A 54815-nucleotide genomic window follows, 5' to 3' on the forward strand; every position below is an offset into this window, starting at 1 on the left:
GCTCGATACCGTGCAGTTGCAAAACCTTAACAAAGGCTTCCTCGGTGGTCATTCTCATGGCTGTTTCCTCGTCCTTCAGGCAGCTTTGTCGATACCGGCGCGGGGTCCCGGGCCGGCTTCGGCGCGACGGTCCTCAAGGACCATGCGCGCCAGCTTGGCGCCGATCATCATCGCGGGCGCATTGGTGTTGCCCGAGACGATCTCGGGCATGATCGAGCAATCGGCCACTCGCAGGCCGCGGATGCCGCGCACCCGCAGCCGCGGGTCCACCACGGCGCGCTCGTCCGCGCCCATGCGGCAGGTGCCGGTCGGGTGGTAGATCGTGGTCGAGTTCATCCGCGCCCAGGCCAGCACCTCGTCATGGCCCTGCACATCGGCGGTCGGGCGGAACTCCTCGGAGATGGCGGATTTTAGCGGTTCGGTGCGCGCCAGCCGGCGGGCGATCTCGACGCCGGCGACCAGCGTGTCGCGGTCGGTCTGGGTGGCAAGGTAGTTCGGCTCGATCAGCGGCGCGACCCGCGGATCGGCCGAGCGCAGCGTGATGGTGCCGCGGCTTTCCGGCCGCAACTGGCAGACCGATTGCGTGAAGGCCGAGAAGGGATGCACCCCCTCGCCGGGGCTGTCGGCGGACCAGGGCTGGATGTGGAACTGGATGTCGGGCGTCGCCAGCCCCGGCCGGCTGCGCAGGAAGCCGAAGACCAGGCTGGCCGCCATGGTCATCGGCCCGGTGCGGAACAGCGCGTATTCCAACCCGATCCGCGCCTTGTTCATCAGGCTGCGCACCTCGTCGTTCAGCGTCGCCTCGCGGCATTTGAACACCAGCCGGGCCTGCAGATGGTCTTGCAGGTTGCGGCCGACCTCGGGCGCGTCATGGGCGACCGCGATGCCGTGGCCACGCAGGTGCCCGGCGTCGCCCACGCCCGAAAGCATCAGGATCTGCGGCGAGCCGATGGCGCCGGCGCAAAGGATCACCTCGCGCGCGGCGCGGATCACCTGCCGGCTGCCGTCGGGGCGCCGGATCTCGACCCCGGTGGCGCGGCCGTCCTCGATCACCACGCGGTGCACCTGGGCGTTGGTGACCACCTGCAGGTTCTGCCGGTGGCGGATCGGCTTCAGGAAGGCCACCGCCGCGGAACAGCGCCGGCCCTTGTTCACCGTCAGCTGGAAATGGCCGACGCCGTCCTGCACCGGGCCGTTGTAATCGGGATTGTAGGGGATGCCGTTGGCCTTGGCGGCCTCGATCCACAATTCGCAGATCCGGCGGCGCAGGCGCGGGTCCGAGACCTGCAGGGGGCCATGCGTGCCGCGCCCCTCGCCCTCGCCGCGCTGGAAGGTCTCGAGTTCCTCGAAGATCGGCCCGACCTCGCGCCAGGACCAGCCCTCGTTGCCCATCTGTGTCCAGCGGTCGTAATCCTCGCGCTGGCCGCGCACGTAGAGCAGTCCGTTCAGCGACGAGGAACCGCCCAGCACCTTGCCGCGCGGCCAGTGCAGCGCGCGGCCGTTCAGGCCGGGATCAGGCTCGGTCTCGTAGCACCAGTCGAAGTCCGGATTGTGCATGGTGCGGAAATAACCGACCGGGATATGGATCCAGGGGCTCGAGTCGCGGTTGCCGGCTTCCAGCAGGGTGACGCGGATCGCGGGATCGGCGGAAAGCCGGTTCGCGACCACGCAGCCGGCCGATCCGGCGCCGACGATGACGTAATCCGCCAGGTCTGATGCTTGGCTCATGTTGGCATCCTTTGCGGGCTTGTGCCCATGGTTCGGAAAGGGTGGGCCGGGCGGGGCTGCCGCCCGGCAAGGCTCAGCGACGCTCGCGGCGGCCGATCAGCACGGCGCAGACGAACGAGATCAGCGCGGCGAAGACCACATAGGCGCAAAGCCAGAACGGGTCGTTGTCGTTCGCGGCCATCAGCGCCGTCGCGATCATCGGCGTGATCCCCGAGGCGAAGATGCCCGAGAACTGATAGACGAAGGACACGCCGGTATAGCGCACGCTGGGGTCGAAAAGGTCGGCGAACAGCGCCGCCTCGGGGCCGTAGCACATCGGGTAGACGATGCCGAAAGGCAGCGCGATGCCCAGGATCACCAGCAGCGGATCGCCGGTGGACATCAGCGCGAAGGCAGGGAACACGCTCAGCGCCAGCAGCAGCGAGCCGATGGCATAGGTGCGCGGCCGCCCCACCCGGTCCGACAGCCGGCCGAAGAACGGGATGCAGACCACCATGACGACGGCCGCGCCGCAGACCGTCCACAGCGCGAAGGTCCGCTCCAGCCCGACGTATTTCGTCAGGTAGAGGATCGAGAACACCGCGAAGACGTTGAAGAACACGCCGTCGATATAGCGCGCGCCCATGCCCAGCATGACATTGCCCGGATAGCGCTTGAGCATGTCGACGAAGGGCAGGCCCTGGTCGCGGGCCCGCGATTCCTCTTTGGCCTTCTTGAACTCCGGGCTTTCGCCGATGTTGCTGCGGATCCAGGTGCCCAGCACGACCAGGATGATCGAGGCGACGAAGGCCGCGCGCCAGCCCCAGGCCATGAACGCCTCGTCCGGCATCATGGTCAGCAGCGCCATTACGCCCGAGGCCATGAACAGCCCCAGCGACAGGCCGATCTGCGGGATCGAGGCGTAGAAGCCGCGCTTGTTCTCGGGCGCGAATTCATAGGCCATCAGCACGGCCCCGCCCCATTCGCCGCCGATGCCGATGCCCTGCGCCACCCGCAGCACCAAAAGCAGGATCGGCGCCAGGATGCCGATCTGGTCATAGGTCGGCAAAAGGCCGATCAGCACGGTTGCGCCGCCCATCAGCAGCAGGGTGATGACCAGCATGGTCTTGCGGCCGATGCGGTCGCCGAAATGGCCGAAGATCAGACCGCCGAGCGGCCGGGCGACGAAACCGACGGCGAAGGTCGCATAGGCGAGCAGCACCGAGATCGTCGGGTCGTCCGCCGGAAAATACAGCTTGTTGAAGACGATACCGGCGACGACGCCGTAAAGAAAGAAATCGTACCATTCGATGGTCGATCCCACGAGGCTTGCGAAGACGACCTTTTTGACATCGTGCTCCCGGTCGCCAAATGCGTTGGCGCCAGCGGTTATGACCGCCATGACATCCTCCCTGATGCTGCGACGTTGTTCGATTGTTCAGCTGTTCCCCGGCAAATCCTCCTTTTGCCGGCGAGCCGACGTTGCCTCAGGCGGCCGAGTCATGTCAAAGCATTTTTGGTAGTTGCACTCTCATTTTTATAAAAGCATGTTTTGCTCCTGGTGGTTGGAGCGGCACCGGCAACCATGTAGAGTTGGGCCGAGAAACGACGGAAACAGCCGATCATGACGAGTATTCAGGACAAGTCTTCCTTGCCGCCGAGCTTTCGGAATCTGCAGATTCTCGAGGTTCTTGCCAGCGAGGGCCGGCCCCTGACCGCGACCGAGATCAACGCCTCGCTGAACCTGCCGGTGCCGACCATCCACCGGCTGGTCGGCAATCTCGAGGCCGAGGGCTTCCTGACCCGCGACATCGACGGGCGCAGCTATCAGCCGGGACCGAAGCTGCGGCAGATGATGCAGGGCATCGTCCGTTTCTGGCACCAGAACCTGCCGCAGCGCGACGTGTTGATTCGGCTGAACCAGCACCTGGGCGAGACCTGCAACCTGTCGATCCCCGACGGCGATGCGATGCTCTACATCGACCGGGTCGAGACGCATTGGCCGCTGCGCATCCAGCTTCACGTCGGCTCGCGCGTGCCGCTGCACGCCACGGCGGCGGGCAAGCTGTGCCTGTCGCAGATCAACGACGGCAAGCTGGAACGCTATCTGAAACGCGCCGAGCTGCGGGCCTATACGGCGCAGACGCTCACCGATCCCGAACGGTTGCGCGAGGCGCTGCGCCAGATCCGCGAGCAGGGCTATTCCTCCGATTCCGAGGAATTCGTGCCCGGCATGATCGCCCTGGCCGTGCCGGTCCTGGATCGTTCGGGGCAACTGGTCGCCACGGTGTCCTTCCACGCCCCGGTGCAGCGGCTGACCCTGGCCGAGGGGTTGAAGCACCTGCCCGACCTGCGCGCGGCGGCCGAGGAGCTGACAGAGCTGATGTGACCCGGCCCCGCCTCTGGCGCGTCAGCGCCGGATCATTTCGGCGGCGATGCCGGTGCTGGTGCGCATGATCAGTTCCAGTTCGACGCGGCTGCGGATCATGAAATCGGCATCCGGCTGCCCGATCGCCGCAACGATGGCCTGCCCGGCCGAGATGCCGATCTGCCGGGCCGGGATCCGCACCGTGGTCAGCGCCGGCTCCATCTGCGCCGAGCCGGCGAAATCGCCGATGCCGATCACCGACAGGCTGGCGGGAATCGCGATCCCCAGCCGCGCCGCGGCATAGATCGCCCCCTGCGCGATCACGTCATTGGCGCAAAGCAGGGCGCTCGGCCGGTCCTCGCCGGCCAGCAGCTCCAGGCAGGCGGCCTTGGCCTGGGCGATGCTGTAGGGCACCTCGACCTGCCAGCGGTCCTGCAAGGCGATCCCGGCGGCGCGGAACACCGCCGTCGCCGCCGCCTTGCGGTCCCGCGCCCGGTCATTGTCGAAGGTGGCGGGAAAGACCATGCCGATGCGGCGATGCCCCAGGGCCACCAGATGCTCGGCTGCCAGCCGCCCCGCCTCGCGGTTGTCGACGCCGATGCAGGGCAGTGTCGAATCCGCCAGGTAGTTCCACAGCGCCAGCAGCGGCACGCGCTGTTCCGCGATCAGCCGGAAGGTGCCGGCGCTGTGGTCCAGCCCGACCACCGCCAGCGCATCGACGCGATGCTCCAAGAGCTTGCGGACCAGCCGGTATTCGCCGTCCAGGTCGTAGCCATGCGAGGCCAGCAGCAGGGTGAAGCCCTGCGCGCTGACCGTGTCGTTGAAGGCCTGCACCACCTCGGCGAAGATGGTGTTGGCGACGGTCGGCACTACCAGCCCGATGGTGGCGCTGCGCTTGCCGTGCATGGCCTGCGCGGCGCGGTTGCGGATATAGCCGGATTTCTCGACCGCCAGTTCGACCTTCTTGCGGGTCGCCGGATGCACCAGGTCGGGGTGATTCATCACCCGCGACACCGTGGCCGGTGAAACGCCTGCAAGCTTGGCAACGAAAACAATATCGGGCTTAATCATCGGACTTTCCAGATATAATCTGATCAATCATGAGAGTTCATGAAAACATTTGCAAGACTGTTTTCATCGCCTAAGGTCGAAGATCACGGCAAGAGGAGGCCGTGCCAGACCAACATTGCAGACATGGTGAGACCCGGCTTCCCGGGCCGCTGATCCATTCACCTTCCCGGCGGCAGCCTGCCGGGAACCGGAGCAAGTACAGGTATGAACATCTCGAATGACATTCTCTCGGTCGACGCGGCGATGGCGCGGGCGCGCGGCGCGCAGGCCGGATACGAGGCGGGGGGCAGCCAGCGCCGCTATGACCGCGCAGCCCTGGCCACCGGCTGGGCCATCATGCAGCCCGAGCGCAACCGGCAACTGGCCGAGCTGGCGGTCCGCAGCACCGGGCTTGGCAATGTCGCCGACAAGATCGTCAAGAACCACCGCAAGACCCTGGGCCTTTTGCGCGACATCCGCGGTGTGGCCACCCATGGCATCCTGTCCGACGACCCCGAGACCGGCATCACCGAGATCGCCCGGCCCATCGGCGTGATCGGCGCGGTGGTGCCCTCGACCAACCCGGCGGCGACGCCGGCGAACAACATCATCAACGCGCTGAAATGCGGCAATGCCATCCTGCTGTCGCCCTCGCCCAAGGGCGTGGCCTGTTGCGAGATGCTGCTGGGCTTCATCCACGCCGAATTCGACCGCATCGGCGAGGATCGCGACCTGGTGCAGATGCTGCCCGGTCAGGGCAGCAAGGCCAAGACCCAGCGCCTGTTGGAGACCGCCGACCTGGTGGTGGTGACCGGCAGCCAGGACAATGTGCGCCGCGCCTATGAAAGCGGCACCCCCGCCATCGGCGTCGGCGCCGGCAATGTCGCGGTGATCGTGGACGAGACCGCCGACCTGGCGGCGGCGGCCGGCAAGATCGCCGCCTCGAAGACCTTCGACAACGCCACCTCATGCTCGTCGGAAAACGCGCTGATCGTGGTCGATGCGGTCTACGACGCCTTCCTGGCCGCGCTGGCGGCCGAGGGCGGCGTGGTGCTGCCGCCGTCCGAGGCGCCGGGGATCGTCGCCCGGCTCTGGCAGGACGGGCACATGAACCGAGAGATCATCGCCCAGGATGCCGAGGTGATGATCGACAAGCTGGGGCTGGCCGACAAGGTGCCGCCCGGCACCCGGCTGATCGCGGTCGAGACCGAGGGCATCGGCCCCGACCATCCGCTGTCGGGCGAAAAGCTCAGCCGCATCGCCGCGCTCTACCGCGCCCGCGATTTCGGCCATGCGGCGGAACTGGCGCGGCGCATCCTGCTGCATCAGGGCGCGGGCCATTCGGTCGGGCTGCATTCGCGGGACGCGGATCGCCCGCTGACGCTGGGTCGCGCATTGCCGGTCTGCCGGGTCATCGTCAACCAGGCGCATTGCTTCGCCACCGGCGGCGCCTTCGACAACGGGCTGCCCTTCTCGCTGTCGATGGGCTGCGGCAGCTGGGGCGGCAATTCCATCGACGCCAACCTGAACTGGCGGCATTTCACGCAGCGCACCCGCGTCGTGCGCCCGATCCCGCCGCGCGAGCCGGCGCTGGACGCGGTCTTCGGCGACTACTGGCAGGAGGTCGGGCAATGAGGCTGGACCCGCACCACCCGCCGCAAGGCACCGTCCGCGACTGGCTCGACATCCGCGCCGCCGAGCGGGGCGACGCCACCAGCCACATCTTCCCCGCCGACGGCGGGCGGCTTACCTGGCGCGAGCTGCGCGACGAGGCCGCCCGCATCGCCGGGCACCTGGCCGGGCTGGGCCTGTCGCGCGGCGACAGCGTGGCGCTGATGATGCCCAACGGCCGCAATGCGGTGCTGGGCCTGTTCGGCACGCTTTACGGCGGCTTTCGCGCCACGATGATCAACCTGGTCGCCGGGGCCGAGGCCGTCGGCTATGCGCTGTCGCATTCCGGCGCCCGGGCGCTGCTGCTGGATCCCGGCCAGCGCGGTCTGCTCGACAGCGCGCTGGCCGCCCATCCCGCCGAACCCATGGTCATCGAAGCCGGGGACGGCTTTGGCTGGCCCGCCGGCTGCGAACCGGCGGTGCCGCATCCGCATGGCGCCGGGCACGACGCGCTGCTGATGTATACCTCGGGCACCACCGGCCGGCCCAAGGGCGTGCTGCACAGCCATGCCAGCCTGCTGGCCGGCGGCTGGACCACCGCGCTGGCGCATGAGCTCTGCCCCGAGGACCGGGCGATCTGCGTGCTGCCGATCTATCACATCAACGGGCTTTGCGTGACCATCCTGGCGCCGCTGCTGTCGGGCGGCTCGGTGGTGGTTTGCGAGCGCTTCTCGGCCAGCCAGTTCTGGAGCAGTTGCGAGCGGCACGGGGCAAGCTGGTTCTCGGTCGTGCCGACGATCATCTCGCATTTGCTGCATGGCGAGGGCGAGCCGTCGCCCGAGGCCCGGGCGCGGCTGCGCTTTGGCCGCTCGGCCTCGGCGGCGCTGGCGCCCGAGGTGCAGACGGGCTTCGAGCGCCGCTTCGGCATTCCCATCGTCGAGACCATGGGCCTGACCGAGACGGCGGCGCAGATCCTGTCGAACCCGCTGCCGCCGGGTCCGCGCAAGATCGGCTCGCCCGGCCGGGCGGTGGGCAACCAGGTGGCGATCCTGTCGCCCGAGCTGCGCCCGCTGCCGCCCGGAGCCGAGGGCGAGATCGCCGTGTACGGCGCCAATGTCATGCGCGGCTATCTGGGCGACCCGGCCGCGACTGCCGCGGCGCTGACCGCGGACGGCTGGCTGCGCACCGGCGACCTGGGCCGCATGGACGACGAGGGTTATGTCTTCGTCACCGGCCGCCTGAAGGAGCTGATCATCAAGGGCGGCGAGAACATCGCCCCGCGCGAGATCGACGAGGCGCTTTACACCCATCCCGACGTGATCGAGGCCGCGGCCTTCGCCCGCAAATGCGCCCGCTACGGCGAGCGGGTCGAGGCGGCCGTCACCCTGCGCCCCGGCTCGGCGCTGCAGCCGCCCGAGCTGATCTCGATCTGCGAGGAGCGGCTGGGGAAGTTCAAGTCGCCCGAAGTGATTCACCTGATGGCCGAGCTGCCCAAGGGCCCCTCGGGCAAGATCCAGCGCCTGAAGCTGGCGCAACTGACGCAATAGCGCCCAAGCGGCAGGAAGGAGGCCCCATTTCCCAAGAACCCGGCCCGGCGTCAAAAGCCCGAAGACCCGTCGGAGGAGGGCGGGGCTTCAACAGGGGACCGCGCCACGGGCCGCAAACGGACGTGCCAACACATCCAGCATAATCCAGGGAGGAGACATGCTAAGGCTTACCCGATTCAGGACGACGGACCGCGTTCTGTTCGTCATCTGCCTGATGTATCTGGTCACCTATATCGACCGGGTGAACATCAGCACCGCCGCCCCCGCCATGCAGGCCGAACTGGGCCTGACGAATTTCGAGCTGGGGCTGGCGTTTTCCGCTTTCGCCTATCCCTATGCGCTGTTCCAGATCCTCGGCGGCCGCCTGGGCGACCGGCTGGGGCCGCACAAGACGCTGATCATCTGCGGCACCGTCTGGTCGGCCGCGACGGTGATGATCGGCTTCGTCGAGGGCGCGGTCTCGCTCATCATCGCGCGCGTGCTTCTGGGCATGGGCGAGGGCTCGGCCTTTCCGACCGCCACCCGGGCGCTGTCGAACTGGATGCCGGCCGAGAAGCGCGGCTTCGCGCAGGGCATCACCCATGCCTTCGCCCGTTTCGGCAATGCGCTGACCCCGCCGCTGATCGCCTTCCTGGTCATCGCGCTGTCCTGGCGGCATGCCTTCATCATCGTCGGCGTGATCAGCTTCCTGTGGGTGGCGCTGTGGTGGTGGTATTTCCGCGACGATCCCCGCAATCATAAGGGCATCACCCCCGAGGAACTGGAGGCCCTGCCCGACCAGCGGATCGTGGGCGAGCGCAAGACCCTGCCCTGGGGCCGGCTTCTGCGGCGCATGCTGCCGGTGACGATCACCGATTTCTGCTATGGCTGGACGCTGTGGCTGTTCCTGAACTGGATCCCGTCCTATTTCCTGCACCAGCACGAGCTGGACCTGAAGAAATCCGCCATCTTCGCGGCCGGCGTCTTCCTGGCCGGGGTGGTGGGCGACCTGGCGGGCGGCTGGCTCAGCGACGGCATCCTGCGCCGCACCGGCAATGTGGCGCTGGCTCGGATCAGCGTCATCATCCTGGGCTTCCTGGGCGCCTTCGCCTGCATGCTGCCGGTGATGTTCTCGACCGACCTGGTGACGGTGGCGATCAGCCTCAGCGCGGCCTTCTTCTTTGCCGAGCTGATCGTGGCGCCGATCTGGGCCACGCCGATGGACATCGCGCCGCAATATTCCGGCACCGCCAGCGGCTTCATGAACTTCGGCTTCGGGCTGGCCGGGATGATCTCGCCCATCGTCTTCGGGCTGATCATCGACCTGACCGGGCGCTGGGATCTGCCCTTCGCGGCCTCGTTGGTCCTGCTGCTGGTGGGCGCGGCCTGCGCGCTGCTGATCCGCCCAGACCGCCCGTTCCGCGACGATCCCGCCGATGACGACGAGGATCTGGACTGCGACCCGCAATTGGCCGGAGCGGTGTCGAAATGACGACGGCGCCCGCCCATCCGGGCGGGCGCCTCCTCGCCTCGCCGCCTCGCCGCCTGCGCTCTGGAGCCCGCGCGCGGTTCGCGTATGCTGGCCGCCAAGAACGGGACGGTGCGATGCGGGGGCAGGACGAATGGAGAGAGCCATGGCGAGGCAGGGGCAGGGCACCCCCGGCGAGGTCTTCGCCGCCTTTCTGAAACTGGGCCTGACCTCGTTCGGCGGGCCCATCGCGCATCTGGGGTTCTTCCGCGACGAGCTGGTGATCCGGCGGAAATGGCTGTCCGATCCCGCCTATGCCGATCTGGTGGCGCTGTGCCAGTTCCTGCCCGGCCCGGCCTCCAGCCAGGCGGGCTTCGCGCTGGGGCTGATGCGGGCCGGCTGGCTTGGGGCGCTGGCCGCCTTTGCCGGCTTCACGCTGCCCTCTGCCCTGATCATGGTGGTTTTCGCCATGACCGCCGCCTCGCTCTCGGGTCCGGTGGCCGAGGGGGCGCTGCACGGGCTGAAGCTCGTCGCGGTCGCCATCGTGGCGCAGGCGGTCTGGGGCATGGCCCGGACGCTCTGCCCGGACCCGGCCCGGGCCGGTATCGCGGTAGGCGCCGTCGCTGTGCTGGCCTTTCTTCCCGGCAGTTTCGGCATGGTCGGCGCCATCGCGCTTGGCGCCCTGGCCGGGCTGGCGCTGCGCCGCGGCGCGGCGCCGCCGGCGGGCGGGCATGTGCCGATGCCGGTCGGCTATGGCGCGGCCGCGGCCGGGCTGGGCGCCTTCGCGGCGCTGCTGCTTCTGCTGCCGCTGGTCGCCGGCGCTTCCGGCATCTTGGCGGTGTTCGACGGCTTCTATCGCGCCGGGGCGCTGGTCTTCGGCGGCGGCCATGTCGTTCTGCCGCTGCTGCAGGCCGAGGTGGCCGCCGCCGGACGGGTTTCGGCGGATGCCTTTCTGGCCGGCTATGGCGCGGCGCAGGCGGTGCCGGGGCCGCTTTTCACCTTCGCCGCCTATCTGGGCGCGGTGCCCGAGACCGGTCCGAACGGCCTTGCCGGGGGCGCCATCGCCCTGGTCGCGGTGTTCCTGCCCGGTTTCCTGATCCTGATCGCGGTCCTGCCCTTCTGGGACCGCTTCCGGACGATGGCCGCGGTGCAATCGCTGATGCGCGGCGCCAATGCGGCGGTGGTCGGCATCCTGGGCGCCGCGCTCTATTCGCCGGTCTTCACCAGCGCGGTGGGCGACATGCGGGACTTCTGCCTGGCGCTGCTGTGTTTCGTGGCGCTGGTCGCATGGAAGGCGCCGCCCTGGCTGGCGGTGCTGCTGGCGGCGGCGGGCGGGATCGGGCTTGGCCTTGCCGGCTGAACCGGCGGCTGAACCGGCGGCGGAGCGGGGCGGCAGGCTGGGCCGCCCCTACCCCCACCACAGGAGATGGCGCACCATGTCCGACAACCGCAGAGAGAATCAACCCGTGCGATCCTGTTCGTCCGCCAGGTTGCGGGATTTCGCCGACCCGTCCAGAAAGTGCAGAAGAATCCAGCGCTTGGCCGTGGACAAGCCGCAACCGGCACCCGGATCAGGCGGTCTTTGATCAGGTCCGGGCGTCGCGTGCCTGGGCCCATTCCTCGTATAGGCTGCGGCCCGAGTCCGGCTTGACCGGCACATGGCTGATCGTCATCGACTGCTCGGCGAAGGGCCGGCGCAGATCGGCATAGATCTCGGCCGTGGACAGGGTGAAGGGGGCGCCATCCTCGTTGGAATAGGCATAGGCCACCGTCGCGACCCCGGCCAGCCGCATGGCCGCCAGGCACATCGGGCAGGGATGGCCGCTGGCATAGACCGCGCTGCCCTGCAGCGCCTCGGGCCCCGCGGCGCGGGCGGCGGCGCGCAGGGCCAGCAGCTCGGCATGGTCGGTCGCGTCATGGCTCAGATGCATCTCGTTCACGGCGGTGGCGATCACCGCGCCGCCGCTGACCACCACCGCGCCGAAAGGCCGGCCGCCTTCGGCGATATTGGCTTTTGCCAACGCGATCGCCTGGCGCAGGTAATGTGTTGCATCATGCATCGAAGTCTCCTTCTTCATCGGGCGCCGGCGGCGGTGAGGATGCGCTGGATGTCGCGATAGCCGGCCCGGCGCGCATGGTGAAGGGGCGTCACGCCCTCGCCATCGGCCAGATTGACATTCGCCCCGGCCCGGATCAGCAGTTCGACGATCTGCCGGTGCCGGAAACCACCGTCGCCCAGAATGATTGCCTCCAGAAGTGCCGTCCAGCCCAGGTCGTTGATGTGATCGACGGCGACGCCGGCCTCGATCAGCGTCCGCACCGACTCGACATGGCCGCGCTCCGCCGCCGGGATCAGGGCGGTGCCGCCGAAACGGTTGAGACTGCGCAGGTCGGCGCCATGCTGCAGCGTCAGCTTCAGGATCTCCAGATGCCCGCGCGCCCCGGCATAGAGATAGGGGCTGTCGGCGATCCGGTCCCGGGCATTCACGTCCGCGCCCGCCGCGATCAGCGCGCGGGCCGCATCGACGGCATTGGCATGGGTCGCAGAGAGCAGCGGCGTCGCGCCGCTGGCGTCGCGCGCCTCGATCGGCGCACCTGCCGCCAGCAGCCGGGCGATCCCGGCGGCATCGTTGCGGCCGGCCGCCCGGTGCAAGGCCGTCCCGCCCGTGACCTCGGCCTTCGCAGGCCGGGGCAGGTTCGTCAGCAGCAGCAGCGCGGCGGCGCCTGCCAGGATCGGACGTCGAGCGATGCGCACCTTTTCCATCATCCTTTCGAGATAAGGCCGCAAGGCAGCGTTTGAAAATCAAATATGCGCGGGCCGCCTTCCGCCGCGGTGGCGGCGCGGCGGACGGCCGCCGCGCTCAGGCGATGCGGTTGCCCTGCACCCAGACGCCGCGCACCGCGCTGGCATTGCCCAGCCGCGCCACCCGGATCACGTCGGCCCGGGCGCCGGGCCGCAGCGCGCCGCGGTCGGTCAGCCCCGGCGCCGTCGCCGGGGCCGAGGTGACGGGCGCCCCGGCGCGCGGCATGTCGTCCCACAGGTCGCCCAGCATCAGCGCCGCCGTCAGCAGCGACGAGGGCACGTAATCCGAGGACAGGATGTCCAGCAACCCGGCCTCGGCCAGGACATGCGCGGCGACATTGCCGGAATGCGAGCCGCCGCGGATCAGGTTCGGCGCGCCCATCATCACGGCAATGCCCTGGTCGCGGCAGGCCTGGGCGGCTTCGGAGGTGGTCGGGAACTCGGCCAGACGGGCACCGTGCCGGGCCGAGACCGCCACCTGCCCGGCGGTGGTATCGTCATGGCTGGCCAGCACTGCGCCATAGCGGCGCGCCTCGGCCACGGCGGTCGCCTCGTGCAGGGCGCCCAGCCGGTCGCGCAGCGCCTGCTGGCTTTCGACATGGGCGTCGAATTCCGCATCCGACAGGCCGCGCTTGCCCATCACGTAGTCGCGCAGCTTGCCGATGTCGCGGAACTGGCGCTGGCCCGGCGTGTGATCCATCAGGCTGACGATGCCGACGCGATCCTCGGGGCCGAATTTCGCCATCTCCTCGACCAGGGTTTCCGAGCAGATCTCGGCCCGCAGGTGCAGGAAATGGCTGATGCGCAGCGCGCCCTGCGCCCGCAACTGCAAGACCTCGGTCGCCAGCGCCCGGGCATATTCGCCATAGCCGACGTTCGGGCTGGTGAAGACCGAACCCACGCGCAGCGCGTCAAACACCGTGGTGATCCCGGTCGAGGCCAGTTCGGCATCATGGGCGACGATGGCGGCCTGATGCGGCCATTCGACCTTGGGGCGCGGCTGCAGGTGCCGCTCCAGATTGTCGGTATGCAGCTCGACCAGACCCGGCAGGACCAGATCGCCCCCGCAGTCGATGGCCCCGGCGGGAAGCGAGGCGTCCTCGGCGATCTCGGCGATGCGGCCGTCCGCCAGATGGATCCGGCCGCGGACGACCTGGTCGGGCAGGATCAGCGTGGCGTTGGCGAGTATGGTCTGGGTCATCGGTCGATCCTGTCTTTCTGTCCGGTCCGTGGGCGGGCTGATTGCCACCGGGCTGTCACAGGAGTGTGATAGTCCGGCTCTAAAGAGGCGCGATGTTGGATATGAAACGCTTCGCCGTCTATTACGCGCCGCCGCCCGGCGCATTCGCCGATCTTGCGGCCCGCTGGCTGGGCTGGGATGCCGTCAGCGGCCAGGCCTGCGCGCCGCCCGATCTGGACTTGCCCGTGGCCGAGATTACCGCGGAACCGCGCCGCTACGGCTTTCACGGCACCGTCAAGCCGCCCTTCCGGCTGGCGCCCGGCGCGACGCCCGGCGATCTGGACGCCGCGATGAAGGGGCTTGCCGGCCGGCTGGCGCCGGTCCTGCTGCCCGGCCTGCGGCTGGCGTCCCTGGACGGCTTCCTGGCGCTTGTGCCCGAGGGGGACACGACGCCCTTGCAGCGCCTGGCGGCGACGGTGGTGCGCAATCTGGACCCGCTGCGCGCGCCGCTGACCGAGGCCGAGATCGCCCGCCGCCGGCCCGAGCGGCTGACGCCGCCCCAGCGCGCATTGCTGGAGCGCTGGGGCTATCCCCATGTGATGGAGGAGTTCCGCTTTCACCTGACCCTGACCGACCGGCTGCCGGTCGGGATGGCTGGGCGGGCGCAGGCGGCGCTGGCGGCGCATTTCGCGCCGGTGCTGCCGCGCCCCTTCGTCATCGACGCGCTGTGCCTGTTCGGCGAGCCAAAGGATGGGGGGTTCCGGCTGCTGCATCGCTACGACCTTGCCGGCAGGGACGGGGCGGGCTGAAGCGCCGCCAGGAACCGCGCCAGTCCGATTTCGGCGCTGGCGTCGTTGATCACGGTTTGATGGGCGATGCCCTCGGGCAGGGCGAAACCGGCCCGGACAAGACGCCGCTCGCGGTCCGCGGCGTCCTCGCGGCCGCGCTCGGCCAGCCGGGCCGCCAGAACCGGTGCAGGGGCGGTGACCAGCAGAACGGTCAGGCCGGGCAGGCGCGCGGCGGCCTCGGCCAGGATGGCGCGGCTGGCATTGAACAGCACCGTGCCCGGCCCGGCGAGTTCGCCGGCCGGGATGCCGTAATCCAGCCCATGCGCGTGCCAGTGCAGGGCGAATTCGCCGGCAGCGTGGCGGCGGGCGAATTCGGCCGGGGTCACGCCGTCGAAATCCTCGCCGCCGGCATCGGCGGGGCGGGTGATGACCCGGCGGGCGGCGCGAATCCGGTCGGGCTGGGCGGCACAGGCCATCGCCATCAGCGTGTCCTTGCCGGCGCCCGAGGGGCCGACGACGGCGACCAGCCGGGTCATGCCGCGGCCCCGGGCGTGAAGCCGGTGACATCGACCAGCCGGTCGCAGACCCGGACCCGCGCCGCCTCGTCATGGAAGATGCCCAGGATGGCGGCGCCGCGGGCCTTGGCCTCCTCGATCAGCGACAGGACCACCTCGCGGTTGGCGGCATCCAGGCTGGCGGTGGGTTCGTCCAGCAGCAGCACCGGAAAGGGATGGGCAAAGCCGCGGGCGATGTTCACCCGCTGTTGTTCGCCGCCCGAGAAGGTGGTGGGCGACAGGCCCCACAGCCGTTCCGGGATGTTCAGCCGCGCCAGCAGCGCGGCGGCGCGGGTGCGGGCCTCGGCCTCGGGGGTGCCGAGCCGGCGCAGCGGTTCGGCCACGACCTCGATGGTGGGCACGCGGGGGACGACGCGCAGGAACTGGCTGACATAGCCCAGCCGGTCGCGGCGCAGGGCGATGATCTGGCGCGGTTGGGCCGTGACCACATCCAGCCCCGCCACCCGGATCGAGCCCGAGGCGGCCAGGTAATTGCCATGGATCATCCGCATCAGCGTGGATTTCCCGGCCCCCGACTGCCCGGTCAGCCCGACGCATTCGCCGGCCTCCACGGTCAGGTTCGCGCCTTCCATCACCCGCAGGACGGCGCCGGCCTGGTTGTGCAGGGTAAAGGTCTTGGACAGATTCTCGATGCGGATCATGGGATTACACCTGCAGGACAGAGGATACGAGAAGCTGGGTATAGGCGTGCTGCGGATCGTCCAGCACCTGGTCGGTCAGCCCGGTTTCCACGACGCGGCCCGATTTCATCACCATCAGCCGGTCGGCCAGCAGCCGCACCACCGCCAGGTCATGGGTGACGATCACCACCGACAGGCCAAGATCGCGCACCAGTCCGCGCAACAGGTCCAGCAGCCGCGCCTGCACGCTGACATCCAGCCCGCCGGTCGGCTCGTCCATGAAGACCAGCCGCGGGCCGGTGACCAGGTTGCGGGCGATCTGCAGCCGTTGCTGCATCCCGCCGGAAAAGGCCGAGGGCCGGTCGTCGATGCGTTCGGCGGCGATCTCGACCCGGCCCAGCCAGTCGGTCGCCGTGTCGCGGATGGCGCCGTAATGGCGCTGACCCACGGCCATCAGGCGTTCGCCGACATTGCCGCCGGCGCTGACGCCCATGCGCAGCCCGTCGCGCGGGTTCTGGTGGACATAGGCCCAGTCGCCGCGCAGCAGGCGGCGGCGCTCGGCCTCGGAAAAGCCCAGCACGTCGCGGCCTTCCCACAGGATCGCGCCCTCGTCGGGCCGCTGCATGCCCGCCAGGCAGGACAGCAGCGTCGATTTGCCCGAGCCGCTTTCGCCGACGATGCCCAGCACCTCGCCCGGCCACAGCTCGAATGCGACCTCGGCGCAGCCGATGCGCGGGCCGTAGCGTTTCGTCAGCCCCTGCACCGACAGAAGCGGCATGGTCAGGTTCGCGCCATCCATCACGCCACCTCCTGCGCGGACAGCCGACCACGATGGCCGTCCTCTTGCCGCGAATTGCAGAAATCCGTGTCCGAGCAGACGAACATCCGGCTGCCGCGGTCGTCGGTGATGACCTCGTCCAGATAGCTGCCGGAGGCCCCGCACAGGTCGCAGTCGTGATCGGCCTTGGAGGCCATGAAGGGATGATCCTCGAAATCCAGGCTGACCACCTGGCTATAGGGCGGTACGGCATAGATGCGGCTTTCGCGGCCGGCGCCGAACAACTGGATCGCCGGATTGTCCGCCAGCTTGGGATTGTCGAATTTCGGGATCGGCGAAGGGTCCATGACATAGCGCCCCTCGACCTTCACCGGATAGGCGTAGCTGGTGGCGATCTCGCCATGGCGGGCGATGTCTTCGTAAAGTTTGACGTGCATCAGCCCGTATTCCTCAAGCTCGTGCATCTTGCGGGTCTCGGTCTCGCGCGGCTCCAGGAAGCGCAGCGGTTCGGGGATCGGCACCTGGTAGACCAGGATCTGCGCCTCGGTCAGCGGCTGTTCGGGGATGCGGTGGCGGGTCTGGATCAGCGTGGCCTCGGCGGTGCGCTCGGTGACCTCGACCCCGGCGGTGCGCTGGAAGAAGCGGCGGATCGAGACGGCGTTGGTGGTGTCGTCGGCGCCCTGGTCGATGACCTTCAGCCGGTCCTCGGGCGTCAGGCAGGCCGCCGTCACCTGCACGCCGCCGGTGCCCCAGCCGTAAGGCATCGGCATCTCGCGGCTGGCGAAGGGCACCTGATAGCCGGGGATGGCCAGCGCCTTCAGCAGCGCGCGGCGGATCATGCGCTTGGTCTGTTCGTCCAGATAGGCGAAGTTGTAATCGCTCACAGCGGCCCCCTTTCGGTCAGGGCGGTTTCCGGGGCGCGCCGCCCGGTCGTGCGGCGGCGCGGCGCGTGACGGGTGCGAGGGGCGCTCATTCGGCGGCCTCGTGCAGGGCCGTGGCCTCGGCGCGCAGGCGGCGCACCAGTTCCAGCTCGGACTGGAAATCGACGTAATGCGGCAGCTTGATATGTTCCAGGAAGCCGGTCGCCTGCACGTTGTCGCAATGCGACAGCACGAATTCCTGGTCTTGCGCCGGGGCGCCGGTGAAATCCTCGCCCAGTTCCTGCCAGCGCAGGGCGCGGTCCACCAGGCTCATCGAGATGGCCTTGCGTTCCGACTGGCCCATGACCAGGCCATAGCCGCGGGTGAATTGCGGCGGCTCGGTCTTCGAGCCCTTGAACTGGTTCACCGTCTCGCATTCGGTCAGCTCGACCTCGCCGATCTCGACGGCGAAGCCCAGCTCGGGCAGCTCGACCTCGACCGCGACGCGGCCGATGCGCAGCTCGCCCACGAAGGCATGGGTGCGGCCATAGCCGCGCTGCGTGGAATAGGCCAGGGACAGCACGAAGCCCTCGTCCCCGCGGGTCAGCGCCTGCAGGCGCAGCGCCCGGTCGGCCGGCAGTTCCAGCGGCGTCCGGGTCAGGTCGGCGGGGGCGTCGTCGCCGGGCGGCTCGGCCTCGATCAGCCCGTCGCGGTCCAGAAGCCCGGTGACATGCGGCACCGGCTCGGCCGCCGCCGCGGCGGTCGGGGCGGGCGGCACCTCGCTCTCGGCCGTCAGGGCGAAATCCAGCAGCCGGTGGGTATAGTCGAAGGTCGGCCCCAGCACCTGCCCGCCGGGCAGATCCTTGAAGGTCGCCGAGACGCGGCGGTCCACCGCCATCGCCGCCGTGTCCACCGGCTGCGACGCGCCGAAGCGCGGCAGCGTCGTGCGATAGGCGCGGATCAGGAACACCGCCTCGATCAGGTCGCCGCGGGCCTGCTTGATCGCCAGCGCCGCCAGGTCGGGATCGTAGAGCGAGCCCTCGGCCATCACCCGGTTCACCGCCAGCGCCATCTGTTCGCGGATCTGGGCGACGGTCAGTTCGGGGATGGCGGGATCGCCGCGGCGCTCCTCGGCCAGCCAGGCGTGGGCGGCGTCGATGGCGCGTTCGCCACCCTTGACGGCGACATACATCAGCAATCCTCCACGATGGTGCTGCGGGGCAGGGCGGCCAGCCGGTCGCCGCAGGTCAGGATGGTGTCGAAGCCCAGCGGAAACAGCGCCCGGTTCGCCCGGAAGGCGGCGGTTTCCGGCAGCGACAGCCGGGCGGCGTCGCGGATGCCGGGGCCGGTCAGCCGCGCACCGTCGGCCTCCAGCCGCTCGACCTCGACGATCAGCGTGGCCGAGCGGTCGGGAAAGGCGGGCTCGCCGGTGCGGAAGCGCGTCACCGGCTGCAGATCGGGCCAGCGGCCAAGCGCGAAACCGGCATCCGCCGCGGCGGCCTGCGGCGCGCCGGTGTGAAAGGCGATCCAGCGCCGCAACGCGTCGTTGTCGAGGGCGCCGGCCAGGTGCAGGGGCGTCGTGGCATCGGTCAGCGTCAGCAGCACCGTGGCCGCTGCCGCCGACAGGCCGGGCGCGGCGGCGCCGGTCACGGCATGGATGCGTCCGGGGCGGGCCATCGCGTCCAGCACGGCGCGGAAGGCATGGGCGGCATCGCGGGCGGGATCGGCGAAGCCGCCGGCAAGCGGCGTGGTCAGCGGGGCGTTCATTGGTCCTCTCCGCGCAGCATGGTGAAGAATTCGACCCGGGTGGCCGCGGCCTTTTCGGCGCGGGTGCCGCGGCGGGCCTGCGCTTCGGCGCGCAGCGGGGCCATGACCTGAGCCTCGATCCGGGCGGCCTGCTCGCCCTGCATCAGCGCGTCCAGCACCGCGGCGCGACGGGCATGGTCGCGGTCGCGGCCCTGCACCCAGGCATGGCCCACCGCATCGCCCAGCCGGACCGAGCAGCGCGTCACCGTCATCTCGCCCAGGTTGAAGCGGTTGCCGGTGCCGCCGACCCGTCCCTCCAGCATGACGGCGCCGATCTCGGGCGCGCGCAGCAGCTCATGGGCCGGCAGGTCGGGGGCCAGGGCGGCAAGCCGGGCGGCCGGCGCCTTGGCAAGAAGCGACATCCAGTCGCGGCGGAGGGCGGTTTCTTCGATCTGCGACATTGCGTGCCTCGACATCTTGCCAGCTTGTCTAGTTTCCTATACAACTAGACAAGTGATAACCCGCCGGCGCCCCCGGCTCAAGCCCCGAGTTGTGAATTTTTGATGACGACCAAGCAGCCGATCTGGAAATCCATCGCCGCCACGCTGGCGGCCGAGATCGCCGACGGGCATTACCGCCCCGGCGACAAACTGCCGTCGGAAGCCGAGCTGGCCGTCCGGTTTGGCGTCAACCGCCACACGGTGCGCCATGCCCTGGCCGCGCTGGCCGAGGCGGGGACGGTGCGCAGCCGGCGCGGCGCCGGCGTGTTCGTCGCCTCGGTGCCGACCGATTATCCGCTGGGGCGGCGGGTCCGTTTCCACCAGAACGTCGCGGCCTCCGGGCGGGCGGCCTCGCGCCGGCTGACGCTGCTGGACACCCGCGGCGCCGATGCGAAAGAGGCCGAGGCGCTGGCGCTTGCCCCCGGCGCCCCCGTGCATGTCATCGAGGGCGTGTCGCTGGTGGACGGCCAGCCGCTGGCGGTGTTCCGTTCGGTCTTCGATGCCGGGCGCTTTCCCGGGCTGCTGGCGCAGCTCGAGGCGCATCCCTCGGTCACGCGCGCGCTGGCGGAATGCGGGCTTTGCGACTATACGCGGGCCTCGACCCGGCTGACGGCGAAGATCGCGCCGGCCACCATGGCGCTGATGCTGGAACTGCCGCAGGGCACGCCGGTGCTGCGCTCGGTGGCGATCAATGTCGATGCCGAGGGGCGGCCGGTCGAGTTCGGCACCACCTGGTTCGCGGGCGACCGGGTGACGCTGACCGTCGCGCCCGAGGGCTGAGGGTGCGGCTTACGCGCCCCTGATCAGCTTGCGGCGCAGCCAGCCCGACAGGCTGTCCATGGCGATCACGGTCAGCACGATCAGCACCATGTAATAGGCCACGTCCTCCCAGTCCTTCTGGGTCTGGATGGCCTGGGTCAGCAGCAGGCCGATGCCGCCGCCGACGATGGCGCCGATCACCGTGGCGCCGCGGGTGTTGGATTCCAGGAAATACAGCACCTGCGACAGCAGCACCGGCGTCACCTGCGGGATCACCCCGAAGCGCGCCCGCTGCAGCGCGTTGCCGCCGGTCGAGCGGATGCCCTCGACCTGCTTCTCGTCGATGTTTTCCAGCGCCTCCGAGAACAGCTTGCCGAAGCTGCCGGTATCGGTCAGCAGGATCGCCAGCGCGCCGGTCATCGGGCCGGGGCCGAAGGCGCGCGCCAGCACGATGGTCCAGATCAGCGCGTCCACGCCGCGGATGAAGTCGAAGACCCGGCGCAGGCCGAAGCGCAGCACGCCGAAGGGGTTCATGTTCGACGCCGCCATGAAGGCCAGCGGCAGCGAGATGATCGCCGCGCCGAAGGTGCCCAGGAAGGCCATCAGCACCGTCTCGAACATGGCCCAGATCACGTCGCCATGCCGCCACATGCTGTTGGTCCAGAAGTCATGGGCCATGGCGGCGATGTTCGGCCGGCCGGGATCGAGCCGTTCCTCCCACAGCGCCGAGGTGGCCAGCTCCGGCCAGCTCATATGCGCGAACGGGCTGTCCAGCGTGAAGAAGAACAGCGGCCAGCCGGCCGAATAGCGGAAGGTTTCGACCTTGCTGCGCGTATAGGCGAAGCGCCCGGCCGGGGTGGTGATGCTGACGCGGCTGTCCGAGGCGTTGATCCAGTCGGGCAGCGGCTGCGGCGCATCCAGCAGCAGCCGGTCGCCGTCCGGGCGGATGGCGATGGTGCCGGCGTCGGGGTGGATATAGCGCGCGCCCTGGCCGTCATAGATCACACGATGGCCCTGGCCCAGGTCGATGGTGGTGGTGTCGCCGGCGCTGGCAACGAAATCGGGCAGCCGGCCCTCGGGCCAGATGCCCTTGGCCTCGCCCTCGACGGCGACGGTCAGCTTGCCGCTGCGGTTGTCACGGGTGACATGGGTCTTGTGGCGCCAGAAATCCGACATCAGCACCGCGGCATTGTCCATCCGCGCCCGGCCCGCCAGTCCCGCCAGGTCGAAGGCGACGGCGGCATAGGCCAGATAGGCCAGGATGGCCAGCGGCACCGCGAAAGAGATCGTCCGGCGGCGCGCGAAACCCGCCAGGATCGGCGCGGCGGGATGGGTCGCGGGCATCAGGGTTGCATCGGTCATGCGTTGCGGCCTTTCACCAGGCGGGCGCGGGCGTGGTCGGACAGCCGGTCGATGGCCACGATGGTCACGAACAGCAAAAGGAAGATCGCCACCACCTCGTCATAGCGGCCCTGGCCCCATTGCATGGCGATCTTCAGGTCATAGCCGATGCCGCCCGAGCCGACGAAGCCCAGGATGGCGCTGGCCCGCACGTTGATCTCGAACCGCATCAGCGCATAGGACAGCCAGTTCGGCGCCACCTGCGGCAGGACGCCCAGCCACATCCGCTGTCCCCAGGTGGCGCCGACCGAGGCCAGGCCCTCGACCGGCTTCGGATCGGCATTCTCGGCCACCTCGGAAAACAGCTTGCCGAGCGCCCCCCCGGTATGCAGGGCGATGGCGGCGACCGCCGGCACCGGCCCGCCGCCCAGAATGTAGATCAGCATCAGCGCGATGACGATTTCCGGAATGGCGCGGGTCGCGTCCATCATCCGTCGGAACAGCGGCGTCAGCCGCGGCCAGCGGGCCAGTCCGCGCGTCGAAAGCAGTGCCAGCAGCATCGCCGCCAGCCCGCCCAGCAGCGTCGAGACGGCGGCGATGTTCACCGTCTCGACCAGCGAGGGCAGGTGTTCGAGGAACATGCCGGGCAGGTTGGCGCGGTTGCGCCAGGCCTCGGACAAAACCTCGGCCGGAAAAGACAGCAGCATCGGCAGCCCGTCGATGAAGCCGCCGGCATTGCGCGACTCGGCCAGCCGGAAGCCGGACGCCATCAGCGCCACGAACAGGATCAGCAGGATGCCGCCATACATGCGCCGCCGGCGCGTCAGCTCCAGATAGGCGGTCTCGACCTGGCCGAGCCGGGGGTCGGGCGGCGGTCCGAAGGCGGTGTCGGCCATGTGTTCCTCGGGGTCGGAAAGCGGATGGCCGCGCCCGGTGCCGGACGCGGCCAGGGGACGGAAAGGGCCGGTCAGCTGTTCGATTCTTCCAGCTTGCGGGCGGCGACGACGCCCTCGAAGGCGCTGTGATCGACCGGCACGAAATCCTTGGCCTCGCCATGGGCGACACCGAAGGCGCAGGTCTTGTCGGTTTCGTGCAGGTCGGCGGTCAGCTGGATCACCTTGTCCTTGACCTCTTGCGGCAGGGCGTTGCGCACCACCATCGGGCCTTCCGGGATCAGCTTGGACTTCCAGATCTCGACCATGTCGTTCATGTCGATCAGCCCGGCATCGGCGGCCTTGCGCAGCGCGCCGGAATTGTAGCCGTCCTCCCAGTCGCCCAGGCCGTCGGCCCAGGTCACGCCGGCGTCGAAATCGCCATTGGCGACGCCGACGATGGTCTGCTCATGCCCGCCCGAGAAGCGCACCTCGCTGAAATATTCGTCCAGCGGGCCGTATTGCCCGGTCAGCTCGGCGCCCGGCACCAGGTAGCCCGAGGTCGAGTTCGGATCGGCAAAGGCGAAGCGCTTGCCCTTGGCATCGGCGATCGAGGTGATGCCGCTGTCCTTGCGCGCCAGGCCGATCGAGTAATAGCCGGTCGAACCGTCGATGTTCTGCTTGGTCAGCACCGGCGTCACGGCCTGCGGATCGGTCAGGTAGATCTTGGCATAGCCCGAGGCGCCCATCCAGGCCAGGTCCAGCGTGCCGCCCAGCAGGCCCTGGATCACGCCGTCGTAATCGGCCGGGGTGAAGACCTTGACCGGGACGCCCAGGGCCTGCTCGATGGCGGCGCGGTAGCATTCGTTCGAGCTCATGCGGTCCTGGGCGTTCTCGCCGCCCAAGATGCCGATGTTGAATTGCTTGATCTCCTGCGCGGCGGCGGCGATCGGGGTCAGGGCGGTGGCGGCGGCAAGCGCCAAGGCAAGGGTTTTCATGGTCTCTCCATGGGGTGGTGGTACCGCGGCCGGCTGGCCGGGGCGGATTCAGGCCAGCATTCGCGCCGCATAGGCGTCGTCCGGGGCCATGTCGGCGGGGATCGAGGTCGAGGTGGCGTCCTCGTTGAAACTGTCATCGGCGCCGTAGATGTCGCGTGCCACGCCGGTCGAAAGCTGGTCGGGCGTGCCGTCGAAGACGATGCGGCCGTCGCGCATGCCGATCACCCGGTCGCAATAGCGCCGTGCGGTGTCCAGCGTGTGCAGGTTCGCCAGCACCATGCGGCCGTCCTCGACATTGATGCGTTTCAGCGTGTCCATCACCACCTGCGCATTCATCGGGTCGAGGCTGGCGATGGGTTCGTCGGCCAGGATGATCCGCGGGTCCTGCATCAGCGCCCGGGCGATGGCGACGCGCTGCTGCTGACCGCCCGACAGCGCCTCGGCCCGCTTGGGCGCCTGTTCGGCGATGCCCAGCCGTTCGAGAATGGCGATGGCCCGCAGGATGTCCTGGCGCGGCCACAGGTTGAACATCGTGGCCATGGTCGAGCGGCGGTTCAGAAGGCCGTGCAGCACGTTTGACACCACGTCCATGCGCGGCACCAGGTTGAACTGCTGGAAGATCATCGCGCAATCGCTTTGCCATTGCCGGCGGGCCGCGCCGCGCAGCGAAAGGATGTCGCGCCCCTCGACCAGGATCTGCCCGGCGCTGGCATCGGTCAGCCGGTTCATCATGCGCAGGAAGGTGGATTTCCCGGCACCGGACCGGCCGATCACGCCGACAAAGGCGGGCCCCCCGACCGAGAAGCTGACATCGTCCACCGCGGCCTTCCGGCCGAAAATCCTGGTCACGTTCCTGACTTCAAGCACCGATGGCCCCTTTTCGTCGTCCACGGGGCTGATAGGCCGTCGATGTTTCAGTTCTTCGGCATTGCGGTGAAGTTTCCGTGACGGTCGCGGGGCGGGCCAAGGGCGCGGGCCGCAAGGGCTGAGCCGGCTTCAGCCGGTTGCCCGCCGGGTTGCCCGGGGAAACGGCAGACGGCCGGTGCGCGGGCGCGATCCGCGGCCGAAAAGGTGGCGGCGGGGCCGGAAAAGCGCGACAATGATTCAGGAAGCCAGGAACGACTCGACGGGGCTGGCCATGATCGAACTCGTCTTCATCGCCTGTATCAGCGGCACCCGGGCCGATTGCCGGGAACACAGCCTGATCTATACCGAGATGACGCCCATGGTCTGCATGCACGGCGCGCAGCCGGCGCTGGCGCGATGGGTCGAGACGCATCCGAACTGGCGCATCGCCCGCTGGTCCTGCCAGCCCTTGCGCCGCGAACGCAGCATCTGACGGTTTCGGCCAGACCAGCCCGGCGGAGGCCGGAAATGAAAATGCCGCCCGAAGGCGGCATTGGAACTTGATGCCGCAAGCCGGCCCGTGATCACAGATGGATGCTGCGGAATGCCGATTGCGAGATGCCGAGTTTCTTCAGGTCGCGGGCATCCGGGGTGCGGTGCATGTCCACCGCGGCGGCGGCATGGACGGCGGCGCGGAAGGTGCCGAAGAACGAGCGGAGGGACTGAAGGGCAGTCATCTGATTTGCCTGTCTGGTCAATGTTTCGATGACAGACAGATGGGCGCGCCGGCCCGCTTCTGCAACGCAGCATCTGGTCAAGGCCGCCATGACCTCAGATCATGGCGGCCCGGTTCCGCTGCGGCCCGGCCTCAGTCCTCGTCGCCGGCCAGTTGCGCCAGCACCTGGCCCTTGCCGCGCGCCCGCAGGATCAGCGGCACGATCAGCGCCAGCGCGGCAATCCCCAGCAGCACCGCGGCGATGGGCGACTGCACCAGATAGATCCAGTCGCCCTGGCTGATCGACAGCGCCCGGCGCAGTTGCTGCTCGGCCATCGGACCCAGGATCAGGCCGACGACGATGGGCGCGATGGGATAGCCGAACAGCCGCATCACATAGCCGAGCACCCCGAAAGCCAGCAGCATTCCCAGCTCGAAGGTCGAGGGGTTGGCGCCGATGGTGCCCAGCGTCGCGAACAGCAGGATCCCCGCATAGAGCCAGGGCTTGGGAATGGTCAGCAGCCTGACCCAGAGCCCGATCAGCGGTAGGTTCAGCACCAGCAGCATGGCATTGGCGATCAGCAGGCTGGCGATCAGCCCCCAGACCAGGGTCGGGTTGGTCGCGAACAGCAACGGCCCCGGTTGCAGGCCGAATTGCTGGAACCCCGCCAGCATGATCGCCGCCGTGGCCGAGGTCGGCAGGCCCAGCGTCAGCAGCGGCACCAGCGTGCCGGCGGCCGAGGCGTTGTTCGCCGCCTCCGGGCCGGCGACGCCCTCGATGGCGCCATGGCCGAATTCCTCGGGGTGCTTGGTCAGCTTCTTTTCGGTCGCATAGGACAGGAAGGTGCCGATCTCGGCCCCGCCGGCCGGCATGGCGCCGATGGGAAAGCCGATGACGGTGCCGCGCAGCCAGGGTTTCCACGACCGCGCCCAGTCCTGGCGGTTCATCCAGACCGAACCCTTGACGGCGGTCACCTCGTCATCGACCTGCACGCGCTGGCCGGCGATGAACAGCGCCTCGCCAAGCGCGAACATGGCGACGGCCATGGTGGTGACCTCGATCCCGTCCAGCAGCTCCGGCACGCCGAAGGACAGTCGTGCCTGGCCGGTCAGCTGGTCGATGCCGACGCAGGCCAGCGCCAGGCCCAGAAACAGCGAGGTCAGCCCGCGCAGCGCCGATTCGCCGAAGGCGGCCGACACGGTGACGAAGGCCAGCACCATCAGCGCGAAATATTCGCGCGGGCCGAAGACCAGCGCCAGCTTGACGATGGTGGGGGCCAGGAAGGCCAGCAGCAGCGTCGCGATCAGTCCGGCGATGAACGATCCGATGGCGGCGGTGGCCAGCGCCGGCCCGCCGCGGCCCTTGCGGGCCATCTTGTTGCCTTCCAGCGCGGTGATGATCGAGGCGCTTTCCCCCGGCGTGTTCAAGAGGATCGAGGTGGTCGAGCCGCCATACATGCCGCCGTAATAGATGCCGGCGAACATGATCAGCGAGCCGGCCGGGTCCAGCCGGTAGGTGACGGGCAGCAGCAGCGCCACGGTCAGGGCCGGGCCGATGCCGGGCAGCACGCCCACGGCGGTGCCCAGCGTCACGCCGATCAGCGCGTAAAGCAGCAGCATCGGGTCGGCCGCGGTGGCCAGCCCCTGCAGCAGGAAGTCGAAGGCGCCCATGGCTCAGCCCCCCGGGAAGAACAGCTGCTCCAGCGGCCCGGCGGGCAGGTGCAGCATCAGCAGTTGCGAGAAGATCGTCCAGACGACGAAGGCGAAGACGATGCCGATGGGAATGGTCATGGCCAGGTTGCGCTTGCCGAAGGCCCGGGCCGTAAAGGCGAACAGGATGCCGGTGGCGATCGAGAAGCCGGTGACATGCAGCAGCATCAGCTGCACGGCCAGTCCGGCCACGATCCACAGCACCGGCGCCGGGTTCTGCGCCGGGCGCTGGGGGAAATCGCCGCGCAGCCCCTCGACCGCGGTCCAGCCGGCCAGGCCGATCAGGCCCCAGGCCACGACGCGCGGCACGCTGGCCGGCCCCACGTCCGAATAGCCGCCCAGATCGGCCAGGCGCGCGCTGTCCCACAGCATCACGCCGCCGATCACCGCCAGCCCGGCCGCGATCACCAGCGCCGCCGTATCCCGGCGGCGCGGTTGTTCATGGCGCTGGACGCTCATTTCACCAGACCGATGTCCTTGAGGATGGCGGCGGTCGATTCGACGTCCTTGTCAAGCTGGGCCTCGAATTCGGGGCCGGCCAGCCAAGTGTCCATCCAGCCCTTGTCGGCCAGCTGCTTCTGCCAGTTTTCCGATTTGGCCATCTTCTCGATATCGGCGGTGACCTTGGCCTTCTGCTCGTCCGAAAGACCCGGGGCGGCGGCGACCATGCGCCAGTTCTCCAGCGTCACGTCCAGCCCGGCCTCTTGCAGGGTGGGGGCATCGACGCCTTCCAGCCGCTCGGGCGAGCTGACCGCCAGTAGGCGCAGGGTGCCGGCCTGGATCTGGGCCTCGAACTCGCCCAGCGAGGAAATGCCCGCGGTCACCTGATTGCCCAGGATCGCCGCCAGCGCCTCGCCGCCGCCGGAATAGGCGATGTAGTTGATCTTGGTCGGGTCGACGCCGGCCGCCTTGGCGATCAGGCCCACGGCGATATGGTCGGTGCCGCCGGCCGAGCCGCCGGCCCAGCTGACCGCGCCGGGATCGGCCTTCAGCTTTTCGATCAGCCCGGCCATGTCCTGGATCTCGGACGCGGCGGGGACCACGATCGCCTCGTATTCGCCGGTCAGCCGCGCGATGGGCGTCACGTCCTTCAGCGAGACGGGCGAGTTGTTGGTCAGGATGGCGCCGACCATCACATAGCCGCCGACGATCAGCGCGTCCGGGTTACCCTTGTTCTGGCTGGCGAATTGCGCCAGGCCGATGGTGCCGCCGGCACCGGGCACGTTCTGGACCTGCACCGATTTCGAGATGCCTTCCTCTTGCAGCACGGTCTGCATGGTGCGCGCGGTCTGGTCCCAGCCGCCGCCGGGATTGGCCGGCGCGATGATGGTGTAATCGGCCATGGCCGGCAGGGCGACGGCGCCGGCGAAAAGGCTGGCGAGAACGAGATGCTTCATGGTTTTCCTCCGCATCGACCGGGCGCATCGGCGCCGGCCGCGTTTCCGTTTTTTCTGGCTGCGGCCCGCATCTCTCCCGGAATGCGGGCGGTCCTCCGTGAGCCCGGGAACCGGACCCTGCGCCCTTTCCAGCACAGAAACCTGTCACGGACCTGACATGCCGCGAAAAAGGCGGAAGAAAATCTAGCGGCCCGACAGCGCGCGATTCCAGCGCGCCAGCAGCCGGGCGCGCGTCGCCTGGTCCAGATAGGCCAGCAGGCCGGGGCTGACCGGCACCGGCTTCAGCCGCAGCCCGGCCAGATCCTGCATCCCGCCCGCCGGCGTCGGCTGGCCCGCCACCTCGAGGCTGACGGCGGATAGCCGCAGCGTCTCGGACAGCAGCTCCTGCCCCTCGGGCGACATCAGGAAGGCCAGGAAGCCCGCGCCCCGCGCCGGATTGCGCGCGGCCGTGGGCACCAGCGCCACGCGCGAGACGACGACGGTGAAGTCGCGCGGCAGGATCAGCCCGATATCGGGATGCCGCCGCGCCCAGTCGGTCACGTAGGAGCCGAGCAGGTTGTAGCCGAGCGCCAGCCGGCCGTCAGCGATCCGTTCCAGCAGTTCGCCGGTGGTGGCGTATTGGCGCACCCCGGCGCGGCCCATCGCCTCGGCCACCGCCCAGATGCCGGGATAAAGCTCTTGGTCGCGGGCCAGGAACAGGTAGCCCACGCCCGAGCGCGCCGGGTCGTAGGTGCCGATGCGGCCCTGCGCTTCCTCGGGGTGCTCGGCCAGCCAGCGGATCAGGTCGGCGCGGGTGGCGGGGGGCGGGTGCCCGGCGAAGCTGGGCTTGTGATAGGCGAAGACCGCCGGTTCGAAGGTCAGCGCATAGACGGTGTCGCGCCAGTTCGCCCAGTCGGGCCAGTTCGCCGTATCGGGCGTGACCACCGGCCGGGCAAAGCCGTCGTTCGCCAGCTTGACCTGCAGGTCCATGGCCGAGGAAAAGACGAAATCGGCGGTGCCGCCGCCGCCGCCCTCGCTTGCCGCCTGGCTTTCGGCGACGATGCGGTCGTGCAGCGCGCCGGTCAGCAGATCCTCGTAGCGCACCGCCAGATCGGGATGCGTCCTCTGGAAGGCGGCGATCAGCGGCCGGGCCAGGTCGCTGTCCAGCGAGGAATAGATCAGCAGCTCCTCGTCCGTCCGGCCGGACGGGGGCGGGAAAAGCGTGGTCTCGGCAAGGCTCGCCCCGGCGGCAAGGACAAGGGCGACGGCTGGCAGAAGGGCGGGCAGGCACATGATCGGGCCAGATTGCCCGAGCCGCGCCCGGTTCACAAGCGGCCGGTTCATCGGCCTTGGGCTACTTGGCCCGGTTCACAAGGCCCCCGCGCGCCGCTAGGCTGACGGCCGGAAGGGGGCGGCATGCGCATCTTGCTGGTCGAGGACAATCTTTCGCTGGCCGAAGGGCTTGCACAGCTGCTGCGCCAGTCGGGCTATGCGGTGGACGTGGTGCATGACGGCGCCTCGGCCGAGGCGCTGGCGGCGGCCGAAAGTTTCGACCTGGTGATCCTGGACCTGAACCTGCCGCAGATGGACGGGCTGACGGTGCTGCGCGCCATGCGGGCACGGCGCAACCCGGCCGCGGTGATGATCCTGACCGCGCGCGGCACGCCCGAGGAGCGGGTGCGCGGCCTGGACCTGGGCGCCGACGACTATCTGATCAAGCCCTTCGACATCGGCGAGTTCGAGGCGCGCATCCGCTCGCTGCTGCGCCGGCAGGCCGGGCTGCGCACCGCGACGGTCAGTTTCGGCGGGCTGACCTTCGACCAGAATAGCCGCAGCTTCGCGGTGGGCGAGCAGGCCCTGGACCTGCCGGCGCGCGAACGCGGGCTGCTGGAACTGCTGATCACCCGCGCCGGCAAGGTGGTGCCGCGCGAAAGCATCGTGCAGTCGCTGACCTCGCTGGAAGACGATCTGTCCGCCAACGCCATCGAGCAATATGTCAGCCGGCTGCGCAAGCGGCTGGCCCCGGCCGGGCTGACGGTCAGGACGGCGCGCGGCATCGGCTATTTCCTGGACCGGGCCGAACCTTGAGCGCCGGCCCGCCGCCAGGGCCCCGCGGGGCGCATCCGCCGGGCCGCCCCTTCTCGATCCGCCGCCGGCTGCTTTTGTGGCTGCTGGTGGCCACGGCGGTCTTCGGGGCGCTGGCGCTGGTCGATACCTGGCGCGAGGCCAAGCGCATGGCAACGGCGCTGGCGGACCGGGTGCTGGCCGGCTCGGCCCTGGTGATCGCCGAGCGCGCCTCGCTGGACGAGGACGGGCTGATCGCCATCGAGATCCCCTACGGCGCGCTGGAAATGCTCAGCTCGGCGGCCGAGGACCGGGTGTTCTATCGCGTCGACGGGCCGCCCGGACGGCTGGTCACCGGCTATGGCGACCTGCCGGTGGCAGCGGCCGTGCCGGGCGGCGACCCGGCCTTTTCGGATGGCAGCTTCCGCGGCGAGCCGGTGCGGGTGGCCAGCCTGGCCCGCGCCGCCTCGACCGGCATCGACGAGGTGCCCTTCATCGTCACCGTGGCCGAGACCACCAGCGCGCGCGAGGAACTGACCCGCACCATCCTGATGCGCTCGGCGCTGCGGCTTCTGCTGATGATGCTGGGCGCGGCGCTGATCGTCGGCATCGCGGTGACCGTCTCGCTGCGGCCGCTGCACCGGCTGGGCGAGGCCATCGCCACCCGCAGCCCCGACGATCTGGGCCCGGTCGAGACGCCGGTGCCATCAGAGGTGCGCGGGCTGGTCGGCACCATCAACGGCTTCATGCTGCGGCTGAAATCGGCGCTGGACGGGCTGCGCAACTTCACCGGCAATGCCGGGCACCAGCTGCGCACGCCGCTGGCGGTGGTGCGCACCCAGCTGGCGCTGGCGGCGCGGGCGCCGACCCTGGCCGAGGCGCAGGCCGCCGCCGCCAAGGGCGATGCCGCCGTCGCCCATGCCGAGCGCATCCTCGCCCAGCTGCTGCTGCTGGCCAAGGTCGACGCGGCGGCCGGGCGGGCCCTGGCGCCCATCGACCTGGCCGCGCTGGCCCGCGACCTGGCTGCCGAGCAGATCCCCGCCGCCGCCGAATCCGGCATCGACCTGGGCTTCGAGGGGCAGGGGCCGCTGCCCATCCGCGCCGAGCCGCTGCTGCTGGGCGAGGCGCTGCAAAACCTGGTCTCGAACGCGATCCTGCATACCGGCCGCGGCGCCGTGGTCACCATCCGCGTGCGGCGCGAGGCCGGCACGGCTGTGGTCGAGGTCGAGGATGACGGGCCCGGCATTCCCGCTGAGGCCCGCGCCGCCGCCGTGGGCCGCTTCGCCCGCGGCCAGACCCAGGGACCCGGCATGGGGCTGGGCCTGCCGGTGGTGGAGGAGATCGCCCGGCTGTTCGGCGGTGCGCTGAGCCTGCACCAGGGCGCGGGCGGGCGCGGGCTTTGCGCGCGGATCCGCTTCCCGCTGGCCGACTGACCGCCCCGCCCCTTTACATGGCCGGCAATTCGGCCCAAGGGCTTACAAACTGGGCAGTTGCGGCGCTACCGTGATGAATTGGGATGATTTCCGCATAATCTCCGCGATCTGCAAGACCGGCTCCTTCGCCAGGGCGGCACGGCTTCTGCAGATCGACGAGACCACGGTCGGCCGCCGGGTGGGGCGGATCGAGGCGGGGTTGGAGATGCCGCTGTTCGAGCCCGCCGACGGCATGCGCCGCCCGACGGGCGGCTGCCTGGCCATCCTGCGCCCGCTGCAGGAGATGGAGGCCGCCGCCGCCCGCATCCAGCGGGCGCTGCGCCAGCAGGACTATGCCGACCGGGTGTTTCGCATCTCGACCGTGGCCGCCATCGCCGAACACTGGCTGGCGCCGCATCTGCCGCATCTGCTGCAGGAATTGCCGGAACTGTCGCTGAGCATCGACACCTCGGACGACAATGTCGAGATGTCGCGATGGGAGGCCGATTTCGCGCTGCGCCTGGGCCGGCCGAAATACGGCACCTTCCTGATGCGCCGGATCGGCGAGATCGGCTTCTCGCTGGTCCGGCCGCGCGACCTGGCGCCCGAAGCCGAGGTGCTGGCCGCCTATCCGCAGATGCTGGCCGACACCCCCGAGATGCTGGGCCTGCTGTCGAGGCTCCGGGGCCGGGCCATCCGGCTCGAGACCGCCAATCTGAACCTGATCCGCGCCATGCTGGACAGCGGGCGCGGCATCGGCATCCTGCCCGATCTGATGGTGCAGGGCCTGCTTCGGCGGGACGATGTCAGCGTCACTCCGATGCCGATCACGCGCGAGGTCTGGCTGCTGTCGCAGCCGCATCTGCGCAATGACGAACTGGCCCGCAGGCTGTCCGAATGGTGCGCCACGCTGTTCCCCGCACGGCGGGACGCCTAGGCATCCACCACCAAAGGATGAATTGCCCGCCGCTTTCCGCGACTCTCGATTTTTTTGCCAATGAGTTGTTTTTACTTCATAAATCAAAGTGTCTAATGGATTCCCTCTGCCCCTGCATTTTCGCAGCCCCGGGCTGCAGAGAAACTCATTTCACCTTCGGGAAACAGCACGCAGTCTGCGGTTGAAACGGGTCCAAGCGGTATTGTGACGCTGCGACGGGAGGCCGCGACGACCCGTGAACCGAACGAGAGGAGGCGTGCGGTGACTTCCATTGATGATTTCCGGTTGCAGACGGGCGAGACCGTCGGCGTCCCCGATTGCGACGTCTTTCCCGACAGTTTCTCGCGCGGCAGCCGCCTTGCCGTGCTGGGCCTCAGCCTGGCGGCCGGGCTGGCCGGCGGCCTGCTGCTGAGCGAGGCGGGCTCGGGCATGGCGCTGTGGGGCTGCATCGGCCTGGCGGCCTTTGCCGGCGGCCTGCTCTCCACCTGGTCGCCCTGCGGCTATTCCTCGATCTCGTTGCTGCGGCCGACCGGCAAGGGGGCCAAGGCGCTATTGGGCTGGCTGCCGACCTTTGCCATGCACGGGCTGGGTTATGCCGCCGGCGCGCTGATCCTTGGCGCGCTGCTGGGGGCGATCGGCATGATGGCCGGGTTCTCGGGCTTCGCCACCGGTTTCGGCCTGGCGGTGCTGGCGCTGATCGGCCTGGCCTATGGGGCGCATCAGCTGGACTTCCTGCGCGTGCCCTATCCGCAGCGCCGGGCGCAGGTGCCGCATGACGCGCGCCAGCGCTTTCCGAAATGGGTGGTCGGCGGGCTTTACGGCCTGTCGCTGGGCCTGGACTACCTGACCTATGTGCAGACCCCGCTGCTTTACATGATGACGGCGGCCGCCATCCTGACCGGCAATGTCGCCGAGGCCATCGCCATCATCGCGCTGTTCAATCTGGGACGCTTCCTGCCGGTGGCGGTGAACCTGTTCCCGGTGACGGATTACGCCATCCAGGCCTGGCTGGGTCGCCATCAGGAGCGCGCGGCCATCGTGGACGGCGCCATCCTGACCGCGCTGGGGGCCGGGTTCGCCGTTCTGGCGCTGGTCTGACTATCCGCTGAACTACCCTGTTTTTCTGCATGACCCACCATCCGGCTGCCCGGATGGTCCGGGTCGGATACACACGAGGGAGGAAACCATGGCTCTTTCACGCAGAGCGACCATCAAGGACACGAGGCTTCTGGGCCTGTGCGCGACCTCTTTCCTGCTGGCTGCCGGACCCGCCATGGTCCAGGCCCAGGAAAGCGGCGCGGCGGAACCGGCCGCGGCCACGGCTGCCGCTGAAACGCCCGAGGCCGGCCAGACCGAGGGCCAGCGCGCCGCCGCCGAGGCCGCGCAGCAACTTGCCGCCGGCGAGGCCGACGAGCCGGTGATCCTGAACGCGCCCAAGCCCGATGCCCGGCGCGTCTATGTGCAGGATCCGGCGCATTTCGCCGCCATCACCCAGCAGTTCGTCATCGACGGTTCGAGCGGCGAGGTGCTGGGCATGACCGATGGCGGCTTCCTGCCGCAGCCGGTGGTGGCCGATGACGGCTCGCTCTTTGCCCAGGCCAGCACGGTGTTCTCGCGCATCGCCCGGGGCACCCGCACCGATTACATCGAGGTCTTCGATCCGGAGACGCTGCAGCCCACCGCCGATATCGAGCTGCCCAAGGACGCGCGCTTCCTGGTCGGCACCTATCAGTGGATGAACGCGCTGACGCCGGACAACAAGTCCTTCCTGTTCTACCAGTTCTCGCCGGCGCCCGCGGTGGGCATCGTCGATCTGGAGAACAAGAAGTTCGACCGCATGGTCGACGTGCCGGACTGCTATCACATCTTCCCGGCCAGCCCGACGGTGTTCTACATGAACTGCCGCGACGGCAGCCTGGCGCGGGTCGATGTTTCCGAGGCCGAGCCCAAGGTCTCGAACAGCAAGGTCTTCCACACCGAGGAAGAGCTGCTGATCAACCACCCCGCCTATACGACCCGCACCGGGCGGCTGGTCTGGCCGACCTATACCGGCAAGATCTACCAGATGGACCTGACCGCCGAGGAACCCAAGTTCCGCGAGCCGATCGAGGCGCTGACCGAGGCCGAGCGCGCCGATGGCTGGGCGCCGGGCGGCTGGCAGCAGGTCGCCTATCACCGCGGCTCGGACCGCATCTTCCTGCTGGTCGACCAGCGCGACCAGCACAAGCACAAGACCGCCAGCCGCTTCGTCGTGGTGCTGAACGCCGCCACCGGCGAGCGCATCGGCAAGATCGAGATGGGCCACGAGATCGACTCGATCAATGTCAGCCAGGATGCCGAGCCGCTGCTCTATGGCCTCTCGTCGGGCAGCCAGACCCTGCACATCTACGATGCCGCCTCGGGCGAGGAACTCCGCAGCGTGAACCAGCTGGGCCGCGGTCCGCAGATCCTCCTGACCCATGACATGGAGTCATGAGATGACGGCGCTTTTGCAGGAACCCCTGATCCTCTGGACCCTGCGCAGTTTCCTTGCGGCGCTGTTTGCGACCGCGGCGGTCTCGAAGCTGACCGGGATCGAGGAGTTCTACGGCGTGGTGCGGAATTTCCGCCTGCTGCCGGACGGGCCCAGCCGCGCGGTGGCCATGGTGCTGCCGGTGGCCGAGCTGGCCATCGCCGTGGCCCTGCTGGTCCCGGCGCTGGCCCGGCCCGCCGCCGTCGCTGCGGCGGTGCTGCTGGCGGTCTTCGGTCTCGCCATCGCCGTCAACGTGCTGCGCGGGCGCACGCAGATCGACTGCGGCTGCTTTCGCGGCGGCATGAAGCAGCACATCAGCTGGCTGCTCGTCGGCCGCAACGCCGGGCTGACCGGGCTGGCCCTGGCGCTGGCCGCGCTGCATCCGGTCGCGCGCCCGGCCGGGGCGGTCGAACTGACCACCGGTCTGATCGCCGGCGCGGTGCTCATGCTTCTCTATTTCAGCGCATCGCTGCTGGGCGGGCTCTCCGCCACGCAGAACGCAACCTCTACAGCGAAAGGCCGCTGACATGACGTTTCTGATTGCCTCGAACATCCTGCTTTGGATCGCCTTCCTGGGCGTGACGGTGGTCATGCTGGGCCTGATGCGGCAGATCGGGCTGCTGCACGAGCGCTCGTCGCCCATGGGCGCCATGATCACCGATCACGGCCCGGATATCGGCGACCAGGCGCCGGAATTCGACCTGCCCGACTATTTCGGCCGCTCGGTGCATATCGGCGGCGCCTCGGCCGAAGGCCGGCCGACGCTGCTGATGTTCACCGCGCCCACCTGCCCGGTCTGCGACAAGCTGTTCCCGATCATCAAGTCCATCGCCAAGGCCGAGAAGATCGGCGTGGTGATGATCAGCGACGGCGCCCCCGAGGAGCACGCCCGCTTCCTCAAGAACCACGAGCTGGGCCAGATCCGCTATGTCGTCTCGGCCGAGATCGGCATGGCCTTCCAGGTCGGCAAGATCCCCTATGGCGTGCTGCTGGATGCCAAGGGCGAGATCAAGGCCAAGGGGCTGACCAACACGCGCGAGCACCTGGAAAGCCTGCTGGAAGCCGACAAGACCGGCTTTGCCTCGCTGCAGCAGTTCATGGCCAGCCGCAAGAAGAACGCGGCCTGACCCGGCCGTTCCCGTCTCGACCCAAGCTGAGGGAGGATCAACGATGCTGGGGAACTTCAGATTCGATGCCATGGTCGAAAGACTGTCCCGCCGGGTGGCCGGCCGCACCAGCCGCCGCGGCGCCATCGGCCGGATCGGCACGGTGCTGGCCGGAGCGGCCATCGTGCCGCTGCTGCCGGTGGACCGGCGCGGCCGCGTCAGCCGCGCCAATGCGGCCTCGGCGCCGGAAGGCGCCGACCCGCGCGCCAAATGGCAGCCGCAGGACCATGACGTGCAGGCCTGCGACTACTGGCGGCACTGCTCGATCGACGGCAACATCTGCGACTGCTCGGGCGGTTCGCTGACCAACTGTCCGCCGGGCACCAAACTTGCCACCGCGTCCTGGGTGGCCAGTTGCTACAACCCGACCGACGGGCAAAGCTACCTGATCGCCTATCGCGACTGCTGCGGCGCGAACGTCTCGGGCCGCTGCCCCTGCCTGAACACCGAGGGCGAGCTGCCGGTCTACCGCCCGGAATTCGCCAATGACATCATCTGGTGCTTCGGCGCCGAGGATGACGCCATGACCTATCACTGCACCATCTCTCCCATCGTCGGCAAGGCCAGCTGACGATCCCTGCCGGACGCGACCTCCGCCCGGGCCAGCCCGGCCGCGTCCGGCACCCTTTCCCCGAAGAGGAGCTTTCCATGAATTTCGCAATGAAGTCGCGGGCCGTCCTGACCGCCCTGATGCTGACGGCCTCCGGCGCCACCGCAACCCTGGCGGCCGATGCGATCACCGTGCCCAACGCGGCCGCGGTGCCTGCCGCCGAAGTCCCGGCCGAAGCCATCGTCGTCAATATCAACAAGATGAAATACGACCAGCCCGAGCTGAAGGTGAAGCCCGGCGACACCGTCTACTGGATCAACAAGGAAGTCATGCCGCACAACGTCGCCTTCAAGAAGGGCGAGGTGGGCGACGAGCCCTTCAAGGGCGACATGCTGAAGAAGGACCAGGCCTATTCCATCACCTTCAACGAGGCCGGGGCCTATGAATATCACTGCACCCCGCATCCCTTCATGCGCGCCAAGGTGATCGTCGAGTGAATCGCGGGAAAGGAACCGGCCATGTGGATCCCCTATGACATCCGCGCCGCGTTGAAGGCGGAAAGCAGCCGCGACAGCATCAGCCTGTCGCGGGCCGACATCCGCACGCGCGAATTTCTGGTCGGCTTCTTCCTGCGCAATCCGGTGACCCAACTGTGGGAACTGGACCTGCTGGTCCCCGGCGACCTGCCGCTGGCGGGGCCGGAAGCGGGCGGAATGCGGATCAGCCTGCACGGGAACGAGGGCGGCAAGCTGGCCGAGATCCTCTGCCGGCTCGATGCCGCCTCGGCCGAGGAGGCGCTGGATCGCGCCCATGCCGATATCGAGCGGCGCATCCAGCGTTATCTGGTCGAGACCGGGCGCGGCATGGCCATCGCCGGCTGGCGCATCGCCGACATGGCGCATGGCGCCCGCTGGCGCTGCACGCCCTTCCGTCCCAGCGCCATGCAGCTGGACTTCGCCGCGCTGGCCCCGATCGAACCGGACCTGGCGCCGGTCGTCGGGCTGTTCCAGCGCGCCCGCAATGCGCCCGATGCCGCCAGCCGCCTGCTGGCCGGCTTCGCCGTGCTGCACGCCGCCGCCAGCGGCCATGCCGCGCTGGCGCGCTCGGGTGCGGAAGCCCTGCGGGTCAGCGAGGAGATGCTGATCCATTCCGGCGCGCTGAACGCCCCCGAGGATCTGCTGGGCCTTGGCCTTGCGGATCTGATCGCGGTGCTGCGGCCGCATCACGACCGGCTGTTCGCGCCCGACGGGGTGCTGGCGCCGCTGGCGGACGGTCTGCCGGCGCAAAAGCACCTGTCGCAGCTTGCCAATCTGGCGGATCTGGTCGCGCATCGGCTGATCGCGGCCGAGATCCGCGCCCGCAGCAGCCTGGCCGCCTGCCGTGCCGCGGCGGCGGGGCAGGGGGTCGAGGTCTGATCGTCATGCCGCGTTTTCATCCCCTGCCGTCCCTGCTTTTGCCGCTGATGCTGGCCGGTGCCGTGGTGACGGTGGGCGCCGCGGCCGGGCGCGACCAGCGCCTGCCCTCGGGCGAGGCGGCGCCGGAACTGGCCGAGCTTGGCCGGCGGCTGTTCCACGACCCGGCGCTGTCGCGGGGCGGGACGCAGTCCTGCGCCACCTGCCACGACCCGGAACAGGCCTTCACCGACCCGCGCGAGGGCGCGGCGGGCCGGGCGGTGTCGCTGGGCGACGACGGCATCTCTTACGGCGACCGCAACACGCCGACGCTGAGCTATGCGGCGCTGAGCCCGGTCTTTCACCGCGACGAGAAGGGCCGCTACAAGGGTGGCCAGTTCTGGGACGGGCGTGCCGACGATCTTCAGGATCAGGCTGGCCAGCCGATGCTGAACCCGGTCGAGATGGCGATGGCCGACAAGGCGGCGGTGGTCGGACGGCTGCGCGACGATCCGGACTATCGCGACAGTTTCGCGACGCTGTTCGGCCCCGATGCGCTGGAGGATGTCGGCCGCGCCTTCGAGCATACCACCGCTGCCCTGGCCGCCTATCAGCACGGCGAGGAGTTCCTGCCCTTCGATTCCCGCTTCGACCGCTGGCAGCGCGGCGAGGCCAGCCTGACCGCGCAGGAGGAATTCGGCTATACCGTCTTCATGACCTGGAACTGTCGGCTGTGCCACCAGCTGCAGAAGCAGGGCGTGGTCGAGCGCGAGACCTTCACCAGCTTCGAGTTCCACAATATCGGCGTGCCGGTGAACCAGGCCGCCCGCGCCGCCAACGGTCTGGGTGCGGACCATGTCGACCGGGGACTGCTGGCGCGGCCGGGGATCGACGATCCGGCCCAGGCCGGGCGCATCAAGGTGCCGACATTGCGCAACATCGCGGTCACCGGCCCCTATATGCACAATGGCGTGTTTCGGGATCTGCGCACCGCCGTGCTATTCTATAACAAATATACCAGCCGCCGGCCCGCCTCGCGCATCAATCCCGAGACCGGCGAGGATTGGGGTCCGCCCGAGGTGGCCGAGAACCTGTCGCTGGCCGAGCTGCAATCCGGGCTGATGCTGGACGAGGCCCGCGTCGATGCGCTGGTGGCCTTTCTCGAGACCCTGACCGACCGGCGCTACGAGCCGCTGCTGGCCGAGCAGAAACGCGCAGCCGAGGAGGCGGCCCGGACCGACTGAAGACCCGGAGGAGAGCAGGATGGCATCCAGCAAGCGCAAGATGAACCGTCGCACGGCCATGCAGGAACTGGCCCGCGGGGCAGGGGCGGCCTGTCTGGGCGGGTTCTCGCTGGCGGCGCTGGTCGAATCCGCCGCGCGCGCCGATGCCCGCGCCCTGCGCCCGCCGGGGGCGCTGCCCGAGGAGGATTTCCTGGCCGCCTGCGTGCGCTGCGGGCTTTGTGTGCAGGCCTGCCCCTATGACACGCTGTCGCTGGCCGAATGGGGGCAAGAGGCGGCGGTCGGCACGCCCTTCTTCACCCCGCGCGCCGAGCCCTGCTACATGTGCAAGGACGTGCCCTGCGCAAGAGCCTGTCCGACCGGGGCGCTGGACCGCGACATCGCCTCGATCCGCGATGCCGACATGGGCGTCGCCGTGCTGGTCGGACACGAGGACTGCCTGAACTACAAGGGCATGAATTGCAGCATCTGCGTCCGGGTCTGCCCGATCCGCGGCGATGCGATCACGCTCGAGCCCGGCGAGGTCGACGGCCGCGCCATCATGATTCCGACCGTGCATTCCCAGCATTGCACCGGCTGCGGCACCTGCGAGAAGCATTGCGTCACCGGCCATGCCTCGATCCGGGTGCTGCCGCGCGACCTGGGGCTGGGCGGCGCCGGCCGCAACCGCGCGGGGAGGCCGGCATGATCGGGCCGCTGATTTCCGAGAACCGCCGGCTCAGCGTCGCGGCGCGCGGCTGGCTGCGCTCGCATAAATGGTGGCTGATGCGGCGGCTGACCCAGGTCTCGTTGCTGGGCCTGTTCATGCTGGGGCCGTGGCTGGGGATCTGGATCGCACGCGGCAATTTCGCCGCCAGCGACATCGCCGGCCTGGTGACGCTGGCCGATCCCTATATCCTGGTGCAGGGCCTGTTCGGCGGCACCTCGCCGGCCTGGCCGGTGCTGAGCGGGGCGATCCTGATCGCGCTGGCCTATCTGGTGCTGGGTGGCCGGGCCTATTGCGGCTGGGTCTGCCCGGTCAATGTCGTGACCGACACCGCCTTCTGGCTGCGCGAGAAGACCGGGCTGACCCGCGACCGCAAGCTGGACCGGCGCACCCGGCTGTTCATTCTGGCCGGAACGCTGCTCGCCTCGTTCCTGACCGGCGCCGCGGCCTGGGAATTCGTCAACCCGGTCAGCCTGTTGCAGCGCGCCTTCATCTCGGGGATCGGGCTTGGCTGGGCGATCATCCTGGCGGTGTTCCTGCTGGACCTGTTCGTCTCGCGCCGGGCCTGGTGCAGCCATCTCTGCCCGGTCGGGGCCTTCTACGGGCTGATCGGCCGCTTCTCGCTGGTCCGGGTTTCGGCCGCGCGGCGGGACGCCTGCACCGATTGCGGCGCCTGTTTCAACATCTGCCCCGAGCCGCATGTCATCGTGCCGGCGCTGAAGGGCAAGGCCAGCCCGCTGATCCTGTCCGGCGATTGCCAGAATTGCGGCGGTTGCATCGACGCCTGCCCGGTCGATGTGTTCCAGATCTCTGGCCGCAAACCCTGGCTGCACGGCTCGCGGCAGGCCGCGCCGGTGTCGGAGACGCCCTGAGCACGGGCGAAGCCTGCGCCGCCGGATTCGCCTCGGTTGCATCGCCGCTTTCCCCGCGCCGCGGAACCGGGCAGAGTCGCGGCATCGTCCCCCTGCCATGGATCCCCTGCATGTCTTATGTCCTGCCCGTTCCCGCCACGCCCTCGGTCCCGGTCACCGGCCGCGGCGAACGTTTCGCGGTGCGCCGCATCTTCTGCGTCGGCCGCAACTATGCCGATCATGCGCGCGAGATGGGCCACGACCCGGACCGCGAGCCGCCCTTCTTCTTTTCTAAGCCGGCCGATGCGCTGCTGACCGACGATGCGCCGCTGCCCTATCCGCCGCTGACCGCGGACCTGCATTACGAGGCCGAACTGGTCGTCGCCATCGGCCGCGGCGGCAGCGACATCCCGGTCGAGCGGGCGCCGGATCACGTCTGGGGCTATGCCGCCGGGAACGACTTCACCCGCCGCGACCTGCAGGCCGAGGCGAAGCGGCTGGGCCGCCCCTGGGACATGGCCAAGGGCTTCGACCATTCCGCCGCCTGCGGGGCGATCACCCCGGCGGCAGAACTGGGGCGGCTCGACCATGGTCGCATCGTCTCGACGGTCGATGGCGTGCTACGCCAGCAGGGCGACCTGAGCCAGATGATCTGGTCGGTGCCCGAGATCGTCGCCATCCTGTCGCGCCATGTCGCGCTGGCGGCCGGCGATCTCATCTTCACCGGCACACCGGCGGGGGTTGGCGCGTTGTCCCGCGGCGCGCAGGTGGTGGTCGAGATCGACGGCCTCGCCCCGCAGCGCACCCGGGTGATCTGAGATCGCGGCCTGCGCGCCGTTGCCGGATCGCGATTGTTCGGCACCGCTGCCGCAAAGCAAAACGACCGCGGATCGCTCCGCGGTCATCCTGTGGGATCAGCAGCCCGGTTCAGCTAAAGACGGGACGGCTGTGCTGAACGTGACGGACGGTCATCCGCCGCGATTTCCGGCCCGAAGGGATCGGACGCGCCGGGGTCGGAGCGAAATCCGCATCGCGCAGTTGCGGGAACAGCGCGAAAATCTCTTCCCGGGCTGCCGCGCCGACCGATTTCAGCGCCTCGGTGCCGGTATAAAGCGATTCCGTGGCGGCGCCGTTGGAATTCACCACCTCGTGGTTCTCGAACAGGATGTGGAAATACTCCACCTCGGCCACGTCCTCGGCAATATCGACGCCCTCGATCTGCAGAAGCTGCTTGGCGGCGACAAGCACCTCCATCGCCCCGAACATCTTGAGCGCGATCTTCGAGCGCACCAGGACGCGGTGCTGCGGCGAAACCACCAGGTCGGTCGAAGGCGTCAGGTCGCCAAGCGCGCCGGCCTTGATGCGGATCGGGCGCAGTTTCGGCTGCGCGGTCAGGGCGGCGGCGGCCAGTTTGACCGAGCCGATCCAGCGCACCGGCTGCAGCCCGTGATCGCGGGTGCGGACCAGATCGCCCACCGTCAGCGTCTCGACGGCGACGAAACCGTCCCGGGTCTCGATCAGGGTGCCGGCGGTGAAGCAGGGCACGACATCCTCGTCATCCAGCGGCAGCGTGCCTTCGGGATCATAGGCGACGTTGACGATCAGGGTGTCGAGCGTCTGCTGCAGCGTGCCGAGGATCGGCGCCAGCAACGGATTGCTGTTGAGTTCGGACAGGTTGATGTCCGCGAGGTTGACGGGAAGCCCAGCCACGGTGCCTTGGATATTCAGGCCGATATGGCTGGCATCCAGCGGCTCGTCGGTGACGAAATAGGTGTTGCCATCCTCGCCGACGACATAGGAACCGCTGATGGGATTGAGCTGGATGGTCACGCCGAGAAGAGGCGGCAGACCGATGGATGCCGTCGCCGTCGAAAGCGTGCCGGTGCCGGCGAAGGTGCCGGTCAGTTCCGGATTCTGCTCGGTATCCACCAGCGACACGTCGTCGCCGCGGGTCAGGGTGGTGGCCGAATTGGCGTCCACGTCATACTGGCTGAATTCGTTCGAGCCGCTCAGTTCGTTCAAGAGCAGGTTGTTGCCCAACGACAGAACCGGCGTGGTTGCGGTCAGGTCGATGGTCGCATCAGGGATTTGAGTATAATATGCCATGTTTCACCCAAAGTCAGACCGGTGGTCAATCACCGAGTCGAGGTTTTTCAAATGTCCGGACAGGGGGAATGCACACCCGACGGACGCCAACACATGGTACGCTAAGAACACGCGCCGCGCGGGAATCAATACGACAAAAAGTTGATTCAGCGACGACGCATACTCTCTATGCGTCTTTTCCCGTGAGCACGCAACTGTTTTGAGGCCGTCAAGCCTTCCAAGAATTCTGCAAGAAAGGCGGATGATTCGGGCAGATAAACGAAAGGCATAGGGGAATCGGGTTTTCTGCGTAAACCGCAGTTATTTTCACCGCCTCCGCGGTCACGCGGATCTTCTGGCAGACCAAAAACCTTTTGAAAGTCAGGCGACGCCGGACCGGCACGGGGCAGCGGGTCAGCCCCGCGCATCCTCAAGCATCATCCGCGCCGCCTTTTCCGCGATCATCATCACCGGGGCGTTGGTATTGCCGCTGGTGATCGTCGGCATCACCGAGGCATCGGCGATCCGCAGCCGGCCAAGCGCCCGCATCCGCAGCCGCGCATCGACCACCGCGCCGTCATCGGCGCCCATGCGGCAGGTGCCGACCGGATGGAAGATGGTGGTGCCGACGGCGCCGGCCGCCCTGGCCAGATCCTCGTCGCTCTGGAAGGCGATGCCGGGGACGTGCTCCTCGGGGTTGAAGCGGTTGAAGGCCGGCTGCGCCGCGATCTTGCGTGCCAGGCGGATGGCACGCACCGCAACCTCGCGGTCGGCCTTGGCCGAAAGGTAATTCGGGCGGATCGCGGGATGGGCGCGGAAATCCGGCCCGGCGACATGGACCGAGCCGCGGCTTTCCGGGCGCAGGTTGCAGACCGAGGCGGTCATGGCCGGGAAGGGATGCACGGGGTCGCCGAACTTGTCGAGGCTGACCGGCTGGACGTGGAATTCCAGGTCCGGGGTCGCCTTGTCCGGCCCCGAGCGGGTGAAGATGCCGAGCTGGCTGGGCGCCATCGACATCGGGCCCGAGCGTTTCAGCAGATATTCCAGCCCGATCGCCGCCTTGCCCATCAGGCGCGAGGCCTTCTCGTTCAGCGTCGGCACGCCGCGCACCTTGTAGACCAGCCGCAATTGCAGATGGTCCTGCAGGTTCTCGCCCAGGGACGGAACCTCGACCTGCGGGGTGATGCCGGCGGCCTGCAACACCTCGCCACGGCCGATGCCGGAATGTTCGAGGATCTGCACCGAGCCGATGGCGCCCGCCGCCAGCACCGTCTCGCGCATCGCGCGGACCTCGCGGCGCTGGCCCTGATGGTGGAAGACGACGCCCGTGACCGCGCCCGCCTCGATCACCAGCCGCTCGACCTCGGCGCCGGTCAGGATGCGCAGGTTGGGGCGGTTCCGCACCGGGCGCAGGAAGGCGCGGGCCGCGCTCCAGCGCCAGCCGCTGCGCTGGGTCACGTCGAAATAGCCGCCGCCCTCGTTGTCGCCCCGGTTGAAATCCTCGGTCCGGGGGATGCCGGCCTGTTCCGCCGCATCCATGAAGGCGTCGAGCACCGCCCAGCGGACCCGCGCCGTCTCGACCCGCAATTCGCCGCCGGCGCCGTGCATGGCATCGCCGCCGCGATAATGGTCCTCCTGCGCCTTGAACAGCGGCAGCACGTCGTCCCAGCCCCAGCCGGTGCAGCCAAGCTGGCGCCAATGGTCGTAATCCGCCGCCTGCCCGCGCATGTAGATCATACCGTTGATCGAGGAGCAGCCGCCCAGCACCCGGCCGCGCGGGTAAAGCAGCGCGCGGCCGTTCAGCCCCGGCTCGGGCTGGGTGCTGTAGCCCCAATCGGTGCGCGGGTTGCCGATGCAATAGAGATAGCCGACCGGGATGTGGATCCAGTGGTAATTGTCGCGCCCGCCGGCCTCCAGCAGCAAGACCCGGGTGCCGGGATCGGCGCTGAGGCGATTGGCCAGCACGCAGCCGGCGCTGCCCGCGCCGATCACGATATAGTCGTAGCTTTCCATCGGATACTCCATGCAGGGCCCCCGCTTGCACGCGGGGGCCGCACCATCACGATTCGGAGCGGAACCCCAGTTTCCGACCGAGCTTGGTTGCGAAGAACTCGCCCACCAGGCCGCGGCGGAACAAGAGCACGCAGACCATGAAGACGAGGCCGGTGATGATCGTCACCGGGAAGTCCGAGGTGGCGAGGAAGTTCTGCAGGCTCACCACCAGCCCGGCGCCGACGATGGGACCGAAGAGCGTGCCGATGCCGCCCAAAAGCGTCATCAGGATCACCTCGCCCGACATCTGCCAGGCCACGTCGGTCAGGGTGGCGAACTGGAAGATCAGCGCCTTGACCCCGCCGGCCAGCCCGGCCAGCGCCGCCGACATCACGAAGGCGCCCAGCTTGTAATGCTGCACCGAATAGCCGAGCGAGATCGCGCGTTGTTCGTTCTCGCGGATCGACTTCAGGATCATGCCGAAAGGCGAGTTCACGAAGCGCCGGATGATCAGCAGACCGATCACGAAGACCGCCAACACGAAGTAATACATGTTCATCGGCCGGTTCAGGTCGATCAGCCCGAACAGATGCCCGCGCGGCACCGACTGGATGCCGTCCTCGCCATGGGTGAACGGGGCTTGCAGACAGAAGAAGAAGAACATCTGCGACAGCGCCAGGGTGATCATGGCGAAATAGATGCCCTGGCGGCGGATGGCGATGGCGCCGATCACCAGCCCCAGCCCGGCCGCGCCGGCGACGCCCAGCAGGATGCCCGCCTCGGGTGGCCAGCCCCAGACCTTGACCGCATGGGCGGTGAAATAGGCCGCGCCGCCGAAGAAGGCGGCATGGCCGAAGGACAGCAGCCCGGTATAGCCCAGCAGCAGGTTGAAGGCCGAGGCGAAGAGCGCGAAGGCCAGCAGCTTCATCAGGAAGATCGGGTAGAGGAACATCGGCGCCACCAGCAGCCCGGCCAGGGCCAGGGCGATCAGCAGCAGCCGGGCCTGGCCGGCGCGGGGATGGGCCGCGACCGGATCCGGGGCGGCGGTTTCGGTTTTCCCGGCCATGTCAGGCCTCCTTTCCGAAAAGGCCCGCGGGCCGCAGGATCAGGACGATCGCCATGATCACGAAGATGACGATGTTCGAGGCCTCGGGGTAGAAGACCTTGGTCAGCCCCTCGACCACGCCCAGCAGATAACCGGTGACGATGGCGCCCAGGATCGAGCCCATGCCGCCAACCACCACCACCGCGAAGACGATGATGATCAGGTTCGAGCCCATCAGCGGGCTGACCTGATAGACCGGCGCCGCCAGCACGCCCGCGAAACCGGCAAGGCCCGCGCCAAGCGCATAGGTCAGGGTCAGCAGCAGCGGCACGTTGACGCCGAAGGCCTGCACCAGCGTGGGATTCTCGGTCGCGGCGCGCAGATAGGCGCCAAGCTTGGTCTTCTCGATCAAGAGCCAGACCCCGATGCAGACCGCCAGCGAGGCGACGACGACCCAGCCGCGATAGATCGGCAGGAACATGAAGCCCAGGTTCACCGCCCCGGTCAGTTGCGAAGGCGGCGCATAGGGCTTGCCCGAGGCGCCGAAGAAGTAACGAAACGTCCCCTCGATCGCCAGCGCCAGGCCGAAGGTGAACAGCAGGCCGTAGAGATGGTCGAGCTTGTAGAGCCGCGACAGCATCGTGCGCTCGACCACGGCGGCAAGGATGCCGACGATCAGCGGCGCCACGATCAGCGCCAGCCAGTAGTTGATGCCGCCCCAGTTCAGAAGCAGCAGCGCCGCGAAGGCGCCCAGCATGTATTGCGCGCCATGGGCGAAGTTGATGACCCGCAGCAGGCCGAAGATCACCGCCAGGCCCAGGGACAGCAGCGCGTAGAAGCTGCCGTTGATCAGCCCGACCAGCAGTTGCCCCATGAGCGCCTGGACGGGAATGCCGAAGATCATGGTCATGTCATACCCCCAGTTCGCGATGCAGCAGATCCATCTGCTGCGGCAGATCCCCGACCGGGAATTCCGCTGTCATCCGGCCGTGGTCCATCAGGTAGAAGCGGTCGGCGACCTTGGCGGCGAAGCGGAAGTTCTGCTCGACCAGCACCACGGTCATGCCGCGGGATTTCAGCTTCCGCAGCACCTCGCCGATGGCCTGGATGATGACCGGGGCCAGGCCCTCGGTCGGCTCGTCCAGCAGCAGGCAGCGCGCGCCGGTGCGCAGGATGCGGGCCATGGCCAGCATCTGCTGTTCGCCGCCGGACAGCTTGGTGCCCTGGGAATTGCGGCGTTCGTGCAGGTTCGGGAACAGCGCGTAGATTTCCGCCACCGACATGCCGCCTTCGGCCACCTTCGGCGGCAGCATCAGGTTCTCCTCGACCGAAAGGCTGGCGAAGATGCCGCGTTCCTCGGGCACGAAGCCCAGACCGGCGCGGGCGGTCTGGTGCAGGGGGACGCCCATCATGTCCTGGCCGGCAAAGGCGATCTTGCCGGTCCGCTTCCTGAGGATGCCCATGATGGTTCGCAGGGTGGTGGTCTTGCCCATGCCGTTGCGGCCCAGGATGCAGATCATCTCGCCTTCGTGGACATGCATGTTCACGCCATGCAGCACATGGCTTTCGCCATACCAGGCCTGCAGGTTTTCGACGGACAGCAGCGGCGCGGTCATGCCTCGGACCCCATATAGGCGGTGCGCACGCGCGGATCGGCCGAGACGGTGGCGTAATCGCCCGCCGCGATGATCTCGCCCCGTTGCAGCACGGTGACGCGGTGGCAGATGTCGGCCACGACGTTCAGGTTGTGTTCCACCATCAGCACGGCGCGTTGGCGGGCGACGTCGCGGATGATCCTGGCGACCATGGCCACGTCCTCCTGGCCCATGCCGGCCATCGGTTCGTCAAGCAGCAGCACCTCGGGATCGAGCGCGAGCGTGGTGGCGATCTCCAGGACACGCTTCCTGCCATAGGACAGGTCGGCGGCGCGATGGTCGCGCCAGGGGGCAAGGCCCAGCTGCTCGATCAACTGGTCGGCGCGGGCGTCGAGCCGGTCGAGCGACGAGAGCGGCAGCCAGAACTGCACCGCCAGCCCCGCCGGGCGTTGCAAGGCGACCTTGACGTTCTCGCGCACCGTCAGGTGCGGAAAGACCGCCGAGATCTGGAAGCTGCGCACCAGCCCCATGCGGGCGACCTTGTCGGGCGGCGTGCGGGTGATGTCCTGGCCCAGAAGCGTGATCCGCCCCCGGGTCGGCTGCAGGAACTTGGTCAGCAGGTTGAAGACCGTGGTCTTGCCGGCGCCGTTCGGGCCGATCAGGGCGTGGATGCGGGCATGCTCCACGTCCAGGTCGACATTGTTCACCGCCGTGAAACCCGCGAAATCCTTGCCGAGGCCGCGGGCGGAAAGCACCACCCGCGGCTCGGCCTGCATAGCAGGGGCGGCCGCCATCACTGGACCAGCGGGCAGCCGCTCTTGGCCGGATCAAGGAAGGCCTGGTCGCCGGGGATGGTGGCCAGAACGTTGTAATAGTCCCAGTCCTCCTTGATGTCGGCCGGGGCCTTGACCTCCATCAGATAGGCGTCCTTGATCAGCCGGCCGTTGGCGCCGACCTTGCCGCCCTGGGCAAAGACGTCGTCGACCGGCATCTCGTGCAGCTTCTTGGCGACGGCCTCGGTCTCGTCGGTGCCGGCCTCCTGGATCGCCTTCAGGTATTGCGTCACCGCCGAATAGGTGCCGGCATGAACCATGTTCGGCATCACGCCGGTGCGTTCCATGAAGCGCTTGCCGAACTCGGCCGATTGCGCGTCGCGGTTCCAGTAGAAGCTCTCGGTCAGGGTCAGGCCCTGTGCCGCCTCGGCGCCGAGGCCGTGCACCTCGGCGATCGAGAACAGCAGCGCCGCCAGCTTCTGCCCGCCGGCGGTGATGCCGAACTCGGCCGCCTGCTTGATGGCGTTCTGCGTGTCGAGGCCGGCATTGGCCAGGCCGATCACCTTGGCGCCCGAGGACTGCGCCTGCAGCAGGAAGGACGAGAAATCGGTCGTCGCCAGCGGGTGGCGCACGGCGCCGACCACGGTGCCGCCATGTTCCTTGACCACGTTCGAGGTCTGCTCCTCCAGCGAATAGCCGAAGGCATAGTCGGCGGTCAGGAAGAACCAGCTGTCGCCGCCCTCTTTCACCAGCGCGCCGCCGGTGCCGACCGCCAGCATGTGGGTATCATAGGCCCAATGGAAACCATAGGGCGTGCAGGCCTTGCCGGTCAGCTCGGTCGTGGCGGCGCCGGTGTTGATGGTGATCTTCTTCTTTTCCTGCGACAGCGCCTGCACGGCCAGGCCGACCGAGGAGGTGGTCAGCTCCATGATGCTGTCGACCTGCTCAGTGTCATACCATTGCCGGGCGATGTTCGAGGCGATGTCGGGCTTGTTCTGGTGGTCGGCGCTGACGATCTCGATCGGCGCGTCCAGAACCTTGCCGCCGAAATCCTCGACCGCCATTTTCGCGGCCTCGACCGAGTTCTTGCCGCCGAAATCGGCATAGACCCCGGACTGGTCGTTCAGGATGCCGATCCTGACCTTGCCGTCGGAAACCTCGGCCAGCGCGGGCGCGGCGGCAAGACCGACCGCAGCGGTCGTGAGCAGAATGTTTCGCACGTTTTCCTCCCAAGGATGGTCCCTTCCGGCGGTCCGTTCTGCCGGCCGGTTCGGGACGCTTTCTGTCATGGGGGCCGCCTTTATGCCGGCCGCCTCCCTGACGGAACGATGCAGCGGAATCGCCTTTGACACAAGCGTTCAGAGAAGTTTAATTTCATACAGATCCTGTGCATTTTTGAACAGATGGCCAATCTCGACTGGGACGACCTGCAATTCTTTCTGGCGGTGGTGCGAGAGCGGCAGCTTTCCCGCGCCGCGCGGCTGCTGGGCACCTCGCATGTCACGGTCTCGCGGCGGATCGACCGCCTGGAACAGGCGCTGAACACCCGGCTGTTCGAACGCAACCCCCGCGGCTACGAGCCCACCGCCGCCAGCCTGCGGCTGATCGAGACCGCCGAGCGCATGGAGGAGGCGGCAAGCCAGATCCCCCTGGACCGCGGCACTGCGGCGGGGCAGGTCCGTTCGCTGCGCCTGGCGATGCCGGAAGGGTTCGCCAGCCTGTTCTCGACCCATCTGCTGCCCGAGTTCATCGCGCGGTTTCCGCTGCTCTCGCCCGAACTCATCACCATGCCGCAGGTGCTGTCGTTGTCCCGGCGCGAGGCAGATATCTGGATCACCCTGGACCCGGTGACCAACGGTCCCTACCGCTCGGAACGGCTGGCGGACTACACCCTGCATCTTTACGCGACGCGGGACTATCTGCAGACCATGCCGCCGGTCCAAGCCCCCGCGGACCTGCGGCCGCACCGCATCATCGGCTATATCGAGGAGATGATCTTCGCGCCCGGGCTCGACTACCTGGGCGAGGTGCATCCGTCGCTGCGGGCGATAGTAAAAAGTTCCAGCATCTTCAACCAGCTCGCGGCGGTTCGCAATGGGCTGGGGGTCGGCGTGCTGCCCCATTACATCGCCAGGAAGTATCCGGAGTTGCAGATCGTGCTGCCCGATCAGGTGCGGCTGACGCGGACCTATTGGCTGACCTGCCACCGCGACGTGCGCATGATGCAATGGGCGGGCCAGGTCATCGCTTTCCTGGCCACCAGCCTGCGGGCACGGGGCGAGGAACTGGCATTGCAGTTGCCGGAATGAAGCCCGGCAAGGGTGCTGGAAAAATTGTCGATTGTCTATCTAGCAGATTGATTAAAATATACTAATCAATAAAACGCTGTAGAGCCTCACGCCAATTGTAATATTTTCCAAATTCTTTCAGGGAATTGTGACGTAAATCTCATATGGATTCGAGGCTATCCCGCAGGTGCGGCAGCCGGTTCAGGCTGGATTGCAGCCGCGCCCGCCATGAGGGGCCTTTCTGCCTGGCTGTCTCATAGGCCTCGCGCAGGTCGTCCGGGCGTTCCCGCGACAGCACCGAGATCAGGAATTCCGCCTGCGCGCGGTCCTTGCGGGCCTTGAGCGCGTCGGGTCCGTCGCGCCGCCGGTCGGCGACGATCAGCTTGTGAATGGCATAGCGCTCGGGCCGGGGCACCTGGATCAGGAAACCGGCGCGATAGAGCAGCGGCACCTGGATCGGCTCGGCGATCAGGTAGTTGAGGTAATGCAGGCTCTGCGCCGAGACGCCGAGTGCCGGCAGTTCGCGCAGGCCCTCGTTCTCGTCGAAGCAGGGGGTCAGGAACTCGACCAGCGTCTGCTGCGCGCTCTGGCGCCAGCGCCAGACATGCTGGCCGTCGACCGAGGGCAGGGGGGCAAAGCTGAGGTCGCGGAACACCTCGGCCAGCGGCTCGGTCACCTGGTCGCCAAGGGCGATGGACAGCCGCTCGAAGCTGGCAATGTCCACGTCGTCGGTCATCGCCGCCTGGTCGAAGCCGATGCGCACGCCCAGCTCTCCCTCGTAGCAGCGAAAGGCCTGTGTCCCGATCAGCGTGCCGCCCAGCCGGAACACGCCGCTGCGCGCCATGGCCGAGATCACCTGGCCCGAACCGCGATCGGTCATCAGGCAGCCCTCGGCCCGCAGGATGCGCATCAAGCGCGAGCGTTCGGCCTGACTTTGCTTTTCGGCGGCGCGGATGCGTTCGGCGCGTTCAAGCCGGGTGCGCAGTTCGGGGTTGTCCTCGCCGATATAGCGGTCGACGGTCTGGTCGCCGATGCGGAAATGGTCGTACCAATAGGATTTCTGACCGACCTTCTTCAGCCGCGGCGTGCCGCGCAACTCGCCCACCGCCGCATCCCGCAGATGCCGCAGCAGGTCGGTCCAGGCGGCAACGGCCACCGGCGAGAGGTCCTTCATCGCGCTTACCCCACGCTTCCCGATCTGTGGGGGGTATAGCATATTGCTCCTTACCCCACAAACTTTTTATCGTGGGGTAAGGTCGTGGCTCGTGGCTCGTGGCTCGTGGCTCGTGGCTGGCGGTGGTCGGGGCAGGGCGCCCCGCCGGCCGCGATCAGCCAAGCCGCTTCAGCGCCGTCTTGCCGCTGCCCGGCATCTCGATATTGATCTCGAGGCTCGACAGGTCGTCGCTGCGTTCCAGCTTGATGTCGACCGCATCGCCGTCGACATCCATATGGCGGCGGACCACCTCGAGGATGTCGCGCTGCAAAAGCGGCAGGAAATCGGGGCCGGAATTGCTGGTGCGCTCATGCGCAAGCAGGATCTGCAGACGCTCCTTGGCGGTCTGCGCCGAATTGGGCTTTCGCTGGCGGAACGAGAAACCGAACATGGTCAGGCCGTCCGTCCCAGCAGCCGCTGGAAGAAGCCGCGCCGCTGTTCGCCGGGATTCACCCGCATCTCGATCTGCTCGCCGACCAGCCGGCCGACGGCGTCCATGTAAGCCTTGCCGGCCGGTGATTTCTCGTCCAGCGACACCGGCGTGCCCTCGTTCGAGGCCTTCAGCACCGAGGTGCTTTCCGGAATGATGCCCAGAAGCGGGATGGCAAGGATTTCCAGCACGTCCTGCACGCTCATCATCTCGCCATTGGCCGAGCGGTTCTGGTCGAAGCGGGTCAGCAGCAGTTGCGCCTTGACCGCGCTGTCATCGCCCTTTTCCGCCAGGAAGGTCTTGGAGTTCAGCAGCCCCAGCACCCGGTCGCTGTCGCGCACCGACGACACTTCCGGGTTGGTGACCACCACCGCCTCGTCGGCGTAATACATCGCCAGATGCGCGCCGCGCTCGATCCCGGCCGGGCTGTCGCAGACGATATAGTCGAATTCCTCGCGCAGTTCGTCCAGCACCGTCTTGACGCCCTCGGTGGTCAGCGCGTCCTTGTCGCGGGTCTGCGAGGTCGGCAGGACATACAGGTTCTCCAGCCGCCGGTCCTTGATCAGCGCCTGCTTCAGCTTGGCGTCGCCCTGAATCACGTTGATGAAGTCGAAGACCACACGGCGTTCGCAGCCCATGATCATGTCGAGGTTGCGCAGGCCCACGTCGAAATCGATCACGACCGTCTTGTGTCCGCGCATGGCGAGACCCGCGGCGATGGCGGCAGAGGAGGTCGTCTTGCCGACGCCGCCCTTGCCCGAGGTGACTACGATAACCTTGCTCACGAGCGTTTCCTTTCGATCATGGGTTATTTCAGCGATTCGATGCGCAGCCGCTCGCCGTCGAGCCAGACCTGCACCAGTTCCCGCGGCGTATCCGGCCCCAGATCCTCGCTGGTGCGGTAGAGCCCGGCGATGGCCAGCAATTCGGCATCCAGGGCGTGACAGAAGATCCGGGCCGAGCTGTCGCCGTTGACCCCGGCCAGGGCGCGGCCGCGCAGCCGGCCATAGACATGGATGTTGCCGGTGGCAATCACCTCGGCGCCCGAACTGACCGAGCCGACGATCACCAGGTCGCCGCGATCCGCAAAGACCAGTTGCCCCGAGCGTACCGGCTGGGCGATGAGCTTCGAGGCCTGCGGCAATTCCTTGACCACCTGAACCGCCTCGGGGCGGCTGCCCTGGCGCGACACCCGTTCCAGCGGCACGTCGCGGCCGCCGGGCAGTGAAATCAACCCGGCCACGGCCGCAGCCCGCGCCTGGGCGGCGGTGCCGCTCTGCACGCCGAAAACCGAGAGCTTGCGCGCGCGCAGGTCTGCGGTGAACTGCAGCAGCTCGTCGGCGCTGTCCATGCCCTCGGCCTGTTCCAGGTCGACGACCAGCGGAGCATTGTCAAAGAACAGCGGCGTCTGCGCCAGCCGTGCGTCGAGCGCGTCGAAGAAGCTCCGATCCGGCCGTCCGGTCAGATGCAGGGCCACCGCCGTGAAGAAGCGGCCGCGGATTTGTAATGGTCTCACGGTCGCGACTCGTTCGGTCGCGCGTTTGCCGGATTGCATTCTCGTCTGCTCGGTTATGCTCGATTCTGTGCCGCGCTGGATTGCGGCGCTTTGATCCGTCTTCCTAATACGTCGAGACGGCAGCGTCCATGCGGTTCTGCCGCCGTTCACGATTTCGGCAGAGTCGCGCCGGCGTCCGGCACGCCTTGGGCGGGAATCCGTCATCCGGCGCCGGGACATATTTGATGACATAAGACGGATTATCCAAATATAATCCGTAGAAGCAAAGTAGAGTTGTCGCCTCTGCCCTGATGGCTGACGCTGCTGCTGCGCGGTGCAGCGTGGCAGGCTTCGGGCATGGGACTTGTTCTGATGAGCGAGCGCGAGCTTCGACGAACAAACGGGGGGACGAATGCCCTGTCGGGACGCGGGTGCGCATGAAGATGCTCTCTTGTGCGCAGGACGAGGCGGATATGGCCAGGGCGCGCGTCACAAAGAAAAAGAAGGAGATGCGGGGGATCAATGCCCCAGGCTTGGGGCAGATCTTGCAGAACGCGCGGCTTGGCAGGCATGGTCCAAGAAGCAGGCCTATGTGATCGGATATTCAGCCAGAATCCGCGATGGGGGTGGTCTTCCCGACCTGTCTGAGCGTCACGCGTATCGCCTGGCCCCGGCGACGCAGAGGACGACGATAACGGCAGAGGCGATCATGGGCCAGGCGATGGGCTCGTGCAGCAAGAGCGCTGCCAGAAGGAAACCGAAGAAGGGTTGCAGAAGCTGCAGCTGCCCGACACCCGCAATGCCGCCGAGCGCGAGGCCGCGATACCAAAAGATGAAGCCGACCATCATGCTGAAGACCGAGACATAGGCAA

Annotated in this window: 57 protein-coding genes (1 of these 57 running past the window's edge); 23 read left to right on the forward strand and 34 right to left on the reverse strand. The window is 68.3% G+C overall.

Annotated features, from left to right (window positions below):
* Positions 1-75: 75 nt before the first annotated feature.
* Both ACFOMP_RS06135 and ACFOMP_RS06140 read right to left on the reverse strand, forming a co-directional pair.
* On the reverse strand, positions 76-1728 hold the full coding sequence (locus ACFOMP_RS06135; protein ID WP_379028584.1) for a GMC family oxidoreductase: 1653 nt from the start codon (positions 1726-1728) through the stop codon (positions 76-78).
* Between the two features lie 73 nt (positions 1729-1801).
* On the reverse strand, positions 1802-3109 hold the full coding sequence (locus tag ACFOMP_RS06140; protein ID WP_289896001.1) for an MFS transporter: 1308 nt from the start codon (positions 3107-3109) through the stop codon (positions 1802-1804).
* A gap of 222 nt (positions 3110-3331) precedes the next feature.
* On the opposite strand from ACFOMP_RS06140, the gene ACFOMP_RS06145 reads away from it, so the two are divergent.
* Complete coding sequence (locus ACFOMP_RS06145) at positions 3332-4096, forward strand: IclR family transcriptional regulator (protein ID WP_379028586.1); 765 nt, start codon at positions 3332-3334, stop codon at positions 4094-4096.
* A gap of 21 nt (positions 4097-4117) precedes the next feature.
* On the opposite strand, the gene ACFOMP_RS06150 is transcribed toward ACFOMP_RS06145, so the two are convergent.
* Entirely contained in the window at positions 4118-5146 is a 1029-nt protein-coding gene (locus tag ACFOMP_RS06150; protein WP_379028588.1) for a LacI family DNA-binding transcriptional regulator, read from the reverse strand.
* A gap of 204 nt (positions 5147-5350) precedes the next feature.
* Between ACFOMP_RS06150 and sauS the strand changes: the two genes are divergently transcribed.
* The 4 genes from sauS to chrA all read left to right on the forward strand — a co-directional run bounded on the left by sauS (position 5351) and on the right by chrA (position 11090).
* Positions 5351-6760 carry an acylating sulfoacetaldehyde dehydrogenase gene (sauS, locus tag ACFOMP_RS06155; RefSeq protein ID WP_379028590.1) on the forward strand — a complete coding sequence of 470 codons (1410 nt, stop codon included), beginning with the start codon at positions 5351-5353 and terminating at the stop codon, positions 6758-6760.
* Positions 6757-8283 (forward strand): AMP-binding protein, encoded by a 1527-nt coding sequence (locus ACFOMP_RS06160; RefSeq protein WP_379028592.1) that lies wholly within the window; start codon positions 6757-6759, stop codon positions 8281-8283. Before sauS ends, ACFOMP_RS06160 begins: the two co-directional genes overlap by 4 nt.
* Before the next feature lie 157 nt (positions 8284-8440).
* Entirely contained in the window at positions 8441-9754 is a 1314-nt protein-coding gene (locus ACFOMP_RS06165) for an MFS transporter (protein ID WP_379028593.1), read from the forward strand.
* Positions 9755-9896: 142 nt separating this feature from the next.
* Positions 9897-11090, forward strand: coding sequence for a chromate efflux transporter (gene chrA / locus ACFOMP_RS06170; protein ID WP_379028595.1), 1194 nt, complete (start codon positions 9897-9899; stop codon positions 11088-11090).
* A gap of 226 nt (positions 11091-11316) precedes the next feature.
* Here the strand turns inward: chrA and ACFOMP_RS06175 are convergent, their stop codons facing one another.
* From ACFOMP_RS06175 to ACFOMP_RS06185, 3 genes are all read right to left on the reverse strand, one after another.
* Positions 11317-11790 carry a nucleoside deaminase gene (locus tag ACFOMP_RS06175; RefSeq protein ID WP_289896007.1) on the reverse strand — a complete coding sequence of 158 codons (474 nt, stop codon included), beginning with the start codon at positions 11788-11790 and terminating at the stop codon, positions 11317-11319.
* 14 nt (positions 11791-11804) lie between these two features.
* Positions 11805-12485 (reverse strand): ankyrin repeat domain-containing protein, encoded by a 681-nt coding sequence (locus ACFOMP_RS06180; protein ID WP_379028597.1) that lies wholly within the window; start codon positions 12483-12485, stop codon positions 11805-11807.
* Between the two features lie 106 nt (positions 12486-12591).
* Positions 12592-13734 carry an alpha-D-ribose 1-methylphosphonate 5-triphosphate diphosphatase gene (locus ACFOMP_RS06185; protein WP_379028599.1) on the reverse strand — a complete coding sequence of 381 codons (1143 nt, stop codon included), beginning with the start codon at positions 13732-13734 and terminating at the stop codon, positions 12592-12594.
* Positions 13735-13826: 92 nt separating this feature from the next.
* Here ACFOMP_RS06185 and ACFOMP_RS06190 point away from each other — a divergent pair, with 92 nt between their 5' ends.
* Entirely contained in the window at positions 13827-14522 is a 696-nt protein-coding gene (locus ACFOMP_RS06190; protein WP_379028601.1) for a DUF1045 domain-containing protein, read from the forward strand.
* Here ACFOMP_RS06190 and phnN read toward each other — a convergent pair.
* From phnN to phnG, 7 genes are all read right to left on the reverse strand, one after another.
* The gene (gene phnN, locus ACFOMP_RS06195; protein ID WP_379028603.1) at positions 14489-15037 is read right to left on the reverse strand and encodes a phosphonate metabolism protein/1,5-bisphosphokinase (PRPP-forming) PhnN; all 549 of its coding nucleotides are present in this window, start codon (positions 15035-15037) and stop codon (positions 14489-14491) included. The genes ACFOMP_RS06190 and phnN overlap by 34 nt on opposite strands.
* Positions 15034-15717 carry a phosphonate C-P lyase system protein PhnL gene (phnL, locus tag ACFOMP_RS06200; protein ID WP_379028605.1) on the reverse strand — a complete coding sequence of 228 codons (684 nt, stop codon included), beginning with the start codon at positions 15715-15717 and terminating at the stop codon, positions 15034-15036. The genes phnN and phnL overlap by 4 nt, the downstream gene beginning before the upstream one ends.
* Before the next feature lie 4 nt (positions 15718-15721).
* Positions 15722-16495: a phosphonate C-P lyase system protein PhnK gene (gene phnK / locus ACFOMP_RS06205; RefSeq protein WP_289896013.1), complete on the reverse strand. Its 774-nt coding sequence runs from the start codon at positions 16493-16495 to the stop codon at positions 15722-15724.
* Positions 16495-17358, reverse strand: coding sequence for an alpha-D-ribose 1-methylphosphonate 5-phosphate C-P-lyase PhnJ (locus ACFOMP_RS06210; RefSeq protein WP_289896014.1), 864 nt, complete (start codon positions 17356-17358; stop codon positions 16495-16497). The genes phnK and ACFOMP_RS06210 overlap by 1 nt, the downstream gene beginning before the upstream one ends.
* A gap of 85 nt (positions 17359-17443) precedes the next feature.
* Positions 17444-18526 (reverse strand): carbon-phosphorus lyase complex subunit PhnI, encoded by a 1083-nt coding sequence (locus tag ACFOMP_RS06215; RefSeq protein ID WP_379028607.1) that lies wholly within the window; start codon positions 18524-18526, stop codon positions 17444-17446.
* On the reverse strand, positions 18526-19101 hold the full coding sequence (gene phnH, locus ACFOMP_RS06220) for a phosphonate C-P lyase system protein PhnH (RefSeq protein WP_379028609.1): 576 nt from the start codon (positions 19099-19101) through the stop codon (positions 18526-18528). The genes ACFOMP_RS06215 and phnH overlap by 1 nt, the downstream gene beginning before the upstream one ends.
* Complete coding sequence (gene phnG / locus ACFOMP_RS06225) at positions 19098-19541, reverse strand: phosphonate C-P lyase system protein PhnG (RefSeq protein ID WP_379028611.1); 444 nt, start codon at positions 19539-19541, stop codon at positions 19098-19100. Before phnG ends, phnH begins: the two co-directional genes overlap by 4 nt.
* A gap of 102 nt (positions 19542-19643) precedes the next feature.
* On the opposite strand from phnG, the gene phnF reads away from it, so the two are divergent.
* The gene (gene phnF, locus ACFOMP_RS06230) at positions 19644-20360 is read left to right on the forward strand and encodes a phosphonate metabolism transcriptional regulator PhnF (protein ID WP_379028613.1); all 717 of its coding nucleotides are present in this window, start codon (positions 19644-19646) and stop codon (positions 20358-20360) included.
* 9 nt (positions 20361-20369) lie between these two features.
* Here the strand turns inward: phnF and phnE (ACFOMP_RS06235) are convergent, their stop codons facing one another.
* The 4 genes from phnE (ACFOMP_RS06235) to phnC form a co-directional block, all read right to left on the reverse strand.
* Positions 20370-21701, reverse strand: a complete 1332-nt coding sequence (gene phnE, locus ACFOMP_RS06235) for a phosphonate ABC transporter, permease protein PhnE (protein WP_379028615.1) — start codon at positions 21699-21701, stop codon at positions 20370-20372.
* Positions 21698-22576 (reverse strand): phosphonate ABC transporter, permease protein PhnE, encoded by an 879-nt coding sequence (phnE, locus tag ACFOMP_RS06240; RefSeq protein ID WP_379028617.1) that lies wholly within the window; start codon positions 22574-22576, stop codon positions 21698-21700. Before phnE (ACFOMP_RS06240) ends, phnE (ACFOMP_RS06235) begins: the two co-directional genes overlap by 4 nt.
* Before the next feature lie 71 nt (positions 22577-22647).
* The gene (gene phnD / locus ACFOMP_RS06245; RefSeq protein ID WP_289896021.1) at positions 22648-23550 is read right to left on the reverse strand and encodes a phosphonate ABC transporter substrate-binding protein; all 903 of its coding nucleotides are present in this window, start codon (positions 23548-23550) and stop codon (positions 22648-22650) included.
* A gap of 48 nt (positions 23551-23598) precedes the next feature.
* Positions 23599-24417 carry a phosphonate ABC transporter ATP-binding protein gene (gene phnC / locus ACFOMP_RS06250; protein WP_289896532.1) on the reverse strand — a complete coding sequence of 273 codons (819 nt, stop codon included), beginning with the start codon at positions 24415-24417 and terminating at the stop codon, positions 23599-23601.
* A 271-nt stretch (positions 24418-24688) separates the two neighbouring features.
* On the opposite strand from phnC, the gene ACFOMP_RS06255 reads away from it, so the two are divergent.
* Positions 24689-24889 carry a hypothetical protein gene (locus tag ACFOMP_RS06255; protein ID WP_019353100.1) on the forward strand — a complete coding sequence of 67 codons (201 nt, stop codon included), beginning with the start codon at positions 24689-24691 and terminating at the stop codon, positions 24887-24889.
* 91 nt (positions 24890-24980) lie between these two features.
* Here the strand turns inward: ACFOMP_RS06255 and ACFOMP_RS06260 are convergent, their stop codons facing one another.
* The 5 genes from ACFOMP_RS06260 to ACFOMP_RS06280 form a co-directional block, all read right to left on the reverse strand.
* A complete protein-coding gene (locus ACFOMP_RS06260) occupies positions 24981-25133 on the reverse strand; it encodes a hypothetical protein (protein ID WP_379028619.1) in 153 nt (50 codons plus the stop codon).
* Between the two features lie 131 nt (positions 25134-25264).
* On the reverse strand, positions 25265-26782 hold the full coding sequence (locus ACFOMP_RS06265) for a tripartite tricarboxylate transporter permease (RefSeq protein WP_379028621.1): 1518 nt from the start codon (positions 26780-26782) through the stop codon (positions 25265-25267).
* 3 nt (positions 26783-26785) lie between these two features.
* On the reverse strand, positions 26786-27280 hold the full coding sequence (locus ACFOMP_RS06270) for a tripartite tricarboxylate transporter TctB family protein (protein ID WP_379028623.1): 495 nt from the start codon (positions 27278-27280) through the stop codon (positions 26786-26788).
* Positions 27277-28218, reverse strand: coding sequence for a Bug family tripartite tricarboxylate transporter substrate binding protein (locus tag ACFOMP_RS06275; protein ID WP_379028625.1), 942 nt, complete (start codon positions 28216-28218; stop codon positions 27277-27279). Before ACFOMP_RS06275 ends, ACFOMP_RS06270 begins: the two co-directional genes overlap by 4 nt.
* Positions 28219-28401: 183 nt before the next feature.
* Complete coding sequence (locus ACFOMP_RS06280; RefSeq protein WP_379028627.1) at positions 28402-29541, reverse strand: ABC transporter substrate-binding protein; 1140 nt, start codon at positions 29539-29541, stop codon at positions 28402-28404.
* Between the two features lie 72 nt (positions 29542-29613).
* On the opposite strand from ACFOMP_RS06280, the gene ACFOMP_RS06285 reads away from it, so the two are divergent.
* The 14 genes from ACFOMP_RS06285 (at position 29614) to ACFOMP_RS06350 (ending at position 41845) form a co-directional block, all read left to right on the forward strand.
* Positions 29614-30285, forward strand: coding sequence for a response regulator (locus tag ACFOMP_RS06285; protein WP_379028629.1), 672 nt, complete (start codon positions 29614-29616; stop codon positions 30283-30285).
* Complete coding sequence (locus ACFOMP_RS06290) at positions 30282-31694, forward strand: sensor histidine kinase (protein WP_379028631.1); 1413 nt, start codon at positions 30282-30284, stop codon at positions 31692-31694. The genes ACFOMP_RS06285 and ACFOMP_RS06290 overlap by 4 nt, the downstream gene beginning before the upstream one ends.
* Before the next feature lie 73 nt (positions 31695-31767).
* Positions 31768-32610, forward strand: coding sequence for a LysR family transcriptional regulator (locus tag ACFOMP_RS06295; protein WP_379028633.1), 843 nt, complete (start codon positions 31768-31770; stop codon positions 32608-32610).
* 261 nt (positions 32611-32871) lie between these two features.
* A complete protein-coding gene (locus tag ACFOMP_RS06300) occupies positions 32872-33708 on the forward strand; it encodes a methylamine utilization protein MauF (protein WP_289896031.1) in 837 nt (278 codons plus the stop codon).
* Between the two features lie 88 nt (positions 33709-33796).
* Positions 33797-35086 (forward strand): methylamine dehydrogenase (amicyanin) large subunit, encoded by a 1290-nt coding sequence (gene mauB / locus ACFOMP_RS06305; protein ID WP_289896032.1) that lies wholly within the window; start codon positions 33797-33799, stop codon positions 35084-35086.
* Between the two features lies 1 nt (position 35087).
* Complete coding sequence (locus ACFOMP_RS06310) at positions 35088-35648, forward strand: MauE/DoxX family redox-associated membrane protein (protein WP_379028636.1); 561 nt, start codon at positions 35088-35090, stop codon at positions 35646-35648.
* Between the two features lies 1 nt (position 35649).
* Entirely contained in the window at positions 35650-36249 is a 600-nt protein-coding gene (gene mauD / locus ACFOMP_RS06315) for a methylamine dehydrogenase accessory protein MauD (protein ID WP_289896034.1), read from the forward strand.
* A 43-nt stretch (positions 36250-36292) separates the two neighbouring features.
* Complete coding sequence (gene mauA / locus ACFOMP_RS06320; RefSeq protein ID WP_289896035.1) at positions 36293-36859, forward strand: methylamine dehydrogenase (amicyanin) small subunit; 567 nt, start codon at positions 36293-36295, stop codon at positions 36857-36859.
* Positions 36860-36936: 77 nt separating this feature from the next.
* Positions 36937-37335: an amicyanin gene (locus tag ACFOMP_RS06325; protein WP_379028638.1), complete on the forward strand. Its 399-nt coding sequence runs from the start codon at positions 36937-36939 to the stop codon at positions 37333-37335.
* Positions 37336-37356: 21 nt separating this feature from the next.
* Positions 37357-38253, forward strand: coding sequence for a methylamine utilization protein MauJ (mauJ, locus tag ACFOMP_RS06330; protein WP_379028640.1), 897 nt, complete (start codon positions 37357-37359; stop codon positions 38251-38253).
* Between the two features lie 5 nt (positions 38254-38258).
* Positions 38259-39473: a cytochrome-c peroxidase gene (locus ACFOMP_RS06335; protein WP_379028642.1), complete on the forward strand. Its 1215-nt coding sequence runs from the start codon at positions 38259-38261 to the stop codon at positions 39471-39473.
* Positions 39474-39492: 19 nt separating this feature from the next.
* A complete protein-coding gene (napG, locus tag ACFOMP_RS06340; protein WP_379028644.1) occupies positions 39493-40158 on the forward strand; it encodes a ferredoxin-type protein NapG in 666 nt (221 codons plus the stop codon).
* Positions 40155-41048: a quinol dehydrogenase ferredoxin subunit NapH gene (gene napH / locus ACFOMP_RS06345; RefSeq protein ID WP_379028646.1), complete on the forward strand. Its 894-nt coding sequence runs from the start codon at positions 40155-40157 to the stop codon at positions 41046-41048. The genes napG and napH overlap by 4 nt, the downstream gene beginning before the upstream one ends.
* A 110-nt stretch (positions 41049-41158) precedes the next feature.
* The gene (locus ACFOMP_RS06350; protein ID WP_289896041.1) at positions 41159-41845 is read left to right on the forward strand and encodes a fumarylacetoacetate hydrolase family protein; all 687 of its coding nucleotides are present in this window, start codon (positions 41159-41161) and stop codon (positions 41843-41845) included.
* A gap of 109 nt (positions 41846-41954) precedes the next feature.
* Here the strand turns inward: ACFOMP_RS06350 and ACFOMP_RS06355 are convergent, their stop codons facing one another.
* The 7 genes from ACFOMP_RS06355 to ACFOMP_RS06385 form a co-directional block, all read right to left on the reverse strand.
* Complete coding sequence (locus ACFOMP_RS06355; protein ID WP_379028649.1) at positions 41955-43133, reverse strand: Hint domain-containing protein; 1179 nt, start codon at positions 43131-43133, stop codon at positions 41955-41957.
* Between the two features lie 393 nt (positions 43134-43526).
* Positions 43527-45125 (reverse strand): GMC family oxidoreductase, encoded by a 1599-nt coding sequence (locus ACFOMP_RS06360; protein WP_379028651.1) that lies wholly within the window; start codon positions 45123-45125, stop codon positions 43527-43529.
* A 46-nt stretch (positions 45126-45171) separates the two neighbouring features.
* Positions 45172-46170: a branched-chain amino acid ABC transporter permease gene (locus ACFOMP_RS06365; RefSeq protein ID WP_289896044.1), complete on the reverse strand. Its 999-nt coding sequence runs from the start codon at positions 46168-46170 to the stop codon at positions 45172-45174.
* 1 nt (position 46171) lies between these two features.
* Positions 46172-47059, reverse strand: a complete 888-nt coding sequence (locus ACFOMP_RS06370; protein ID WP_379028653.1) for a branched-chain amino acid ABC transporter permease — start codon at positions 47057-47059, stop codon at positions 46172-46174.
* Between the two features lies 1 nt (position 47060).
* Positions 47061-47765: an ABC transporter ATP-binding protein gene (locus tag ACFOMP_RS06375; protein WP_289896045.1), complete on the reverse strand. Its 705-nt coding sequence runs from the start codon at positions 47763-47765 to the stop codon at positions 47061-47063.
* Entirely contained in the window at positions 47762-48538 is a 777-nt protein-coding gene (locus ACFOMP_RS06380) for an ABC transporter ATP-binding protein (protein WP_379028655.1), read from the reverse strand. Before ACFOMP_RS06380 ends, ACFOMP_RS06375 begins: the two co-directional genes overlap by 4 nt.
* Positions 48538-49737, reverse strand: coding sequence for an ABC transporter substrate-binding protein (locus tag ACFOMP_RS06385; RefSeq protein WP_379028657.1), 1200 nt, complete (start codon positions 49735-49737; stop codon positions 48538-48540). Before ACFOMP_RS06385 ends, ACFOMP_RS06380 begins: the two co-directional genes overlap by 1 nt.
* A gap of 183 nt (positions 49738-49920) precedes the next feature.
* Here ACFOMP_RS06385 and ACFOMP_RS06390 point away from each other — a divergent pair, with 183 nt between their 5' ends.
* Positions 49921-50826 carry a LysR family transcriptional regulator gene (locus tag ACFOMP_RS06390; RefSeq protein ID WP_379028659.1) on the forward strand — a complete coding sequence of 302 codons (906 nt, stop codon included), beginning with the start codon at positions 49921-49923 and terminating at the stop codon, positions 50824-50826.
* A gap of 139 nt (positions 50827-50965) precedes the next feature.
* Here ACFOMP_RS06390 and ACFOMP_RS06395 read toward each other — a convergent pair whose 3' ends face one another.
* The 5 genes from ACFOMP_RS06395 to ACFOMP_RS06415 all read right to left on the reverse strand — a co-directional run.
* Complete coding sequence (locus tag ACFOMP_RS06395) at positions 50966-51979, reverse strand: nucleotidyltransferase family protein (protein WP_289896049.1); 1014 nt, start codon at positions 51977-51979, stop codon at positions 50966-50968.
* 154 nt (positions 51980-52133) lie between these two features.
* Positions 52134-52409, reverse strand: coding sequence for a cell division topological specificity factor MinE (gene minE, locus ACFOMP_RS06400; protein ID WP_019352063.1), 276 nt, complete (start codon positions 52407-52409; stop codon positions 52134-52136).
* A 2-nt stretch (positions 52410-52411) separates the two neighbouring features.
* Positions 52412-53233 carry a septum site-determining protein MinD gene (gene minD / locus ACFOMP_RS06405; protein ID WP_019352062.1) on the reverse strand — a complete coding sequence of 274 codons (822 nt, stop codon included), beginning with the start codon at positions 53231-53233 and terminating at the stop codon, positions 52412-52414.
* Positions 53234-53256: 23 nt separating this feature from the next.
* Positions 53257-53964: a septum site-determining protein MinC gene (minC, locus tag ACFOMP_RS06410; protein WP_379028662.1), complete on the reverse strand. Its 708-nt coding sequence runs from the start codon at positions 53962-53964 to the stop codon at positions 53257-53259.
* A 630-nt stretch (positions 53965-54594) separates the two neighbouring features.
* A protein-coding gene (locus tag ACFOMP_RS06415) for a DMT family transporter (RefSeq protein ID WP_379028664.1) crosses the window boundary here: on the reverse strand, positions 54595-54815 show its 3' portion. The gene runs 640 nt beyond the window's last position; 221 of the gene's 861 nt are visible here — the last part of the coding sequence; its start codon lies beyond the right edge, outside the window; its stop codon occupies positions 54595-54597.

This window comes from Paracoccus simplex, assembly GCF_042648325.1.
Lineage (GTDB): Bacteria > Pseudomonadota > Alphaproteobacteria > Rhodobacterales > Rhodobacteraceae > Paracoccus > Paracoccus simplex.

Excerpts from the sequence above, each read along its gene's own strand:
- ACFOMP_RS06310 (WP_379028636.1), top strand. The coding sequence starts at position 35,088 with ATGACGGCGCTTTTGCAGGAACCCCTGATCCTCTGGACCCTGCGCAGT.
- phnD (WP_289896021.1), bottom strand. The coding sequence starts at position 23,550 with ATGAAAACCCTTGCCTTGGCGCTTGCCGCCGCCACCGCCCTGACCCCG.
- phnL (WP_379028605.1), bottom strand. The coding sequence starts at position 15,717 with ATGATCCGCATCGAGAATCTGTCCAAGACCTTTACCCTGCACAACCAG.
- ACFOMP_RS06190 (WP_379028601.1), top strand. The coding sequence starts at position 13,827 with ATGTTGGATATGAAACGCTTCGCCGTCTATTACGCGCCGCCGCCCGGC.
- ACFOMP_RS06160 (WP_379028592.1), top strand. The coding sequence starts at position 6,757 with ATGAGGCTGGACCCGCACCACCCGCCGCAAGGCACCGTCCGCGACTGG.
- mauB (WP_289896032.1), top strand. The coding sequence starts at position 33,797 with ATGGCTCTTTCACGCAGAGCGACCATCAAGGACACGAGGCTTCTGGGC.
- ACFOMP_RS06150 (WP_379028588.1), bottom strand. The coding sequence starts at position 5,146 with ATGATTAAGCCCGATATTGTTTTCGTTGCCAAGCTTGCAGGCGTTTCA.
- phnE (WP_379028617.1), bottom strand. The coding sequence starts at position 22,576 with ATGGCCGACACCGCCTTCGGACCGCCGCCCGACCCCCGGCTCGGCCAG.
- ACFOMP_RS06325 (WP_379028638.1), top strand. The coding sequence starts at position 36,937 with ATGAATTTCGCAATGAAGTCGCGGGCCGTCCTGACCGCCCTGATGCTG.
- ACFOMP_RS06265 (WP_379028621.1), bottom strand. The coding sequence starts at position 26,782 with ATGGGCGCCTTCGACTTCCTGCTGCAGGGGCTGGCCACCGCGGCCGAC.
- ACFOMP_RS06145 (WP_379028586.1), top strand. The coding sequence starts at position 3,332 with ATGACGAGTATTCAGGACAAGTCTTCCTTGCCGCCGAGCTTTCGGAAT.
- phnH (WP_379028609.1), bottom strand. The coding sequence starts at position 19,101 with ATGAACGCCCCGCTGACCACGCCGCTTGCCGGCGGCTTCGCCGATCCC.
- phnE (WP_379028615.1), bottom strand. The coding sequence starts at position 21,701 with ATGACCGATGCAACCCTGATGCCCGCGACCCATCCCGCCGCGCCGATC.
- ACFOMP_RS06185 (WP_379028599.1), bottom strand. The coding sequence starts at position 13,734 with ATGACCCAGACCATACTCGCCAACGCCACGCTGATCCTGCCCGACCAG.
- ACFOMP_RS06360 (WP_379028651.1), bottom strand. The coding sequence starts at position 45,125 with ATGGAAAGCTACGACTATATCGTGATCGGCGCGGGCAGCGCCGGCTGC.
- mauA (WP_289896035.1), top strand. The coding sequence starts at position 36,293 with ATGCTGGGGAACTTCAGATTCGATGCCATGGTCGAAAGACTGTCCCGC.
- minE (WP_019352063.1), bottom strand. The coding sequence starts at position 52,409 with ATGTTCGGTTTCTCGTTCCGCCAGCGAAAGCCCAATTCGGCGCAGACC.
- chrA (WP_379028595.1), top strand. The coding sequence starts at position 9,897 with ATGGCGAGGCAGGGGCAGGGCACCCCCGGCGAGGTCTTCGCCGCCTTT.
- ACFOMP_RS06355 (WP_379028649.1), bottom strand. The coding sequence starts at position 43,133 with ATGGCATATTATACTCAAATCCCTGATGCGACCATCGACCTGACCGCA.
- ACFOMP_RS06270 (WP_379028623.1), bottom strand. The coding sequence starts at position 27,280 with ATGAGCGTCCAGCGCCATGAACAACCGCGCCGCCGGGATACGGCGGCG.
- ACFOMP_RS06285 (WP_379028629.1), top strand. The coding sequence starts at position 29,614 with ATGCGCATCTTGCTGGTCGAGGACAATCTTTCGCTGGCCGAAGGGCTT.
- ACFOMP_RS06370 (WP_379028653.1), bottom strand. The coding sequence starts at position 47,059 with ATGACCATGATCTTCGGCATTCCCGTCCAGGCGCTCATGGGGCAACTG.
- phnN (WP_379028603.1), bottom strand. The coding sequence starts at position 15,037 with ATGACCCGGCTGGTCGCCGTCGTCGGCCCCTCGGGCGCCGGCAAGGAC.
- phnK (WP_289896013.1), bottom strand. The coding sequence starts at position 16,495 with ATGGATGGCGCGAACCTGACCATGCCGCTTCTGTCGGTGCAGGGGCTG.
- napH (WP_379028646.1), top strand. The coding sequence starts at position 40,155 with ATGATCGGGCCGCTGATTTCCGAGAACCGCCGGCTCAGCGTCGCGGCG.
- ACFOMP_RS06175 (WP_289896007.1), bottom strand. The coding sequence starts at position 11,790 with ATGCATGATGCAACACATTACCTGCGCCAGGCGATCGCGTTGGCAAAA.
- ACFOMP_RS06390 (WP_379028659.1), top strand. The coding sequence starts at position 49,921 with ATGGCCAATCTCGACTGGGACGACCTGCAATTCTTTCTGGCGGTGGTG.
- ACFOMP_RS06350 (WP_289896041.1), top strand. The coding sequence starts at position 41,159 with ATGTCTTATGTCCTGCCCGTTCCCGCCACGCCCTCGGTCCCGGTCACC.
- ACFOMP_RS06335 (WP_379028642.1), top strand. The coding sequence starts at position 38,259 with ATGCCGCGTTTTCATCCCCTGCCGTCCCTGCTTTTGCCGCTGATGCTG.
- ACFOMP_RS06295 (WP_379028633.1), top strand. The coding sequence starts at position 31,768 with ATGAATTGGGATGATTTCCGCATAATCTCCGCGATCTGCAAGACCGGC.
- sauS (WP_379028590.1), top strand. The coding sequence starts at position 5,351 with ATGAACATCTCGAATGACATTCTCTCGGTCGACGCGGCGATGGCGCGG.
- ACFOMP_RS06165 (WP_379028593.1), top strand. The coding sequence starts at position 8,441 with ATGCTAAGGCTTACCCGATTCAGGACGACGGACCGCGTTCTGTTCGTC.
- napG (WP_379028644.1), top strand. The coding sequence starts at position 39,493 with ATGGCATCCAGCAAGCGCAAGATGAACCGTCGCACGGCCATGCAGGAA.
- ACFOMP_RS06380 (WP_379028655.1), bottom strand. The coding sequence starts at position 48,538 with ATGGCGGCCGCCCCTGCTATGCAGGCCGAGCCGCGGGTGGTGCTTTCC.
- phnF (WP_379028613.1), top strand. The coding sequence starts at position 19,644 with ATGACGACCAAGCAGCCGATCTGGAAATCCATCGCCGCCACGCTGGCG.
- mauJ (WP_379028640.1), top strand. The coding sequence starts at position 37,357 with ATGTGGATCCCCTATGACATCCGCGCCGCGTTGAAGGCGGAAAGCAGC.
- ACFOMP_RS06375 (WP_289896045.1), bottom strand. The coding sequence starts at position 47,765 with ATGACCGCGCCGCTGCTGTCCGTCGAAAACCTGCAGGCCTGGTATGGC.
- ACFOMP_RS06260 (WP_379028619.1), bottom strand. The coding sequence starts at position 25,133 with ATGACTGCCCTTCAGTCCCTCCGCTCGTTCTTCGGCACCTTCCGCGCC.
- ACFOMP_RS06395 (WP_289896049.1), bottom strand. The coding sequence starts at position 51,979 with ATGAAGGACCTCTCGCCGGTGGCCGTTGCCGCCTGGACCGACCTGCTG.
- ACFOMP_RS06255 (WP_019353100.1), top strand. The coding sequence starts at position 24,689 with ATGATCGAACTCGTCTTCATCGCCTGTATCAGCGGCACCCGGGCCGAT.
- ACFOMP_RS06215 (WP_379028607.1), bottom strand. The coding sequence starts at position 18,526 with ATGTATGTCGCCGTCAAGGGTGGCGAACGCGCCATCGACGCCGCCCAC.
- ACFOMP_RS06365 (WP_289896044.1), bottom strand. The coding sequence starts at position 46,170 with ATGGCCGGGAAAACCGAAACCGCCGCCCCGGATCCGGTCGCGGCCCAT.
- ACFOMP_RS06275 (WP_379028625.1), bottom strand. The coding sequence starts at position 28,218 with ATGAAGCATCTCGTTCTCGCCAGCCTTTTCGCCGGCGCCGTCGCCCTG.
- phnG (WP_379028611.1), bottom strand. The coding sequence starts at position 19,541 with ATGTCGCAGATCGAAGAAACCGCCCTCCGCCGCGACTGGATGTCGCTT.
- mauD (WP_289896034.1), top strand. The coding sequence starts at position 35,650 with ATGACGTTTCTGATTGCCTCGAACATCCTGCTTTGGATCGCCTTCCTG.
- ACFOMP_RS06135 (WP_379028584.1), bottom strand. The coding sequence starts at position 1,728 with ATGAGCCAAGCATCAGACCTGGCGGATTACGTCATCGTCGGCGCCGGA.
- ACFOMP_RS06140 (WP_289896001.1), bottom strand. The coding sequence starts at position 3,109 with ATGGCGGTCATAACCGCTGGCGCCAACGCATTTGGCGACCGGGAGCAC.
- ACFOMP_RS06280 (WP_379028627.1), bottom strand. The coding sequence starts at position 29,541 with ATGAACCGGCCGCTTGTGAACCGGGCGCGGCTCGGGCAATCTGGCCCG.